Here is a 47150-nt window from a genome sequence, read left to right on the forward strand (position 1 = left end):
GCTACCGACCTGTTTGCCTGATAAAGGGTTCCTCTGGGACCCAAGCATCGAGAAACCCTGAATCGCAGGATTCAGGGTTTTTTATGCCAGCGGGAAAGCGAAGCCCCCCAGACATCCCCCCAAGTACCCAAATGCGAGATTCAGGGATTGATGCCCCGCCTAGATTCCAAGGCTCTCGCTAACTCGCATCATCCCAGTGGAAAACCAGGTTACGGGCTGCACCACTGCCAACATCGGCAACGTCATGCCGTGTTTCTCCGTGATGCGTCGCAATGACCGTGTACTTACCGGCAGGCAGTTTCACGTAAACCAGCGGACCGGCGTCGTTGAGCGTCAGTACGGTCTGCCCCGGGGCTTTCTGAATAACCACATTCACGTCAGGAGCGTATTCATTTCCCGCTCCGACAGAGAACGTCATGTGCAGGTTATAGCCGGTGGTCTGCTGGATGGCCTTGGACTCATCCTCGCCAATACCGCCGGACAGGTAGGTAATGCCGTTTTGCTCCTGGCTTTGCACCTGCACCCCTGAACTGTCGATGGGCTCAAGGCTGGCGGCAGGTGATATCGCTGGAGACATCAACACGCCGACGGTGGTGAGAGGCAACAGGAGTGAATGAAGGTATTTCATGATGACGACTCCCGGGTTCTGCAGAACCCAATCGTTACACTCTTTGGATTTCCAGCCGGAGGGAGGGGTTTAGATTGATTTGGCCTGAGCACGAAACGTACTACGCCATTTGTTCCCCAGCCCTCGCCCAGCATCAGACATGACCTGCCGGCGAATCCGGTATTTCCTGCCTGTTTCTCAGCAACTCCCGGCATCTTCGAAGGGGGCTCGCAGGGCTTCTTGCTGGAGTCGGGAATGGGCGGCACTTGAACAACGATTGCTCGATCAACAACCGCGTTGAGTCGAACGGATTGTTCATCAGCGGCATCAAGACTATCGTTGGCAGCTACCCGCAAAGGTCTGACGCCGATGAATTTGCAGGACGCGCCTCCACTGGCCCCCACTCCCATCGAGTTGCCGCTGCCGGATATCCCCCCCGGCAAACCGTTCAAGGAAACCGCTCCGGACGGCTTCATCCTCGGTGGTTTCACCTGGCGACACCCTTCTCGGGACGCCGCTCGTCCGGTCGTGATCATCAATGCCGCCACCTCGGTCCGTTGTCGCCACTACTCGCGTTTTGCCGATTACCTGTTCGCCCACGGCTTCGACGTCATCACCTATGACTACCGCGGTATCGGCGAGTCGCGGCCGGCATCGCTGAAGGGGCTCCAGGCCTCGTGGACCGATTGGGGTTCGCTGGATTTCGAGGCGATGCTCAAGCGCGCGCAGCGTGAGTTCCCCGGGCAGCCTGTCGATGTGGTCGGCCACAGCTTTGGCGGCTGTGCAGCAGGCCTGGGGGCGTCCGGGCACCTGATCCGGCGCCTGGTGACGGTCGGAGCGCAATTCGCCTACTGGCGCGATTATGCGCCGGCCCATCGCTGGCGCATGTTCGGCAAGTGGCATGTACTGATGCCGCTGGTGACGATGATCTACGGCTACTTTCCGGGCAAACGCCTCGGCTGGCTGGAAGACACACCCGCCGGCGTAGTCCGTGACTGGAGCCTCTCCACTGCCCGCTACGAGAAGCGCTCCAGCGGCCGCACAATCAGCAAAACCGCCGGGCAACTGCCGTTTGCCGGCGTCACCGCGCAAACCCTGGCCATCAGCATCAGCGACGATCCCTACGGCACGATCCCGGCCATCGAACGCCTGCTCGACTACTTCACCGGCAGCACAAACTCTCACCTGCGTATCCATCCCGAAGACATCGGCGAAGAAGAAGTCGGACATTTCGCCTTTTTTCGCAGCGCATACCAAGCCACACTATGGCCCATTGCATTGGCCTGGCTGCAAAACGGCGAACTGGCCCCCGATACTCCCGGGCGGCGAGTGCCACGCAGCTAGGGGGCGTTCTCAATTAGTTTTCACGCCGCGCCGGGAAAACTAATTGAGAACGCCCCCTAGGCCTTTTGCCCTTTCAACGAATACGGAACGACGCCCATGGCCTCCGCCAACAAGCAGCAAAAACGCGCCTCCCGCGCCAAGGCCAAGGCCAAGCAGAACCGCACCCAGCGGGCTGCAGCGCCGGTGGAACTGGACCCGAACGACGATCGCATCGACTTCGAGTCGGTGGACCTGACCGACATGTTCAAAGAGATGATCGATGCACAAAAGATCAGCCAGCAGGCCATGTGCGCGGCCTTTCTGGAACATCCGCTTATCGCACTGGTACTGGAGCAGGAAGGTGAGGAAACAGCAACAGACTTCATCCTCGCTGCTCTGATCGAATATCGCCAATGGTCGGCCGAAACCGATGAGGCCGGCGCACTGGCGTGGATCGAATCACCGGCCTTCCAGGCCGACTACGTGGCGGCGTCCGACGCCATTGCCGCGCAAACCCAACAGAAACCGAACTGAGTTCCCATGGCCTCCCTGAACAAGCAACAAAAACGCGCCAAGCGCGCAAAAGCCAAAGCCAAGCAGATCCGCATGGTCGGCAGAAAATCCATCGTGGATCAGGACCTGCCCGAGTTCGGCGAGCCAATCCCGGAATACACCCTGGCGATGTTCAGCAAAATGCGCGACGCGGAAGCCGTCAGCCGCAGCGAAATGCTCTCGGTGTTGCTGACGAACCTCGCCTTTATCATCATCGACCATCCAGAACTGCTGGACATGGAAAACGCCGACGACGAAGGCATGGCTGCCACCCACCTGGCCGCGGACATGCTGATCGACTACCGCATGTGGGCCGACGGCATGGACCGCGACGCCGCCCAGGCATGGCTGAGCGAGCCTCAGTTCATCGCCGATTTCGGCGCTGCGCTGGATGTCTACCGCGAGTCGCTGGAAACGCCGGAAGAAAAAGCCGAGTAAGGGTTACGACTCAAACAAAAACGGCCGCTCGTCATCACTGACAGCGGCCGTTTTACATTACGCGGTATGGATCAGTTCAGCACTACCGCGCCACGCTTTTCCAGTTTGCGACGGCGAGCCACCAGCAAGCCGGCCGCTACTACCAGGGCACTGAGCAAGCCGGTCGCGAGGATTTCCACACGATGGGCATCCTGGAACAGCATGATGGTCAGGGCCGCAACGATGAAAACGATCACCGCGTAGGTCAGGCCCGGGAACAGCCACATGCTGAAGACGATTTTCTCACCACGAGCCATACGCTGCTTGCGCATGCGCAGTTGCGAAATCGCGATCACCAGGTACACCAGCAACGCGATGGCGCCGGAGCTGGCCAGCAGGAATTCGAACACGGCAGCCGGGGCCACGTAGTTGGCGAATGTTGCCAGGAACGCGGCGCCAGTGGACAACATCACCGCCCAGTAAGGCGTGCCACTTTTGTTGGTGCGGGTGGACATGGCCGGTGCATCGCCGCGCTTGCCCAGGGAGAACAACATACGCGACGAGGTGTAGAGCGCCGAGTTCAGGCAGCTGGTCACTGCAACCAGTACCACGATGTCGACGATGATCTTGGCATTCGGGATGCCCATGCGCTCAAGCACGGTCTGGTAGGAGCCCAGGCTTGCCAGTACCGGGTCGTTCCAAGGTACCAGGGCCACAACGATGAAGATCGACACGAGGTAGAACAAGCCGATCCGCCAGATCACCGAGTTGGTGGCCTTGGAGATTTGCTTGCCAGGGTTCTTCGATTCCGCGGCCGCGATGGTCACGATCTCGGTGCCCATGAAGGAGAACATGGTGGTCAGGATCGCGCCCAGTACAGCGCCCATGCCGTTTGGCAGGAAGCCCTGGGTGTCGAACAAGTGCGAAACGCCGCTGACCTGGCTGTTCGGCAGGAAGCCGAAGATCGCCGCTACGCCGAGAATGATGAACCCGATGATGGCCAACACTTTGATCAGGGCAAACCAGAACTCGAATTCACCGTAGTTCTTCACGCTGAACAGGTTGGTCACGGTCAACAGCATCGTGATGACCAGGGCGAAGGCCCAGATGTCCACACCAGGGAACCAGGCATGCAGGATGGTCGCGGCAGCGTTGGCTTCCAACGGGATCACCAGAACCCAGAACCACCAGTACAACCAGCCGATGGTGAAACCGGCCCAGTGACCGATCGCGCGGTCGGCGTAAGTCGAGAACGAACCGGTGTCCGGCGAGGCAACGGCCATTTCGCCGAGCATGCGCATCACCAGCACCACCAACATGCCGGCGGCGGCGTAAGCCAACAGAACAGCCGGACCTGCGGCGGCGATGGCGTGACCCGAGCCAACGAACAAGCCGGCGCCGATAACCCCGGCAATCGACAGCATGGTCACGTGGCGCGGTTTGAGCCCCTGTTCGAGGCCATTAGAGCTTTGGGTACTGCTCATTAAAACTACCTTTGTAAGGAGAAGCGAATGCGTGCATCCCGTTCGGCGGTCCTTCTCGTAAAAAGAAGCCAACAGGGCGTTCTGGATTCTGCACGCAATAATTGCGCCAAAATATTTCAAAACCCTCTAACCCGGCGATCTCGCCTCGACCGGACAGTCATCGCAACCCATTGAATTTAATGGCACTTCGCCAGAACGTTACCCAGCCACCCACTTTGTGGGGTGAATCAGCACACCGGAAACACACCTGAAAATGCCTCCGCGCACATTAAAAGTGCACAACCAGTGCATTTGGCCGGATAGCGCTTCCAACACCCTGTCAAAGCTGGCAACATCGCGCCTTTTTTTGCGGCAGCCACCGCGCTTTTTATCGGAAGGCAAGGTTCAAACGGCTGTTCGGTTGTTGATGGGGCGACAGTCTGCTGCGCCGATGCGACAACCTGCCACACGCCAGCCGTTTACCGTCCGTAGCGCTGTTGGCTGCCATTGAAACGCTATGCTAGGTTGGCCGCCTCGCCAGGAAGGCCGCCAACAGCAGGAGCGCAACATATATGAGGAACGCACATGGCTGAGGCCACGCCCGCGCTTGAAATCCGCAACTTGCACAAACGCTACGGTTCGCTGGAGGTGCTCAAAGGCATTTCGCTGACCGCCCGCGACGGCGATGTGATCTCGATCCTGGGTTCCTCCGGCTCCGGCAAGTCCACGTTCCTGCGGTGCATCAACCTGCTGGAAAACCCGCACCAGGGCCAGATCCTGGTCGCCGGCGAAGAACTCAAGCTCAAGGCCGCGAAGAACGGTGAACTGGTGGCCGCCGACGGCAAGCAGATCAATCGCTTGCGCAGCGAAATCGGTTTTGTATTTCAAAACTTTAATCTGTGGCCACACATGAGCGTGCTCGACAACATCATCGAAGCCCCGCGCCGTGTACTCGGCCAGAGCAAGGCCGAAGCCATCGAAGTGGCCGAAGCCCTGCTGGCCAAGGTCGGCATCGCCGACAAGCGCCATGCCTACCCGGCGCAGTTGTCCGGCGGCCAGCAACAACGCGCGGCCATCGCCCGCACCCTGGCCATGCAGCCCAAGGTCATCCTGTTCGACGAGCCCACCTCCGCGCTTGACCCGGAAATGGTCCAGGAAGTACTTAATGTCATCCGCGCGCTGGCCGAAGAAGGCCGCACCATGCTGCTCGTGACCCACGAAATGGGCTTCGCCCGTCAGGTCTCCAGCGAAGTGGTGTTCCTCCACCAGGGCCTGGTAGAAGAACAAGGATCGCCACAGCAGGTGTTCGAAAACCCGCTTTCGGCGCGCTGCAAACAATTCATGTCCAGCAACCGCTAACGGAGCTACCCACATGCAGAACTACAAAAAGGTCTTCCTGGCTGCCGCCGTCACCCTGGCGTTCAGCGCCGGTGCCATGGCCGAAACCCTGAAGATGGGCATCGAAGCGGCTTACCCGCCGTTCAACAATAAAGATGCCAGTGGCAATGTCGTCGGCTTCGACAAAGAGATCGGCGACGCCCTGTGCGCCAAGATGAAAGTCGAGTGCACCGTCGTGACCTCCGACTGGGACGGCATCATCCCGGCCCTGAACGCCAAGAAGTTCGACTTCCTGATTTCCTCGATGTCGATCACCGACGAGCGCAAGCAAGCGGTGGACTTCACCGACCCGTACTACTCCAACAAGCTGCAGTTCATCGCCAAGAAAGACATCGACTTCAAAACCGACAAGGCAGCGCTCAAAGGCAAGATCATCGGTGCCCAGCGCGCGACCCTGGCCGGCACCTTCCTGGAAGACAACTATGGTGACGACATCACCATCAAGCTCTACGACACCCAGGAAAACGCCTACCTCGACCTGACCTCCGGCCGCCTGGACGGCATCCTGGCCGACAAGTACGTCAACTACGAATGGCTGAAAAGCGACGCCGGCCGTAGCTACGAGTTCAAGGGCGATCCAGTGGAAGAAAGCGACAAGATCGGTATTGCCGTGCGTAAAAACGATCCGATCCGCGCGAAGCTGAACACCGCGCTGAAAGAAATCGTCGCTGACGGCACCTACAAGAAGATCAACGACAAGTACTTCCCGTTCAGCATCTATTGATACTGACCTGCCTGACCGGCGCCTGATGGCGCCGGTTCTCGGCCTTGCCTGCCGCGATTTGAAAAGAAATCCATGATTATCGACCTCTACGGATTCGGCCCGGCGCTCGCCGCTGGCGCGCTGATGACTGTGAAACTGGCACTCTCGGCCCTGTGCCTGGGGCTGGTACTCGGTCTGCTCGGCGCCTTGGCCAAGACTTCCCCGTACAAGCCGCTGCAATGGCTTGGCGGCACTTATTCGACCCTGGTTCGCGGCATCCCGGAATTGCTCTGGGTGCTGTTGATCTACTTCGGCACGGTCAACCTGATGCGTGCCCTGGGCGAGTTCTTCGGCAACCCCGACCTTGAACTCAACGCCTTCGCCGCCGGCGTGATTGCGCTGGGCCTGTGCTTCGGCGCCTACGCCACGGAAGTGTTTCGCGGCGCGATCCTCGCCATTCCCAAAGGCCATCGTGAAGCCGGCGTGGCCCTGGGCCTGTCGAAGTGGCGCATCTTCACCAAGCTGATCATGCCGCAAATGTGGCGCATCGCCCTGCCCGGCCTTGGCAACCTGTTCATGATCCTGATGAAAGACACCGCGCTGGTGTCGGTGATCGGCCTGGAAGAAATCATGCGTCATGCGCAAATCGGCGTGACCGTGTCCAAACAGCCATTCACCTTCTTTATGGTGGCTGCGTTCATGTACCTGGGCCTGACGGTGCTGGCGATGACCGGCATGCACTTCCTGGAAAAACGCGCCGCTCGCGGCTTCGCGAGGAGCACCCAATGAACTGGGAAGTCATCATCAAATGGCTGCCGAAACTGGCCCAGGGCGCAACCCTGACCCTGGAACTGGTGGCCATCGCCGTGATCGCCGGTTTGCTGCTGGCCATTCCACTGGGCATCGCCCGCTCGTCGCGCCTGTGGTGGGTGCGGGCATTTCCCTACGGCTACATCTTCTTTTTCCGGGGCACGCCGCTGCTGGTTCAACTGTTCCTGGTCTACTACGGCCTGGCGCAGTTCGACGCGATCCGTAACAGCTCGATGTGGCCGTACCTGCGCGATCCGTTCTGGTGCGCCACGGCGACCATGACCCTGCACACCGCGGCCTACATTGCGGAAATCCTGCGGGGCGCCATTCAGGCGATTCCACCGGGCGAGATCGAGGCGGCACGGGCGTTGGGCATGTCCAGACCCAAGGCGCTGTTCTACATCATCCTGCCGCGCGCCGCGCGCATCGGCCTGCCGGCCTACAGCAACGAAGTGATCCTGATGCTCAAGGCCAGCGCCCTGGCCAGCACCGTGACCCTGCTGGAACTGACCGGCATGGCCCGCACCATCATTGCCCGGACCTACCTGCCAGTGGAGATCTTCTTCGCCGCGGGCATGTTCTACCTGGTAATGGCTTACGTGCTGGTGCGCGGTTTCAAGCTGCTGGAGCGCTGGTTGCGCGTCGATGCCTGCCAAGGGCGTTGATACCGGCGTGTTGACGGGCGAGGCCCTGCTCGCCCGTTTCACCGCGCTGGATGCTTTTCTGACAGAGCATCAGGCACTGTGGAAACCCCGGCCGTTCACTCATCTACGGCTACCCTGGGAAGCATCCTGCCCGGAGCTGGCCGCATGGCTACGTGAGCGAACGCTGGAAGACGCGGAAAACACTCACAACCAACCCGCCCTCCTGAATGCACCGGAACCCTTTGCTTCCCTGGCAAGGATGTCCGTCGCCTTGAGTGCTGTGGATAAATTGCCCGCACGCACGCTCGAAGCGGCGGGCCATCGATTGAACGTCGATGTGCCGGGGCGCAAATGGCAGCAGATCGAGGCCTTCGCCAGTCGGTTGCAGTTTTGCGAAGCACCGCAGCATTGGCTGGACTGGTGCTCGGGTAAGGGGCACTTGGGGCGCCGGCTGCTGCAACCCGGGCAACAACTGACGTGCCTGGAATACGACCCGGCACTGGTCACCAGCGGCCAGGCGCTCAGCCAACGCCATCACCTGCATGCGCTGCATATCGAACAGGATGTGCTCGCGGCAGACGCAGCTTCTTTACTGAGTGCGAATCACACACCCGTCGCGCTTCACGCCTGCGGTGATTTGCATGTGCGGCTGATTCAACTCGCCAGCGCCACAGGCTGCAAACAACTCGCCATTGCGCCGTGCTGCTACAACCGGATCAGTCTTGCCCAATACTCGCCGATTTCCTCGGCCGCCAAAGGCTCCGGCCTACAACTCTCCCTCGACGACCTTGCGTTGCCCATGAGCGAAACCGTTACCGCCGGTGCACGCGTGCGACGTCAACGCGACACCTCCATGGCCCGACGGCTGGGCTTCGACTTGCTGCAACGGCAACTGCGCGGCCTGGACGAGTACCTGCCAACTCCTTCCCTGCCCAGCGCCTGGCTGGACAAACCCTTCGCCGATTACTGCCGTCACCTGGCCGCACTCAAAGAGTTATCCACAATCGGCCCGCAAGATTGGCCAAGTCTCGAAGCCGCCGCTTGGCAGCGATTGGCCGAAGTGCGCAACCTTGAACTACTACGCGGACTTTTCCGACGCCCGCTAGAACTTTGGCTGGTCCTTGACCGGGCAATTTTCCTCGCCGAGCAGGGCTACAGCGTCCGCGTCGGCACCTTCTGCGAAACCCCGCTCACCCCGCGTAATTTCCTGCTCCTGGCCGAACGCGCTTAAACACACCCGACCTGTGGATAACTCTGTTGATGGAATTATCGTGGATCCAATATCCACGCCGGTTTCAGGGCAAAATCCATACTGTTCATTTTTTGTACACACGCATAAAAAATTGAAAAAACAGGTATTTGCGGACAAATGAGAACAGCTCCACAAATTTGGCCTAAACCTAGTGCGCCGCCAATGGCATTGTGCATAAGCATTTAATCAAAACGACATAAATGCCTAATCCCGGACGGCAGACAGGGGAAATTGCACCCTTTCATCACTCTTGATATACACACACGCAAGGGCGCCGGCAGCGCGGCCACAAACAAGAACATTTCTCCGACAGGATGCGCCAGTGACGTTCATTTCCTACGCACAGAATTTCGAAGACATACGCCTGTGGCGCGCCCTCAAAACCGTCGAGAATGGCTTCTATATCGACGTCGGGGCAAACCATCCCACCCATGACTCAGTCACCAAGGCGTTCTACGACCATGGCTGGACCGGCATCAACGTCGAACCGATGCCCAACTACTACGAAGCCCTGTGCCAGCAACGCCCCAAGGACACCAACCTGCAATGCGTGGCCGGCGAAAGCGCCGACAGCCTGACCTTCTACGGCATCGCCGGCACCGGCCTCTCGACCGTCGACCCGGCCATGGCGCAGATGCACAAAGACGCCGGTATGGACGTGCGCAGCCAAACCGTCCAATCGCGCACCCTGACGTCCATTTGCGAAGAACACGCCCAGGGCCGCGACATCCATTTTCTGAAAATCGATGTCGAAGGCCACGAAGAGACCGTCCTGCGCGGCATGGACTTCACCCAGTGGCGGCCGTGGGTCATCCTCATCGAAACCCCGTGGGAGCGCGACCAGACCTGGGAAACCCTCGTCACCGGTGCCGGCTACCAGTCCATCCTGTTTGACGGCATCAACACCTACTACCTCGCCGAAGAACACCTGAACCTCAAACCCGCCTTCGACATCCCGCCGTGCAACCTGGACGAATTCCAATTCTGCAAAGGCCACAACTTCAGCCACCCCGTCAGCGACGCCGAAAACCAACTCGCCGCCGCCCTGCAACGCGCCGAACAGGCCGAGGCACAGCTGCGCGCGATGCAAAACAGTCGAACCTGGAAAGCCATTCAGAAACTCAAGAAAACCCTGCTGCGTGCCTGACCTGAAGCCCGAACAAAAATAGTCAGAATTCAGGGGTTTACAGAAGCCAGCCAATCGCTATAATCGTCGCCCTGACACGCCGGTATAGCTCAGATGGTAGAGCAACTGACTTGTAATCAGTAGGTCCCGGGTTCGATTCCTGGTGCCGGCACCATACAAGGTTCCAGAGAAGTCTTTCAAAATCTCTGGAACCCCCGAAAAACCCGCCTTCTGGCGGGTTTTTACGTTTTGGCGTTCCGTCGGATTCCGCCAAAATCTTATGGATACCAGCTGTTTTAAGGATAAAGATAGGGGTAAGGTCATTCGATAAAGGGAGGAGTACCCTTATGTCGCGCACCACTTCCCCACTCTCCGATTCGGCTTGCCGTTCAGCCAAGCCCACCGACCGCGCCTACAAGCTTTTCGACGGCGACGGCCTCTACCTTTTAGTCCAACCCAATGGCCGCAAAGGCTGGCGTTTCAGGTATGTAAAACCTGATGGTCGTGAAGGACTGACCTCCTTCGGCAACTACCCCGTGGTCGGCCTCGCCGATGCGCGCAAGAAGCGCCTGGAGGTCAAGCGGATGCTGGCGGAAGGCATCGACCCCATCGAGTCCAAACACCAAGCCAAGACGCAAGCCACAATCCGAGGCCGAACCTTTAAGAGCGCAGCCTTGGACTGGCACAAAGCGATGTCTGCCAAATGGGCTCCGGGCCATGCCAAGACGGTCATGAGCCGTCTCAAAACCCATGTTTTTCCACTAATCGGTGATCGCGCTATTGTCGACCTAGACACGCACGACTTGATGCAACCTCTGGAAGCAATCCAGAAGCGCGGCACGATTGACGTCGCCTTAAGGGTACAAAACTACCTGCAAAGCATCATGCGCGAGGCGAAACGTGCTCGACAGATCGCGGCAAACCCTGCCTCCGACCTTGAAGGTTTGATCAAAGCCCCGAGGGTAGTTCACCGCCCAGCATTACCCTTATCGCGTCTGCCTGAATTGCAGGAGCGCATCGACACCTACAAAGGACGAACGCTGACTCGGCTGACAGTCTTGCTCTCGCTACATGTGTTTGTCCGTTCCAGCGAACTGCGCTTCGCCCGCTGGAGCGAGTTCGACCTCAAGCGCGGCACCTGGGAGATACCGGACACGCGACCAGCGTTGGAAGGCGTACCCTTTTCAACAAGAGGTACGAAGATGGCCGGGGACATCCACCTTGTACCCTTATCGCCACAAGCCGCGGCCCTGCTTGAACAGATCCGCACACTCACCGGCGAATTCAACCTGGTATTTGCAGGTGATGCCAACCCGTCGAAACCGATGTCTGAAAACACGGTGAACAGCGCGCTTCGAAATATGGGTTACGACACCAAAACCGAAATCTGTGGGCATGGCTTCCGCTCGATGGCATGTAGCGCACTGATTGAGTCAGGACTGTGGTCCGAGACCGCCATTGAAAGGCAGATGAGCCACAAAGAACGCAACAACGTCCGCGCCGCTTACATCCACAAGGCCGAATTCATTGAGGAGCGCAGATTGATCATGAACTGGTGGAGCCGGTACCTGCAGGCCAACCGACAGGAGCATGTCACCCCCCACGAATTCGCGAACCAGACCGGACCGAACGTCACTCGCTTAAAAGCAAAACGTGGCGCAATTGAGTAAGCGCTCGGTCCTCATATCTCAGTGATCCGTTTGTCCACGCGGGTCCATCCAAACAGGGCTGCAAAGCCGCCCTGTTTGGATGGACCTCACTTAAAAAATCTAAAGCTCACGCAACTGTCTGTGGAAAACCACTGATTTCCACCGGTGGATAATTTCATCCACAGGCGCAGAACTCCCGAAAAATGGAACCTTGACCCAAATTATCCACAGGCGTAGAAAAGATCGGGCAAAGCGCTGTCGTTGACAGCAACCCAGGTAGCCAGAACCTTTAATGCTACGCCACACCGTGGTGGTTCTCCCTAAGTGCGATTAGCGTCCGGTGGCTCGCACGGTCACTCACCGAGTGATGGATGCCTACTTCAGATCATTGCCATTGCGGCAAATACATCCCCTACCCATCTGCCCTGCAGCAACCTATCCCCTTGGCCATTTCACTGCGCCAATCTGCGCCCGTCTCTTTCTTCTGGAAAGAGACGGGCGCTCCTACCGCTGCTGCAGCCCAACTCGTACAAGGCTTTGCGGCATTCCCCTTCGTGACAATCGGCGTGACAAACACCGAAGTCACCAGCAACAGCGATGCCGATGATGGTGCCGCAGCCCAAGGAATGGACTGCACCTGACTGACAGTCAGGTATGCCCCGGTCATCGCACCACTGCCTTCACCCGACTCAGGATCTCGCGCCGCCGGTCTCGTCAGCCAGTGCAGCCTCTACCCGCCCACTTCTTCGGAGGTGCTCAGGAGGCCAGATCATGAGATGCCCAAGCTCTCGGTCGTAAAGAGCCGCCAGTCCCGCGCTAGTGGACAACCCTCACAGGTCGCAGGGGCCTTGATCCCTGATAACACTCAACATTCTTGGCGGGATGACGTGGGGACGGTTTTGAAGGTTTGGCTTAAAGACGAGTTTGATGATGGCATTGGTAGGTAAACGAGATGGGCGCAATTTTGGATGGGGTCGGCAACTGAGTTATGCCGGACAGCAGGCATTAAAAGACATGTTCAGCGGCGGGCACTACGGCACGGTCAAAGCGCACGGTGATCGCTGGCAGGCATTCGTGCGCTGGTGCAGGTCAGAGGACGGGCCAGGGTTCAACGACGCTCGGCAGATTGATCGGCAGACATTGTCGGATTATGCGATGCACCTCCGCGGCGGAGTCGAGCGAGGCGACTTAGCTATCAGCACTGCACAAAACCGATTATCCAGCGTCAACCGGACCATGGCTGCGCTTCGCGGTGATCAGTATGTGAAAGTGCCAAGTCCGAGCAAGGCACTGGGGATGCGGCGGAGCAGCGTTCGCATATTTTCGCCACAAGGCCAAGATCGCGACCAAATAACCCACATTGTAGAGTTGCTTCATGAGCAGCATCCTCGTGCAGCTGCCATCGTCCTTTTAGCAAGGGCGACCGGTATGCGATTGCGCGAAGCTATACTTGCTGACCTTCCGCGTCTAGCGCTTGAAGCCAAAACCCTCGGCAAAATCAATATTCAGGACGGCACCAAAGGTGGCCGCAGCGGGGCCAACGCGCCGCGTTGGATCAATGTGGATGAGCATATTCGTGAGGCGCTCCGGTACGCCGAAAATGTGTCTCCTGCGGGTAGCCGGAATCTACTTGGGCAAAATGAAACCTACGTTGACTTTCACCAGAGCGTGGTGCGGCCAACCAGAGATTTGCTCCACCTTCACAACCTAAAAGGCTTTCACGAATTTCGTGCGGCGTACGCGTGCGAGCGGTACACACAGATCACCGATCACCCTGCGCCAGTTAACGGAGGTCGGTGCCGCGAACTTGTCTCCCATCTTGATCGAGAGGCCCGCAAGCTGATCAGCTATGAACTGGGGCATGGTCGAGCAGACGTCGTGTCGGCCTACATAGGAGCCGAGCATGACTAAACCATTTGATATAGAGCTGTTCTTGGCAGGGGTACTGACTGGAGCGCATGCTACGCGTCAACGTCACATACGCCAGGCCAAGACCATTCAGGCAACTATCCTTGAGCACTGGAACTTAGATAGCCCATGGCGATGGCAACGAAAGCACCTCGTATGGTTTCTGACATATGCAATAAGAGACAAGGCTACTGGAACCCAATACTACTATCACCTTACCATCAAGCTAATTGCTCTTCGAATGGGGAAGACATGGTTTGAAAAGTAGGATAGGCGATAAAAATAACAACGCACTAGATTGTCCAAACAGGGCGATCAAAATGGGACTAGCTTCCACCAAGATATTAGCCCTAGGCTAAGCGCGAAGATTCCTGCTAGTCACACACGATGACGCTAGTCGATAAAATCACCGCGCGGAGAGTTTAATAAATTCATAAAACCAAGTTACCGCTAGGAATTACCCCGCCACGACACACGCCCCCAACAAAAAAACAACTTAAAACAACTTAAAACAACTTAAAACAATAATATACCATCAACGCATACTACCACATGCGAATAACGAATGTTTTATATAGAATGTTAGAAACCCACAGCTCCTGATATCGAATTTAGATACTTTAGAAAATTGTCATAATAAATTTAGAGGAATAGACAAATAAGAGTCACAGAAAAGCATGACTTCATGGCCACTTGCATGCGCGGACGACAAGTCCGCCTCCGTATAACCTGCCGCATCAAGCTCCTGATGCACTCTGCCCGCAAGAGCTCCGCCGATAAATAACTCCATCATGTCTCTAAGTTGTTTTGACCAGCAAAAACTATACTTATCAATTGGTATTACTCTAGCAACATGCGCTGGAGACTCTGCATAAGCAATAGCTACATTTAAATCTGAAGTTACGAATACTGACTGGCTTCGGTAGAACACACCGAAATTCTTCATGAACCACTCGTCCGCAGAAGCATGAATTTCCGGTGATAAATCCCTAGCGCGTCGATTTTTACGCGTTACATGTACTTGGCGTTGAGTCATATCATGACTCGCGCTGAAGCCTCTGTAAAAAATTAAATCATCAAATGTAGACACTCAGTACCCCCGTCTTTTACTTGTGGTTCGCGAGGTATAACTATCACTTGGGGCGCTGCGCGCTTTTCTCTCATCTAACAGGTCAAGTGCTTCAAACAGCAACGACCTCATTTTTTTTGAATCAAGCTGGTTTTGGTGCTGATCAGGTATCTTTTCCTGCGCATCTGCCTCACCAAATGTAATATCTACTTCGACTCCTGGCAAAAGAGAAACTCTCATTATCCGCCGCTGCCGCGGCTTTATAGTAGATGCTTTCAACGAAAGTCTGGATAAAACTTCAAGCTCCTCGATCGAAATATCGCATGATGGACGTGTCTCGAAATCCATAGGAGAAACCAAATCCCTTATGATCTTAATACATACGCCAGAAGCAATGGACCTTACATCAAACTCATCGGAAAGACAGGCGAAAACTGCATACCAGAATACTACATCCGGGTAATTCTGGACCTTCTCCCTCAAAATTTCAGCATGACTTAAAGAGCCAGGCAAAATCCTGTTACAGTAATAAGCCATGCATATAGACTTCTGTCTCGCCGGCAAAGGGCTGGACTCAACAACAGCTACTAACGAGTTAAACCCAGAAACCCTATTATTGAAGGCCCCGCCAATCATCTTCGCTTCATTAGTAATTGCAAAGCTGGTGGCCAAAATATTATCGAGTTCAAGCTCGCCAATCGAGCCAGAAACGTATTTAGCTAGGTCACTGTCAAACTCTATAGCATCGAATTTCGGTTTTTTTTCCGCCCTGGCTCCATCATCCATCATCCTGAAGAAGCCTATCGCAGTTTCAAGCAGCGAGGAGGCTACTTCCTTCTGTACGATTTTATGGGCAAGAATCCATCGTTCCGCCACATCTTCAGGGTTCATCCATGGATAAAGTATATTCGAGCGCGCCATTGAAAAAGATACTGCCTGAGAGCAAGATGCATAACTTATAGTTCCAGTAGTCAATGTTTTACTTTCATGCAGAGCACCAGTAATAACATCACCCAATATGCATGCCAAATACGCCTTTAACTTCCGTTCACTTGGCTTAGCTATTTTATAGGCTTTCCTTGCCCCCAAAAAAATATTTTTGGCGATATCATCATTACAGACATGCACATATGATGAAATTGGTGAAAACGATGAGTAGTACGTCGCAACATCCGCGAAAAAACTCTCCAAATCATCTTTTTCAGGAATCACAAAAACTGGAAGCTGCAGAAAATCAACTTCTTTATTCCAAAAACATTTATGTTGAATCCCTGTAGCAGTTAAGGTGCTATCAAACAAATCGCCTCTAAATTCCTTTTTGGATTTTGTAATTCGCAAAAAATCTTCCAAATTCTGCCGACTCTCAACAAGCATCTTCAGACTCCAAATAGGTTGTCGAATGTTGGATCCGCAGCAGGCGGGGACAAAACCCGAAGCGCACTCTCCAAATAGCCGGGAATACTACCAGAGTAGTATAAGCTTACTGAAGTTTTACCACGCAAAATTCCAGTATAGGTTAGCCTCTTCTGCGTGGCCCGCATTTGAGGTAATGCTTCACACCCGCCGATATGGACAGATCTGAACTCCCACCCCTTACTCGAATGGAGAGTCCAAGTTATCACGCGATCCTTATCGGGTAACGCAGAAACACTTAGCGAGTTTTTGAATTCAGCGACTTGATTAGCTTTCGGAAAAAAAACACCGATTTTTTCGCCCGGATACAAAAGCAGTTCTTCGTGCAGTTTAGAAATAATTTCCGACACCTGAGATTGGAAAGTATCACACTGCACTTTTGAAACAGACGAAGGCCGGGCAGTTTCATCATACTTACACTCACCCGTAATATGCGGATAAGTAATATAATCTTTATTAATCCCATCTGCGACCAAACAAATATTATGACCGCTTCTATAATGGTATTTCAATCTGACCACATTTCCGTCAACTAGCTTTTCCATCAAACCAGGAGTCTGCGCGACCCTGTAAATTGACTGCCTGGAGTCAGCAGCAATAACCAATCTCTCCGCCAAACTTCTGAATATAAAAAGCTCAGTATCAGTATAATCCTGGGCTTCGTCTATCAGAAGCGCCTCAAATATATCTTCGATCCCATTGTCTGTTATAAAAGACTTTAAGACCCCCGCCAATAGAGATCTATCCTCCTCAAAGTTCCCGGTGCTCTCAGCTTCAATACCATACTCAGCCAGCAACTCTCTAAACAATTGCATTGCCGTCACGGCATAATCCGCTGGCAGGTCGTATTGTGTACAACCATGCTGAAAGAATTCCCTCAAACTAGCGGTAAATACAACAATTTTAAAATTGCTAATGTTTTTTAATTTTAGCCATTTGGCCCTAAGCAACAGAATGTTGGTTTTCCCAGACCCTGCCGGTCCGGTCAAAAGAAAACTTTCAGTAGCCCCCATCCCTCCGACCGCTTTCTTCTGGAACTCATCCAGGTCGCCTTCGCCAATCCAAAACGCGCTAACCATTCCTTGCTCCTTAAGCGACAGGGACTATCTTGTCCGCTACTGTATATAAAGCCAACTTACAACGTTCAAAAACTTTCTCGACTGAAAATATCTCCAGCCACAGCCCTTTGAAGATTGACTCGCCATTAACTAGTGCGGAAATTGAGACCTCAAGGCTTTGCTGACTTGCATCGGGCAAGCTCAATAGAACATTGAATTCTAAAATGCCCTTAAAGTTCAGGCTTTCATCAGCCTCGAATACATATTGCAGCAAATACTCAACTTCTGAAATGCTTTTGTGATTACCGCTGAATCTCGGGAAGATTTGCTCAGCAATCAAGAATCGCCTGACCTCCATAAAAACTCTTCCCTGGATTTCCCAAATAGCTTTTCTCAGAGTAATCCCGGGATCAATTGGATTCATTTCTTTCTCAAGTACCTTTTTTTCATCTGCGTGTATTTGCCTAAGCCTTATAGAGCGTCTAATTTGTGAGAAATCTGCTGCTTCTGAGGGCCCAGAAAAGCTTGACCAGTCAATGAGCGATACTCTTTCACGCCAATCCTTCACCAAACAAGATTGAGCCAGGTGCACGATCCAATCTTCGGTAGATGTCGACGTAAAGCAAGGCGTCCTCCATCTAACCGAGTCATACAGGCAAGCCCTCGGCTTATCATAGCCATCAAATATGCACCGTCCCTCTAACATCTCGTAGATCGTTGCGCCTATTTGATAGAAGGTAATCGCCCTCCATGCACTATTATCAGAACTCGCCTCCTGCCTCCACACAAACTCTGGGGGACTGTACCGTAAAGATGCTACAAACTCTCCACCGGAAAGTCGATTATCATCCCCCTCGGTCGCAACTGACTCATAGACAATTCCTAAATCTAGCAAACACAAACTTGTAAAGTCATCGTTCACGATGATATTTGCAGGCTTTATGTCTCGATGAACTAAACCTTGGGATTCAAGAAAACAAGCTGCGTCTGCCAGCTGCGCGATAAGCGGCGCGACCGAAGCTTGGGGAAGCTTACCAAGTAGAACTTCTAAAGTGGAACCTGGAACGAACTCCATAAAAAGATATATGGTTCCAGTATCGCTACAAAATCCGCCATCAAAAACTTCAACCAAATTTGGGTGGTGTTTTTTGCCGGCCAACGAAAGTTGTAACTCAATCCTTTCCAACTGTTCTTCCAGCCCATTTTTCTTTAGGGACTCAGGAAAAAACAGTTTGACGGCTCTGTCTTCATCTTCTTTCTGTGCTAAATAAACAATTCCATCAGCACCACGACCTAGCTCTTTGGCCAGACTCCATCCCTTAAAAGACTCCCCAACCAATCCTCGCACATCTACCATAAAAATCCCTTTCGCTAACTGTCTGCTTCCCAACCTTGAGAAAAAGGGTTGATGTAGTTGCCCTGACAGGTCAGGTCCCCAATCGCCAAAGCACCTGATACGGCAAGATCGCAAATTACCACGGAAAAGTATGGTGTGGCAGTCACGTTTGGACCGCCTCAACGCTTGAGCCAAAGCGGCGCAAATCATTCAACCAACTGATTTTTAACGTATTTTATCTAAAACTCTCTGTGAGGTCCGTAATGAATATTGTCCATGTCTTAGGTTGGTGCCTTTTGAAACGGGTCTACCAACATGAAAATTTCTAAACTGCCACCTCCGAATGATCTGCGCCCTCTACATCGAAATTGCAACACGCCTAATCAAATCAATTTATCTAAAAAGGGTAAAATTAGAGGTAAACGCATCAACATCTATTTAAAAATATGTTGATTTTCAAATGCTTATGATTAAATTCGATTCCTGGTGCCGCACCATACAAAACAAAGCCCCTGCAGAAATGCAGGGGCTTTGTTGTTTCCGGGCTTTGATAAAGAGCTGTCAGTGACCTGCGCTCTGACCACCATCCACGTGCAGGATTTCGCCAGTAACAAACTTGGCGCCGTCCAGATACACGACCGCTTGCGCAATATCATCGACCTCGCCCATGTGCCCGACCGGGTGCAGATTGCCCAGTGCTGCATGGGTTTCTTCGCCGTGCATCGGGGTCTTGATGATGCCTGGGCTGACCGCGTTCACCCGGATCCCGCGCTTGGCGTATTCGATGGCCAGGGATTTGGTTGCCGCGTTGAGGCCGCCCTTGGTCAGCGAAGCCAATACCGATGGAACACCGTCGATGGCGTGGTCCACCAGGCTGGTGGTGATGTTGACGACGTGGCCGCTGCCTTGCTTTTCCATCTCGGCGATGGCGAGTTGGGTGATGTAGAAGAAGCCATTGAGGTTCACCGACAACACATTGGCGTAGTCTTCTGCGGTGTACGCGGTGAACGGCTTGGCGATGAAGATCCCGGCGTTGTTGACCAGGGTGTCGATGCGACCGAAACGGGAAATCGCTTCACGGATGACCCGTTGGGCGGTTTCCGGCTCGCCGATGTCACCGGCCACGGTGTGGATGTCCGGATCGGTGGACGGCTTGATCGAGCGTGAAGTGGCGACGATCCGGTAACCGAGTTCACGGAAGGCTTTGACCATACCGTCGCCAAGACCCTGGGATGCGCCGGTGATGACAATTACTTTTTTCGAAATGCTCATGATGAAGACCTCTGACAATAAAGAATGGGGTAGAAAATCTGTGATCAGGCGTCGGCCGGTGCCTTGGCCATTTCTCTCAACATCTGTTCGTAGTACTCGACCGATTGCGAACCGGACACCAGATGGCGACCGTTCAGCACCATGGCCGGGACCGAGTTAATGCCGCGCTGCTGGTAGTACGCTTCAAGCTCCCGCACCTCAGCGGCGAACGCACCGGACGCCAGCACCTCTTGTGCACTTGCCCCGTCCAGCCCCGCTTCAGTCGCCAGACTCACGAGCGCCTGGTGATCACTCGGGTTCTGGCCTTCGCTGAAATACCCCCGAAGCAGGACCTTCTTCAGCTCGACTTGCCGGCCTTCCTGCAACGCCCACAACAACAAACGGTGCGCATCAAAGGTGTTGTAGAAGTGCGTGCGCTTCTCCAGATCGAATTTGAAGCCGATGGCCTCGCCGCGAGCGATCTGCATGGCCTTGCCGGCGGCGACGTCGTCGGCCGTTCTCCCGTACTTGCGCATCAAGTGCTCGACCGCTGGCTCACCTTCGGCCGGCATGTTCGGGTTCAATTCGAACGGCTTGTAGGTCAGCTCGACCGAGACTTCCCCGGCCACGTTCTCGATCGCCTGCTCCAGCGCCGCCGCCCCCAGCGCGCACCAGGGGCACACCACATCGGAGATGAAATCGATGGTGACGGACGACGTCATGACTGCCCCTCCGCCTCGGCCAGTTGCTTGCGGTACTGAGTGGTGGTGATTCCGGCGTAACCCCAGTTATCGGTGTCGACTTCCTCGATCACGATGTGGGTCAGGTCAGGGCGCTTGTTGAGGACGCGTTCCAGGGTTTCAGTGATTTCGGCGATCACCTGAGCTTTCTGCTCAGTGGTAACGCCATCGCGAGTGATGCGTACGGTTACGAAAGGCATGAGGGCAACTCCAGTGACCTTCCCGTCGGGATGATGGGAGAGGCGTTGGAGGTGAATGTATGAGGTTGGCGGGAGGGGATAAAGGTGGGGGCGGGAACTTCATTCGTTACGTGGTGTAATGATTACTATAGGACTCTATGCCGTTTTTTCTGTCGTCCATTTGCTTACGTGTCGCAATTTTCCACTTTTTGCGACACGTCTTCGGGACATGTCGCTGCGGGCGACACGTTCGCGTTGAAGCGCGAATGCATTTGTTAAGGCTTACCCTCCGCGATAGGGCTGACGCGGCTCTCATTCATTTCGCGAACAGACGCCGGCAAGTCCTTCTGAAACTGATTTGTTCGATATCCTCTAGCGCGAAACCGACTGCCTTCAGGTGGCAATAGTCGGCGTTAGGAACCCCGTTGATGACCTGAATATCAGCGCCCGGGTGAGACCTCTTTTAAAAGCAGCCTAATCGGTTGCTTTTTTATGCCCACAAAAAAGCCCCGAACCAGTCGGGGCTTTTTCTTTCTCAGCCTCTGATCAGGCCTCGATACCGCACCCCATCATCAGAAGATATTGATCGGGTAATCCACAAACACACGCACTTCGTTGCCGCTCACGTTGTACTCGCTCGACTTCTGCGACACGCGCAGCACCGAGCTGCGCAGTTTCACGCTGAGGTCTTTGGCCGGGCCGCTTTGCACGACGTATTTGATCTGGTTGAAGATCTCGCGCTCGGTGCCGCCTTCGCTGGTGGAGGTGGTGATGTTGTCACCGCGTACGTAGGCGAAGTTGTAGCTCAGGCCCGGTACACCGAAGGTGCTGAAATCCAGGCCGTAGCCCAGTTGCCAGCTGCGTTCGTCTTCGGCGTTGAAGTCAGACCAGTAGGAGTTCGCCAGGTAGATGGTGTTGCCACCGTCGCCGATGCGACCTTGATCTTTCTGGTAGCCGCCGTAGGCGTAGCCCAGGTTGCTGTCGCCGGTGCTGCGTTGGTGCGCGAGGGTGAACGAGTGCGGGCCGGTGATGAAGGTGGCCGCCAGGCTCCAGATTTTGTTGTCGTCGCCGGTGATAGCGTTTTCGCGGACGTAGGAATCTTCCAGCTTGGTGCGGTAGCCGTTGAAGTCCAGGGTCAGGGACTGATCCTTGTCGATCGGAAACACGTAGTTGGCGTTCACGTATTGCTTCTTCAGCACGTCTTCGACGTCGGAAGCGTACAGCGCAGCCTTGAATTGCTCGGTGAACTGGTAGCTACCGCCCAATACGTTGATCGACTTCAAGCCACCGCTGTCACGGCCTTCGGCGCTTTTACGCGATTCGGCAGTGAAACGACCGGCGTCCAGTTGCAGGCCTTTGATCTCCCTGGAAGTGATCAAGGTGCCGGTGTAGCTTTCCGGCAGCAGGCGCGAGTTGTCGTAGTTCAGCACCGGCAGGGCCGGCATCTGGTCGCCGTAGGTCAGGGTGGTGCTGGACAGGCGGAACTTGATCGCCGCGCCGCCCTTGGACAGGTCGTCCGCCGGCTGGCCGCTGTCGCCCTTCTTGAAGAAATCGATGCCTTGCGCGCCGCTACGGTCTTCGCTGCGCTCCAGGTTCAGTGCGTACAGCCCGAAAGCATCCACACCCACGCCCACGGTACCTTGGGTGAAGCCGGACGAGAACGTACCGATGGCCGCCTGGCCCCACTCGGATTTATCCGGGTTGCCGTCTTTGAAATCACGGTTGATGTAGGCGTTGCGCAGCAGCACTTTGAGGCTGCTGTCTTCAACAAAACCCTTGGATTCGGCCTGGTCGTTCGCCATGGCCTGTGTAGCGCTCAAAATCCCCAGTGCGATCAGGCTGATTCGCTTGTTCAACATTTTATTTTTTCCTTGATACGGTTGATACGCGCTGTGTCGAACGGCCGAAACGGCGCTATTGCGCTCTTATTTCAATGCGAAAACAAAAAGGCCCGCCCACGATTTCTCGCGGCGGGCCTTTTTATAATTTTTGATCGTGGCGGTCGGCCACAGGCGTTGTGGCCGAATCGTAGCTGCGCCCTCAACGATGTGTCAATTTCATGAATCTTCTAAAAACAGGCGAAAATCGTCTAAGAAATTGCTTTACGCGGCAGGAATAATCAATCAACGCAACCATCGAGACTGCAGGCTGCTCCGGAATCGGATGAGCCCTGCTCCGGCAGTGACTGACCCAGCCACTGCGCAAATGCCTGGGGTTTGCCCAGCCATGGCCCGATATCGATCAGGGTGAACTGGTCATTGTGCTCAGGCGCCAGGGTCGGAAAGCCCTGCCCACCGACCTTGGCCAAAAGAGCCCGACTGTTCCTGATATGGCCTTCGGTATCGGCCGCCCTGAAGGCTCTTTCGAAGGTTTCGCGTGCCAGTCCCATGCCCTGAGCAAGTTCAAACAGTACCGATTCGTCGGCAATGCGACGCCCCTCCACGTAGTGAGCACTTTGCAAACGCCCCAGCAACTCCAGTCCGCGACCGGTCATTTGCTCGGCAGCCAGCACTGCAGCGATGGGTGGAGCCGAGTCGAACACGGCGCTGTGATCACGCAGCAAACCTTCGAAATAGGCTTCGCCGAACGGCTGCCCGCTGTATTCGGCAATGCGCCGATCATGGGGCATGACGTAACTGCGCAGTTGTGGCGAAACCATTTGCCGATTGGCCCCCGTCATCATGCCGCCGCCGTGGGCAATCACGGGCAGCACAGCTTGGGCGGCCTGCACCAGCGGTTTGGCGCCGTAGCACCAACCGCACAAGGGGTCGTAGACGTAATGCAGGATCATGGGAAAGCTCCGACAGAAATTCAGGAAAATTCGATGTCGGCAGGTTAGTGCCGCGGCGGCTCCGGAAAAACGCCGGATTGGCTTTCAGTCTGTTGCTTGAATCGGTCGAATGGTTGCGTCACACCCCCCCTTGAAGGCGAGCCTGCTCGCGATAGCGGAGGATCAGTCGACATTTACATTGACTGGCACGACGCCTTCGCGAGCAAGCCCGCTCCCACAGTCGTTCTCCCGTGTTTGGGAGATTTGTATCAGGCAAAAAAAAGCGCTGCCATCCCGGCAGCGCTTTTTCTTGTTCAATCCGTTGTTTTTCTTCTTATCCTTCCATTACATCCCACAACGCATCCAGTTCCGCCTCGCTGAATAAACCAGCAGGGTAACGCTCGATCATCGTCCGGCGCGGATCAGTTTCACTGATCTGACGCATTCCATTGGACTTGAACCAGTGCGCCAGGATCTGGAGCGATTCGCTGTTTACTGCCAGGGGATGCAACGCCTTTTCGCCCACAACATTCACTTCGGCGTTCATTTCAGCGCTCTCTCCCGGTTTGTGAGCGGCTAACTTATCCAAGGTTTATGACAGAACATCGAAGTCCTCCCCTCCCCAAGTTACGAAAACAGAGATACAAGAGCTGTGCCAAGGTGTCTGAAGTGTGGCCCGGCGGATACAAAAAAGCCCGCAGGCCTGTAGGGCCGCGGGCTCCGTGCAATCCGGGAGGCTGATCGACAACCTGAGGGATTTCGCAATCAACTCAAGCTGTTACGACCTCACTCACTCCTTGTGTGGCGCGGGTTGTTGCTGGGTAAGGCAGTGAATATTGCCGCCCCCCAGTAACAGTTCGCGACCAGGCACCATCACCACTTCGTGCTGTGGGAACAGGTTCTGCAGGATTTCCTTTGCAGGGTCATCCTGCGGGTCGTCGAAGCTCGGCGCGATGATGCCGCCGTTGACGATCAGGAAGTTCACGTAGGAACCGGCCAGACGAACAGTCGGATTACGTTCCTGCGTACCATCGACCGGATCGACACCGGCGCATTCTTCCTCGGTCGCAAACAGCGGACCCGGGATCGGCATCTTGTGCACCGTGAATGGGCGGCCCTTGGCGTCAGTGCTGCTTTGCAGCACTTTCATCGCCGCCTGGCAGCGCGGGTAGTTCGGGTCCTGTGGATCATCGGTCCAGGCCAGCAGCACTTCGCCCGGGCGCACGTAGCAACAGAAGTTATCCACATGGCCATCGGTTTCGTCGTTGAACAAGCCATCCGGCAGCCAGATGATTTTATCCACAGCCAGGTTCGCACTCAGGACCGCTTCGATTTCTGCGCGGTCCATGTGCGGGTTGCGATTGCGATTGAGCAGGCACTCTTCGGTGGTGATCAGGGTGCCTTCGCCGTCGACGTGAATCGAACCGCCTTCCAGCACGAAGCCTTCGGTGCGGTAGCGCGGGCTGCGCTCGATCTCGAGGATCTTGCCGCCAACCTGCGAGTCACGGTTCCATGGCGAATACAGGCCGCCGTCAAAACCGCCCCAGGCGTTGAAGTCCCAGTTCACGCCACGGACTTCGCCACTGTTGTTGATGACGAAGGTCGGACCGGAGTCGCGGACCCAGGCGTCGTCGCTGGACATTTCAACCACACGAATATTCGGCACGTCCAGACGGGCACGGGCGTTTTCGTATTGGCCAGCGGAAACCGCCACGGTCACCGGTTCGAAACGAGCGATCGCCTTGGCCACTGCCACGTGGGCGGCTTGTGCCGGTTTGCCCCCCAGGCGCCAGTTGTCCGGGCGCTCGGGCCAGATCATCCAGGTCTGGGTTTGGGGTGCCCATTCGGCTGGCATGTAGAAGCCGTCGGCGCGAGGGGTGCTGTTCAACGTGGTCATGACTCAGGACTCCAGAGTGGCGTTGATGCCTGACAGAAAAGAAAGCGCATGGGTACACGCCGTGGACTGGTCACTTTATATCCGATAAATATCGGCTTTTAAAGCACCTTACATCCAGACTTACAAAAACATTCAATAAAAAGCCGATATCAATCGAACTAACACCCCTGCCCCATGTGGGAGCGGGCTTGCCCGCGAAGACGATACTCCAGGCGCAAGAAATGCTCCGGATGTACCGCCCTCTTCGCGAGCAAGCCCGCTCCCACATTGGCTCGCATTCACAGGTGGGTCGGTTTACAACCCTTCCGCCAGCACCTTCGACAGCATGTCCACGAAGAAGTCCACGCTCTGGCGCGAAGTGACCATCGGCGGCTTGATCTTGAGGATGTTCAGGTAATCGCCGGTCGGCTGCATGAAGATCCCCAGTTCACGCAAGCGATCGCACAGTGCCGTGGTTTCTTCGGTGGCCGGCTCCAGGGTTTCGCGGTTGCGGATCAGTTCGACGCCCAGGTAGAAACCGGAACCGTGCACCGCCCCCACTAACGGATGAATATCGATCAACGCTTCGAGGCGCTGCTTGAAGTGGCCGCCAACAACCTGGGCGTTCTCCCAGAGTTTTTCCTCTTGCATCACATCCAGCACGGCCATGCCGACCTGGCAACTGACCGGGCTGCCGCCGGCGGACGAGAAGAAGTAACCCTCGGCCTCCAGCGCCTCGGCGATTTCCCGGCGGGTGATAACCGCGCCCAGTGGCTGACCGTTGCCCATCCCCTTGGCCATGGTGATGATGTCGGGCACCACACCCTGCTCTTCAAAGCCCCAGAAGAAATTGCCCATGCGCCCGTAGCCCACCTGCACTTCGTCGGCGATGCACACGCCGCCCCGAGCCCGGACCATCGCATAGACTTGTTTCAAATAGCCTGGCGGCAGCGAGATACCGCCGGCATTGCCGTACACCGGTTCACAGATGAAACCGGCCAGTTGGCGTTTTTGCTCGGCGATTTTCGCCAGGTTGTGTTCGACGCTGCGCACATAATCCGGCGCACTGTCTGGGCCACGGAATTCACCGCGATAGGTGTTTGGCGCGGTCACCGGGTGCACCCAGTCCGGGCGGCTGCTCAAGGCCTTGGGATTATCGGCGATCGAGGTCGACACCGAATCCGCGCCCACCGTCCAGCCATGATAGGCCTCCAGCACGCTAAGCATGTCTCGGCCGCCGCTGTAGGCCCACGCCAGACGAATCGCCAGGTCGTTGGCCTCGCTCCCGCTGTTGACCAGGAACACCCGATCCATGCCTTCCGGGGACAGCTTCAGCAAACGTTCGGAGAACTCGGCCACGGCTGCGTAGTTGAAACGCGAGTTGGTGTTGAGCAATGACCACTGGCGGCTGGCGACGGCGGCCATGCGTGGATGACCGTGACCCAATACCGCAACATTGTTGAGCATGTCGAGGTAGGAACGGCCCTGCATGTCGATCAGATGGTTGCGCCAGCCGCGTTCGATGCGCGGCGGATCAACGTAATAGTGCTTTTGCGTACGGGCAAAGCTGGCATCGCGCCGGGCCAACAGGGTCGGTCCGTCGAGCTCCGCTTCGGCATCACAGGCCAGCCCCAGCAATGTTGCCGGTGATGGGCACAACGCTTGCCAGGCCGCCGCGCGCGAAGGAGTACAGAACAACGGCGCATTGATCGACACGCCACGGCACAACTGCACGATCAAAGGCCCGCTTACCGAGCCCAGCACCTGGCCTTTGACCAGGGCCGCGCCGCTGTGCAGCGACGGAGTGACGCCCCAAAGCCGCACACTCAATTGCGGGCCGTCCAGTTGCAGCACGCCCGCCGATGGGTGATGCACCACCCCGGCAAACGGTGCTTCGACTGCCGTGCCCTGAGGCACACGCAACTCGACGTGCAACGGGCAAGTGTCCGGTTCAGTGGCGCTGTCCGGGCGTGTGTGGGACAGGCGGTATTGTCCGTAACGACTGGCCGCCAAGCCATGTGCCGCGGCCGCTTCATCCAGCAGGCGCTGATCGACGCCCTCCTGCTCCCAGTTCCCGGCCTCGAAATGCGGACTGAGCACCCCCAGGTCGATCAATGCGAACTCACGCCCCACCAGGCTCGGCAGCAGCGGCGCGAAGCCTTCGCTGCCGATGATTGGAAGGTTCTGGCCGACGGCGGTGAGGATCGCCGCTTCCATCAACGCCAACGGCACCGACGTGGCCACACGGAAAATTTCCCATTCATGGACCAGGTTATCGCGGCTGTAGGCATTGCCCGGATCGATACTGACCTGCTGTTCGCCGCTGAGCACTAACACCGCCGCGCGGGCGACGATCAGCGGCCACAGCGCCAGCAGTTCTTCGTATTGCAACGGATTGACCGCGTGATACGCCTGGATGGCCGGCAAAATGCAGAACGGATCGCCCTCGCCATGGTGCAGCAGCGCAGCGCAGGTGACCGACAGATCGGTGATGCGCCAGGTGCGCACCAGGTCGCCGAAATCGATCACGCCTTGCAACTGCCAATGGCGCTGCGCGTCGCGCTGCCACACCACGTTGTCATCGGTGATGTCCATGTGAATGGCCTGCACCGGCAGCTTGGCTTCCAGCGGCTGCAAATGCCGCTCGGCTTGTGCGGACGCGTCGACGATCAGTTTGCGCCGGGCCTCATCCTTGATCACCGGCAGCAAGTGCGCGATCAGGGCGTGAGCGTGGCGGGCGTCCCATTGCAGGGTTCGCACCAGGCCCGGATGGTCGAAATCCGCCAGGGCCAGGTCCATTTCACCGCACAGGCGACCGAAGCCGGACACCACCGTCGGGTTGAAACGACCGAGGCTCGTCAGCGGCTGGCCTTCGATGTAGTCGAGCAGGCGAACGTGCACCGCCTGGCCACCGACGTCCAGAGATAGCAGGTCTGCACCGTTTGTCGCAGGAATAACACGCGGCACATGGACATCGGGGTGCGCGCCCAAGTGCTTGAGCCCGGCATGCTGTGCCTGAAGCTCAACGACCGAGTAGTCGCCACGGCATATTTTCAGGACGAAACGTCCCCGCTCGCTGTCGACGCGGTAGTTCAGGTCTTGCTGGCTGCCGAGGGCCTGCAGTCTGCCGCTGAACCCGTAATGCTCTTGCAGCAGCTCTAGCGCTTGCTCCGCAGACACCTGCGGGCTGGGCAAACTGGCGCGATGAATCAGCGTGGCGAGCGGCATACAACAACCCCTGAAAATTTATTAGGCACCTATATCGCCACTGGTTCGGGCGATACGCAACCCCCCGGAACCGGTAATGGTCATTTGCAGGGGCTGGAACAGGTCGGTAGTTTTTTACTTGAGCACTCGCCCCGATCAGCGCTTTGCGCAAGAATGGCGACCATTAAACGCCCACTGCTGGAGAGCCACCATGAATGTAGTGACCACCGACCTGCCCGGTATTCTGATCCTCGAACCCAAGGTCTTTGGCGACGAACGTGGTTTCTTCTATGAGAGCTTCAACGCCAGGGCTTTCGCAGAAGCCACCGGTCTGGACACTCAGTTCGTTCAGGACAACCACTCCCGTTCGCAAAAGGGCGTGTTGCGTGGCTTGCATTACCAACTGACGAACACACAAGGCAAACTGGTTCGTGTCACAGCCGGTGAAGTGCTCGACGTTGCCGTGGACATCCGCCGCAGTTCGCCTCATTTCGGCAAATCGGTTGCAGTGGTCCTGTCCGCCGACAACCATCGCCAGATCTGGATTCCGGAAGGCTTTGCCCACGGTTTCGTGGTGCTGAGCGATTTCGCCGAGTTCCTCTACAAAACCACCGATTACTACACCCCGTCCGCCGAGCGCAGCATTCGCTGGGACGACCCGGACCTGGCTATCGATTGGCAACTGGAAGGCACGCCGCAGCTGTCGGCAAAGGACCAGGCCGCTGCATTCCTCAAGGACGCCGAAGTCTTCGCCTGATAACCCGGTGCAAGCTTCAGCGCAAAAACGCGCCTGACCCACAGCGCGCAGACTGCGCCCGCAAGCCTAGGCATAATGCGCCTGTACCCACAGGCGCATGCTGCTCATGAAACCGACTCTCCCCCCCAGACCCCGTTGGCGCAGCCTGGCCCTGCTGGCACTGTGCCTGGCGCCGTTGCTGTGGCCCCTGGAGCATCTGGCCGAGCGCTATTACCGCAGCGAACTGGCCAGCCAGAATCGTCAGACCCTCGACCTCTATGTCGCCAACCTGTTGGGCACCCTGCACCGCTATGAAGTGTTGCCGCAAATCCTCGGCGACCTGCCGGCCCTGCGCGCTGTTGTCGGTGCACCGGACGATGGCGTCACCCAAGGCAACGCCAACCGCCTGCTGAAAAACATCGCCACCCAGACCGGTGCCGAAGTCATGTACCTGATGGACACCACCGGCAAGACCCTGGCGGCCTCCAACTGGGACAAGCACGACAGTTTCGTCGGGCGCAATTTTTCCTTCCGGCCGTATTTCAGTGAAGCCATGGCCGGGCGGCTCGGGCGTTTTTTCGGCCTGGGCACGACCTCCGCCAAGCGCGGATACTTCTTCGCCGCCGGCGTGCGTGACGGCGAAAAAATCATAGGCGTGCTGGTGGTCAAGGTCGACCTCGACCACACCGAAAGCCTCTGGGGCAAAACCCCGGAACAACTGCTGCTGACCGACCACAACGGCGTGGTCATTCTCACCTCGCGACCGGAGTGGCGATTCCGCTCGACCCGTCCGTTGAGCGAGGAGGAAAGCAAGGCCATCACGGCGATCCAGCCCTATCCAACCCGCGAGCCCAAACCGCTGGAGCTCAACCCCAATGCCTGGCTGACCCAGACCCAACAGATCGCCGAAACCGGCTGGAATGTCAGCATCCTCGCCCCGCGCACCTTGATCGACCGCCCGGTGCGCACGGTGGTGGCCATCGGCGGTGCAACGCTGCTGGTGTTGATGCTGTTGCTTGGCCTGATGATGCAGCGCCGTCGCCATTACCTCGAGCGCATTGCTTTCGAAGCCAAGGCCCGCCGCGAGCTGGAGGGCCGGGTCGCCGAGCGCACCAGCGATCTCGAGGGCCTGAACCGGCGTCTGAAACAGGAAGTGCTGGAACGCGAACAGGCTCAGCAGGAGCTGGTACGCGCCCAGGATGATCTGGTGCAGGCCGGTAAATTGTCGGCACTGGGCACCATGTCGGCGAGCATCAGCCATGAACTCAATCAGCCGCTGGCAGCGATTCGCAGCTACGCGGAAAACGCCGAAGTGTTGCTCGATCACCAGCGCACCGACGATGCCCGCGGCAACCTCAAGCTGATCAGCGAATTGACCGGGCGCATGGCCTCGATCATCGCCCACCTGCGCGCCTTTGCCCGTCGCGACCGACATGCCCCGGAAAGCGTCGCCCTGCAACCGGCGCTGGACGATGCCCTGGCCTTGCTGGCCAAGCGTCGACGCAGCATGGAAGTCGAGCTGATCCGCGACTTGCCCGCCGCCACCCTGTGGGTCGAGGCCGGGGAAACCCGACTGCGCCAGGTACTCGGCAATCTGCTGGCCAACGCCCTGGATGCCCTGACGGAAAAAGGCCCGCCTCGTAAACTCTGGTTGAGTGCCCAATCCACGGCCGAGGGCGTCAACCTGTACATTCGCGACAACGGCCCCGGCTTTTGCATGGAAGCCCTTGGGCGCGCCAGCGAGCCGTTCTACACCACCAAGACCCGCACCCAGGGCCTCGGTCTGGGGCTGGCGATTTGCGAAACCCTGATGCGCGCCTTCGGCGGTGAACTGTCGTTCGCCAACCACAAGGAGGGCGGCGCCCTGATTACCCTGAAGCTGCGCGCAGGCGCACCGGGCGTGAGCCTGCAACCGTCCGAGGACCGAAGTGCATGACCATCGACAACCGCATTCAGGTCGTGTTGATCGACGACGATCCCCACTTGCGCCAGGCCTTGAGCCAGACGCTGGATCTGGCGGGCCTGAAAATCCTGCCGCTGGCTGAAGCCAAAGGCCTGGCCGCGCAACTTGAACGCGACTGGCCGGGGGTGGTGGTCAGCGACATCCGCATGCCCGGCATGGACGGTCTCGAATTGTTGACCGAACTGCATGCCCAGGACCCTGAGCTACCCGTGCTGCTGATCACCGGTCACGGCGATGTGCCGCTGGCGGTGCAGGCCATGCGCGCCGGAGCCTATGACTTTCTGGAAAAGCCCTTCGCCAGCGACGCCCTGCTCGACAGCGTGCGCCGCGCATTGGCCCTGCGCCGGCTGGTGCTGGACAACCGCAGCCTGCGGCTGGCCTTGAGCGACCGCAACGAGCTGAGCACGCGGCTGGTTGGCCACTCACCTTCGATGCTGCGCCTGCGCGAGCAGATCGGTGCACTGGCCGCGACCAGGGCCGACGTGCTGATCCTCGGCGAAACCGGCGCCGGCAAAGAAGTCGTGGCCCGGGCGCTGCACGATTTATCGAGTCGCCGTAACGGACCGTTCGTAGCCATCAACGCCGGTGCCCTGGCCGAATCAGTGGTTGAAAGCGAGCTGTTCGGTCACGAGCCCGGCGCCTTCACCGGCGCGCAGAAACGCCGCATCGGCAAGTTCGAATTCGCCAATGGCGGCACGCTGTTCCTCGATGAAATCGAAAGCATGAGCCTGGATGTGCAGGTCAAGTTGCTGCGCTTGCTGCAAGAGCGGGTGGTCGAACGCCTGGGCGGCAATCAACTGATCCCGCTGGACATCCGCATCATCGCCGCGACCAAGGAAGACCTGCGCCAGGCGGCGGATCAAGGGCGTTTCCGTGCCGACCTGTATTACCGCCTGAACGTCGCGCCGCTACGGATTCCACCGCTGCGCGAACGGGGCGAAGATGCGCTGATGCTGTTCCAGCATTTTGCCGATGAAGCCAGTGCCCGCCACGGTTTGCCGCCCCATGAACTGCAACCGGGGCAACGTGCTCTGCTGCTGCGCCACACCTGGCCCGGCAACGTGCGTGAGCTGCAAAATGCCGCCGAGCGTTTCGCCCTCGGTCTGGAACTGGCCCTCGACAACAGCACGCCGCAAGGCGGCGCTGGCAACAGGCTCGACGTCGTCAGCGGCGGTTTGAGCGAGCAGGTGGAGAACTTCGAAAAAACCCTCATCGCCGCCGAACTGGCACGCTCCCACAGCTCGGTGCGCAGCGTCGCCGAAGCCCTCGGGATTCCACGCAAGACCCTGCACGACAAACTGCGCAAGCACGGTCTGAGTTTCGCCGACAGTGGTGCCTCGGCCCACCCTGACGATCTCGACTGAGTTACCGTCCAATCATCCACTTCAAGCAAGAGGCCCCTGAATGAGCCGCGACAGTCGACAACTGGAATCCGTTCTCCATCACGACATTCCCCTCACCCGGGACATGGGCCTCAAAGTGCTCGACTGGCATGACCAGCAACTGCGCCTGTACTTGCCGCTGGAAGCCAACGTCAACCACAAGAGCACCATGTTCGGCGGCAGCCTGTATTGCGGCGCGGTCCTGGCCGGTTGGGGCTGGCTGCATCTGCGCCTCAAGGAAGAAGGCATTACCGACGGGCACATCGTGATTCAGGAAGGGCAGATCAGCTATCCGCTGCCGGTGACGGGGGATGCCAACGCCATTTGCCAGGCGCCGGACCCGGTGATCTGGAAGAAATTCCTGACCACCTTCCAGCGATACAGCCGAGCGCGGTTGACGCTGCATACACGGGTCGTCAATGAAGGCCGTGATGAGGATGCGGTGAGGTTTGTCGGGCAGTACGTGTTGCACCGCTGAACTTCAGATCGGCAAGAAACCCTGTGGCGAGGGAGCTTGCTCCCGCCAGGCTACGCAGTAGCCGCTAGAAAGCATTGGGGCCGCTTCGCGACCCGACGGGAGCAAGCTCCCTCGCCACAAACAGGTGTGAATCTCAGGAGCGTGCCAATTCCAGCAGCTTCTCCCGCCAGGCCGCCTTCGCCGGCAACGCCAGGAAGAACGTATTCAACAACGACTCCCGTGCCGGATAGCTGAACGGCTCACCGCTCAACTCCAGCACCTCACCGCCCGCGCCTTCCAGCACGCCTTGCGCTGCCGCCGTGTCCCATTGGGAAGTCAGTGCCAGGCGCGGATAGCAATCCGCTGCCCCTTCGGCCACCAGGCAAAACTTCAACGAACTGCCGATACTGGTCAGTTGCAGCTCGCCAAGGCTGGCGCTCAACCCGGCCAGCAAACGCTCTTGCTCCGGGCTCGAATGGCGACGGCTGGCCACCACGGTGAACGACTCGCCGGGCGCTAATGCATCACGCACCTTGATCGCCACGGGCGTGCCACCTTTATCGCCGCGCCAGGCGCCGAGTCCCGCTCCACCGACGTAAAAACGCCCGTTGGTCGGCATCGACACCACACCGAACACCACCCGACCGTTTTCGATCAAGGCGATGTTGACGGTGAACTCTTCGCTGCCGCTGATGAATTCCTTGGTGCCATCCAGTGGATCGACCAGCCACCAGCGCTGCCATCCGGCACGCACGCCCTGGGGAATGTTGGCGTCTTCCTCGGAGAGCACCGGGATGCTCGGGTCGAGCGCCGTCAGCCCGGCCAGAATCACGTGGTGAGCGGCCAGGTCGGCAGCGGTCACCGGCGAATCATCAGCCTTTGCCGTGACGGCGGTGCCCGTGCGCCAGAACGGCAGGATCGCATCACCGGCCCGCAAGGCCAGTTCAATCACCGATGCCATCATCGGATGTGGGAAATTCATTACTGGAACACTCCGCGCTGAGTCAAAAGGTCTCGGGCCAGGTACAGCGCCGCCAAGGCACGGCCTTCGGTAAATTGTGGGTTTTGTGCAAGCGCCGAGAGCTCACGCAGATTGACCTTGTCCACCCGCATCGGCTCTGGCTCGTCGCCTTCCAGACGCTCTTCGTAGAGGTCGGTAGCCAGCACTACTTGAATCTTCTGGCTCATGTAGCCAGGGGACAGCGACAACTCGGTCAGGTGCTCCAGTTGCCGCGCGCCAAAACCGGCCTCTTCCTTGAGCTCGCGCTCGGCCGCCGCCAGCACGTCTTCGCCCGGCTCGATCAAACCCTTGGGCAACGACATTTCATATGCATCCGTGCCGCCGCAATACTCCTCGACCAGCACCGCGTGCTCGGCATCGAGCATCGCCACGATCATCACCGCGCCGTACCCGGCACCCTTGCCGACCAGGCGTTCATACGTGCGCTCCACGCCGTTGGAAAAGCGCAGCTTCAACTCCTCCACGCAGAACAATCGACTGGTGGCGACAATTTCGCGGGCGAGTATGGTGGGTTTCTGGCGCATGCAAAGCTCCTTGGCGTGAACGCGCTACTATAACGCGGCTTTCCCGATTGTTTACGCCAGAAATCTTTCTACTGCCCGAGACGTTGCCATGCCTTCATTACCCTGGTCCGACATCGATACCGTTCTGCTGGACATGGACGGCACGCTGCTGGACCTGCATTTCGACAACCACTTCTGGCTGGAACACCTGCCCCAGCGTTACGCCGAACTGCACGGGGTCAGCCGGGCCATGGCCGAGATGGAGCTGCAGCCTTTGTTCGAACGCAATGCCGGCCAGTTGCAGTGGTACTGCCTGGATTTCTGGAGCGCCGAACTGAAACTGTCGGTGCGCGACCTGAAACTGGAAACCGCGCACCTGATCGCCCTGCGCCCGGATGCCGACACCTTTCTGGCGGCGATCAAACGGGCCGGCAAGCGCGTGGTGCTGATCACCAATGCCCATCGGGATGCGCTGTCGTTGAAGCTGGAAAAAATCGAACTGGCGCCCTACTTCGAACGCTTGATCAGTTCCCATGACTACGGCTTCCCCAAGGAAAACCCGCAATTCTGGGATGCGCTGCAAGCCGATATCGATTTCGATCCTGCGCGAAGCCTTTTCATCGACGACACCTTGCCGATCCTGCGCAGTGCACGGGACTTTGGCGTGGCGCATTTGCTGGCCGTGCGCGAGCCGGACAGCCGCAAGGGGCCGAAGGACACGGCGGAGTTTGCGGCGGTCGGGGATTATCGGGATTTGATTGCGGGGCTTTGATACCGAGGCGCCTGCTTCGCGGGCAAGCCACGCTCCCACAGGATCTGAGCCGTTCACAAAGGATGCGAACGACGCAGCTCCTGTGGGAGCGTGGCTTGCCCGCGATGACCATCACGCGGTTTGACGACTTACTCAGGAATCCGCAACGACTGCCCCGGATAGATCTTGTTCACATCTTTGAGCATCGGCTTGTTGGCCTCAAAGATCTTGTTGTACAGGTTGGCATTGCCATACACACGCAGGGAAATCGCGCTGAGGGTATCGCCCTTCTCGACCACCACAAACTTTGCGGCCACGGCCACCGGCCCGGTCACAGTAATCTGATCATCCACACTGCCAACCCCGGCGATGTTGCCCACCGCCAGCAGGATCTTTTCCTTCTCTTCCTGGCTCGCCACTTCACCGGTCACCGTGACCTTGTCGCCATCGACCGTCGCCTGCACATTCGGGTTGCCCAGGCCGACCTTGCTGATGTGCGCCTTCAACTGCTCACTGGCGTTGGCGTTGCCTGGCGTCAGCAAATCCAGCAGTTTTTCGCCTGCTTCCTTCACAAAGCTCAAAAGACTCATGGTGCACTCTCCTTGGGTTTCGGGTTCCAGACGTCAAAGCCTAGACCACGGTCGTCACCTGCGAATCCAACCCGACCAATGACCCCGCTTGCGATAGAATCCGCACCTTCCCAACCCCAGGAGCGCAGATGGACATCAAGCAGCTGAAATTCCTCATCGCGCTCGACGAAACCCGCCATTTCGGCCAGGCCGCCGCCCGCTGCCACATCACCCAGCCGACCCTGTCCATGCGCCTGCGCAGCCTCGAAGAAGAACTCGACCTGCCGCTGGTCAATCGCGGCCAGCGCTTCGAAGGCTTCACCGCGCCGGGCGAGCGGGTGCTGGCCTGGGCGCGCACGGTATTGGCGGCCTACGACGGCTTGTACGCCGAGGCGGCCGCCTGTCGCGGCAATCTGGTCGGCACCTTGCGCCTGGGTGTAGTGCCGTTGTCGAGCTTCGATCCGCTGCCACTGCTGCAACGCTTGCACGCCGAACACCCGAACCTGCGCTTCGAACTCTCGGCACTGAGTTCGGAGCAAATCCTCGAGCAACTGGCGAACAATCGCCTGGATCTCGGCGTGTCATACCTGGAACGCCTCGACACCGAACATTTCGACTCCCTGGCCTTCAGCGAAACCCGCATGGGTCTGCTCTACGATCAACGCTTCTTCACCTTTGGCGAGGCGCCGCTGAGTTGGGAATCCTTGATCGAACTGCCGCTGGGCATGCTCACCAGCGGCATGCACTTTCGCCAGTCCATCGACCACAACTTCCACAGCCGTGGCCTGACCCCGCAGCCGTTGTTGCAGACCGATGCCGTGCATCAACTGTTACAAGCGGTGCACGGCGGCTTGTGTTGCGCCGTGATGCCATTGGAAGGTGGCCTCGAAGGCCTGACCGAGCATTTGCGCCTGCAACCGATCGAAAACGCCCAGACCCTTGGCCGCCTGGGGCTGATCATGCGTCGCAGCGCGCCACGCTCGGCGCTGGCAGAAGCCTGTTTTGCCCTCTATCAACAATCGCTGATCGGTGCTTGATCGACGGTGTCTATCGGCAGATCAGTATTAGCGATTAGACGCGACAAGTTGTCACGCCTAGTCTTAAAGCTGATCAATCCGTCGGTGATGCCATGAACACCAAGCGCCCAGCCTGCGCGGCGCCTGCCCTCGAAACGCCCGCACCCGCCGCCAGCCAGACCTACAGCTACTGCAACCTGCGCCGTACCGAAACCGATAGCGCCGAATCGGCCAGCACCGCGCTGGCCGAGGAAGTCGCGCTGGCGATTGCCTTCAACGGCATCAGTCAGGCGGTCATGCTGGTGACGCCCACGGATCTGGAGGACTTCATTGTCGGCTTCAGCCTGGGCAGCGGCATCATCCAGGACGCCACGGACATCTACGACCTGCAGCTCAGCGGCTCGGGTTCGGCGCAATACGCGCAAGTGACCATCGCCAACCGCGCGTTCTGGAACCTCAAGCAGCAGCGTCGGCAACTGGCCGGCACCAGCGGTTGCGGGCTCTGTGGCGTGGAAGCGGTCGAGCAGGCGTTGCCAGACCTTCAGGTATTGCCCGGTGCCCCGTTGCCGCCGGTCGAATGGCTCGATGGCCTGCGCGAGCGCATCGGCGCCTTCCAGCCCTTGGGCCAACATTGTGGCGCCGTACATGCGGCGGTGTTCATGAACGACAAAGGCGAGTTGCTGCTCGGCCGCGAAGACATTGGCCGACACAACGCCCTCGACAAGCTGATCGGCGGATTGATCCGGCAAAAAATCCCGACCGCTGGCGGCCTGGCGATTGTCACCAGCCGCTGCAGCCTCGAATTGATCCAGAAAGTATTGCGCGCCGGCATCCAGACCCTGGTCAGCCTGTCGTCGCCCACGGGCCTTGCCGTGCAATGGGCCCGTCGCCACAACCTCAATCTCATCCATCTGCCACAGAAGAATGCACCGCGGGTCTACAGCCCAACGTTGGAGAATCAAGCGTGAGTCAACACCGTCAAGCCGACCAGAAACCCGTCCCTCGCTTCAAGCCCTACAAAGGCCCGGCCGGTGGCTGGGGGGCATTGATCAGCGTGGCCCAGGCCTGGTTGACCAGCGACAACGCGCTGAAGAACCTGCGCATCATGCTCAAGACCAACCAGAACGGTGGCTTCGACTGCCCAGGCTGCGCCTGGGGCGATTCTCCGGAAAAGGGCATGGTGATGTTCTGCGAGAACGGCGCCAAGGCGGTGAACTGGGAAGCGACCAAACGCCGTGTCGATGCCGGATTCTTCGCCAAACACAGCGTCACGTCCTTGCTGGAGCAAAGCGACTATTGGCTCGAATACCAGGGCCGCCTGACCGAACCGATGAGCTACGACGCCGAGACCGATCGCTACCAGCCGATCAGTTGGGACGACGCGTTCGCGCTGATCGCCAAACACCTGAACGGCCTGTCGAGCCCCGATCAGGCCGAGTTCTACACCTCGGGCCGGGCGAGCAACGAAGCGGCATACCTCTATCAGCTGTTCGTACGCGCTTATGGCACCAACAATTTCCCTGACTGCTCGAACATGTGCCACGAGGCCAGCGGTGTCGCGTTGTCGCAAAGCGTCGGGGTCGGCAAAGGCACCGTGACCTTCGACGACTTCGAACACGCCGATGCGATTTTCGTCTGGGGTCAGAACCCTGGCACCAACCACCCACGGATGCTCGAACCGCTGCGCGAAGCGGTGAAGCGAGGCGCGCAAGTGGTGTGCATCAACCCGCTGAAAGAACGGGGCCTGGAGCGTTTCCAGCACCCGCAGCACGCGCTCGAAATGCTCACCAACGGCGACAAGCCGACCAACACCGCGTTCTTCCGCCCGGCCCTGGGTGGCGACATGGCGATCATGCGCGGCATGGCGAAATTCCTCCTGCTGTGGGAGCGCGACGCGCAGAAAACCGGTACCCCGGCGGTGTTCGACCACGATTTCCTCAACGAACACAGCGTCAACGTGCTGGATTACCTGGCCGTCATCGACGACACCCCGTGGGAGCAGATCGTCGAGCAGTCCGGCCTGAGCCTGGTGGAAATCGAGCAAGCGGCACGCATGTACGTCAAGGGCAAGAACGTCATCATGTGCTGGGCCATGGGCATCACCCAGCACCGCCACTCGGTGGCGACCATCCAGGAAATCGCCAACCTGATGCTGCTACGCGGCAACATCGGCCGGTCGGGCGCCGGTCTGTGCCCGGTGCGTGGCCACAGCAACGTGCAGGGCGACCGGACCATGGGCATCAACGAACGCCCTCCTGCCGCGTTCCTCGATGCCCTGGAGCGTCGCTTCCAGTTCAAGGTGCCACGCGGCAACGGCCACAACGTGGTCGAGGCGATTCACGCCATGGCTGAAGGACGGGCAAAAGTCTTCATCGGTCTGGGCGGCAACTTCGCCCAAGCCACGCCGGACAGCCCGCGCACGTTCCAGGCCCTGCGAAACTGCGACCTGACCGTGCAGATCAGCACCAAGCTCAACCGCAGCCATTTGACCCACGGCAAGGACGCGCTGATCCTGCCGTGCCTGGGCCGCACCGACATCGATATCCAGACCGAAGGCCCGCAAGCAATCACCGTCGAAGACTCGTTCAGCATGGTCCACGCCTCCAATGGCCAGCTACAGCCGCTGTCGGACCGGATGCGCTCGGAACCGGCGATCCTGGCCGGCATCGCTGCCGCGACCCTGGGCAGCCACCCGGTGGACTGGAACTGGCTGGTGGCCGACTACAGCCGCATCCGCGACCTCATCGCCGAGACCATTCCCGGCTTCAAGGACTTCAACGAGAAGGTCAAGAACCCTGGCGGCTTCTACCTGGGCAACAGTGCCGGCACACGCAAGTGGAGCACCGCCTCGGGCCGGGCCAATTTCCGCTCGAACGCGCTGCCCAAAGACCTGGTGCACGAACGCACCCGGGCCACCGGTGTGCTGCCGGACCTGATCATGCAGTCGATGCGGTCCCACGATCAGTACAACACCACCATCTATGGCCTCAACGACCGTTATCGCGGCGTGAAGGGACAGCGGGACGTGTTGTTCGTCAACGAAGCCGACATCATTCGCCTGGGCTTCAAGCCGGGGCAAAAGGCCGACATCGTTTCGCTCTGGGACGATGGTGTTGAACGTCGGGTGAAAGGCTTCACGCTGTTGGCGTTTGATATCCCGGCCGGGCAAGCGGCGGCCTACTATCCGGAAGTGAACCCCTTGGTGCCGCTGGAAAGCACCGGCGATGGCAGCCATACACCGACATCGAAGTTCGTGGCGATCCGGTTGGAAGCGGCGAGCGAGACCGGTCTGATCATGGCCAGGTCTGCATAACACGTCGTCTGAACTGGCCCCATCGCGAGCAAGCTCGCTCCCACAGTGATTTCAGTCGAACGCAGACTTTGTGAACAACAGAAAAAACCTGTGGGAGCGAGCTTGCTCGCGATGGGGCCAGACCAATCACCAAAAACTCCGGACCCTGCACTTTCCTTTCGCCCACAAAAAAGGCCGTTCTCTCATGAAAACGGCCTTTGCGAAGTAGTAAAAGACCTGCAGAAAAACGTTAAGTTCCGCCCAAAAAACAGTAACTTGCAATATTGTATACAGGTCGTGTTATTCGTCGGATTTCGATTGTCACGCCCATTCCAGAGCCTCAGGATCGCGCCGTCATCCCCTTGAGGTTCCTCCATGAAGTTCTCCTCGATTCTCTTGTTGTCCCTTGGCCTGGTCAGCGGTATCGCGTCTGCTGGCGGCACCACCGAAGCCGGTGTAGGCGGCGCATTGGGCGGGGTTCTAGGCTCGGTCGTCGGTCAGTCGTTAGGCGGCAGTACAGGTTCCACCATCGGCGCAGCCCTGGGTGGCGCGGGTGGTAGCGCCGTCGGCGCAAACAAACACAGCCGTGGCGAAGCAGCCCTTGGCGGTGCGTTGGGTGCAGCGGGCGGTAACGTGGTCGGCCGCAGCATGGGCGGCACCACTGGCAGCCTGATCGGCGCTGCAGCAGGCGGCGGCGCCGGTGGCGCGCTGGGTAACTACATGGGCAAAGAGTACGATGATGACGACGGCGATCGTCGTTCGTATCGCGGCCATGACGATCGTCGCTACTACCGTGACGGCCATCCGGGTCGCGGTCATGCCTATGGCCATCGCAAACACCACCACAAGCACTACCGTGACTAAGGCCTCGAGCGCCTCGCTGGTGAGTACAACAAAAATCGCAGCCCAAGGGCTGCGATTTTTTTTGCCTTACTGAACCACCAGACGCTCCAGCGCCCCGCGCAATCCGGCAGGAATCGCCACGGGTTGATTCGACGCACGATCGACAAACACATGCACAAAGCGCCCCGCCGCGCAGGCCTCGTCTTCCCCTTGCTTGAACACGGCCAGTTCGTATTGCACCGAGCTGTTGCCCAACTTGCCCACCCGCAGACCGATCTCGATACGGTCCGGGAAGGCAATGGAAGCAAAGTAATCACAGGAAGAACTCACCACGAACCCCACCACCTCACCGTCATGGATATCCAGGCCGCCGACTTCGATCAGGTAAGTGTTCACCGCCGTATCGAAGAAGCTGTAGTAGGTCACGTTGTTGACGTGACCGTAGGCGTCGTTGTCGTGCCAACGGGTGGTGATGGGCTGGAAGTGGGGGTAGTCGGTGCGTTGGGGCATCAGCGTTGATTCCTGGAGTTGGTTCGCCAAGTCTAAGGCGAAAACCGCGTTATCGTTTTTCGCGAACAAGCCCGCTCCCACATTGGATATCGGTCGTACACAATCTGTGCTCGCTGAAGATCAAATGTGGGAGCGGGCTTGCTCGCGAAGGCGCCCTGACGGGCGCCACATCCGTCACTTGTCAGCAAACCCCTTGCCAGCCGCCGCCAACTCTCCAATCAACCGCGCCGGGTTCCAGTGATCGCCCTGACGCGTCTCAAGGTCCATCAGGCGCCGATGGATATCCGCCAGCCCTTGTTGATCCGCCCAGGCCATCGGCCCGCCCTTGTCCGCCGGGAAACCGTAACCATTGAGGTAGACCAGATCGATATCCCGAGCCGACCCGGCAATGCCTTCCTGCAGGATCTTCGCGCCTTCGTTGACCAGTGCCAGCAAGCAGCGCTCGAGAATCTCCTCCGGGCCGATCTCACGGCGCTGGAACCCCAGTTCCTCACTGACTTGAAGCACCAGTGCATCGACCTGCGGATCGTGTTCGGCCTGACGACTGCCCGGTTCATAGTGGTAAAAGCCGTTGCCACTTTTCTGGCCGAAACGTCCCTGCTCACACAAACGGTTATCCACCTGGACCTCCGGCGCATCCTGCCCGATGCCGGATAGCTGGCGCGAGCGCCATTGCAGGTCAACGCCCACCACGTCGAACATGCGGAACGGCCCCATGGCGAAACCGAAGCCTTGCAGCGCTGCGTCCACCTGATACGGATAAGCGCCTTCCAGCAGCATTTTTCGCGCTTCGAGCACATAGGTGTTGAGCATGCGGTTGCCGATGAAACCGTCGCAATTGCCCGACACCACACTGACCTTGCCCATGCGCTGGCCGAGCGCCAGTGCCGCATCGAGGACTGCCGGTGCCGTCTGTGCGCCACGGACGATTTCCAGCAGCTTCATGATGTGCGCCGGGCTGAAGAAGTGCAGGCCCAGGACCTGCTGCGGACGCCCCGTAACCGCAGCAATGGCGTCGATGTCCAGCGCCGACGTATTGCTCGCCAGAATCGCTTCAGGCTTGAGCAGGCCATCGAGCTCGCGGAAGATTTTCTGCTTGAGCTCAAGGTTTTCGTACACCGCTTCGATGACCAGGTCGACATCGCGAATGGCCACATAACCTTCTGCCGCCGTAACGCGCGCCACACGGGCATCGGCTTCGCTCTGATCAATACGACCCTGGCGCACGTTGTGGGCGTAGGTGTCCGCCACGGTGGCCAGCGCTTGCTCCAGCATTTGCGGATTGTTGTCGACCCACTGCACGGCCACTCCGGCGTTGGCCAGGCACATGACAATGCCACGGCCCATGGTGCCCGCGCCGATGACGGCAGCGCGCTGAATATTCGACGGTGTCTGGCTCATGTTTTGTTCTCTTGTTGGCGATCCGAAGACAGCCACCACCATAGTCAGCCACCGGTTTTTTTTGAAATTTATTCCTGTGATGAGCAACATTCAGCGGATGGATGTAGCACTGCCAGCCCCTGAGATCCCTGTGGGAGCGGGCTTGCTCGCGAAAGCGGTGGGTCAGTCACCATCACTGCCAATTGATGGATCGCCTTCGCGAGCAAGCCCGCTCCCACAATGGATACGGTTCAGCCTGCCAGATGTTGCTCGGCCCAGCTGCGCACCTCGGCATACGGATAATCTTCCAGCGCCGCAAACCCCGAAATCGACCGCGCCTTGAGCTTGGTAAACAACGGCACGCTGATCCCGCACAGAAACCGTGTCACCCGTTCAGCCGAGGGCAGGTTGCCCGTGTGCTGCTCGTGCCTGTGGATAAAACCGCCACACAGCGCCTCGAAATTTTTATCCACAAGGGCCGGAAGCTCCGGTGGTGCCGGTAGCCGCGCCACTTGCCCATGACACACCGAACAATGCCCGCATCGCTGCGGTGCATCGTGGTCACCGAAATACTCGGCCAGGCGATAACCCAGGCAACGGTCGGTGGCGAACAGGTCCAGCATCGCGTGAATCCGCGCGACCTCGGTGCGCTCATGCCGAGTGAAACAGCCGTGCAGTTCCTCGCTCAACGCGACGTTGTCGAACCCGTTTTGCAGCACGCTGTAGACCTCGGTCATCTGCTTGCTTTCCAGCTCCACCCAGCCCTTCTCCTGGAAATAATCCAGCGCCTTGACCACTCGACTGCGTTCGGCCTGATGCTGCTCGTGCAACGCCTCGAAATTCACCGTGGCCCAGGTCCGGGCTCGGCTTGAGGTCTGGATGATCGCAGCGACAAAATCCCTGCGCTCGCCTTCAAAATGCGCCAATAGCACCTCGGGCTCTTGCACATACTTGAAACGGTACTCGGCGTAGTACGCGTAGCGCGGGGCGATCAGCCCGCGCAATTCGAGTTGCACCAGCAAGGTCTTGAGCGGTAACTGACGAATGTTGCTCTGATCGGCCAACGGCCCCAGCAGAAACTCCCACTGCCCTTCGGGTGCTGCGGCAAGCATCTCGTCCAGCACGCAACGGATGCCATCGAGCTCGGGGGTGTCGCCGTAGACGAAGTTCTCCAGCACGTTGAGGCTGTCGCGATTGGCCAACACCAGGCAGTCCGACGGCTGCCCGTCACGCCCGGCGCGGCCGATTTCCTGGCTGTAGTTTTCGATGGATTTTGGCAGGTCGAAATGCACCACGTTGCGGATGTCGCTCTTGTCGATGCCCATGCCGAAAGCGATGGTGGCGACGATGCAATTGGACTGCCCGCCCATGAATCGACGCTGGATCGCTTCCCGTTGCTCATGGGGCAACCCGGCGTGATAAGCCTCGGCCTGAATGCCGTTGCGGTTCAGGTGTTCGGCGATGTGCTCGGCAGTTTTTTGCAAGGTCACATAGACGATGCTCGGCTGGTCCGGACGCTGGCTCATCCACTCGACCAGACGCCTGCGCTTGTCCGCTCCGCGAACCGGCTCCACCAGTAAATTGAGGTTCGGGCGATAGAAACCGGTGGTCACCACATCGTCGGCGGCGATGGCGAATTTCGCCTGCATGTCGGCGATGACCTTGGGCGTCGCCGTTGCGGTCAACAGCAATACCTGCGGAATGTTGAACTGGCGTTGATAGTCGGGAAGTTTGAGGTAGTCCGGGCGAAAGTTATGCCCCCATTCGGAAATGCAGTGCGCCTCGTCCACCACCAGCAGCGAGATCGGCACTTGCTGCAAAAAATGCCGGAAGCGCTCGTTCTTCAGGCGCTCCACGGAGATCATCAAAATCTTCAACTCGCCGGATTTTGCCCGGGCCATGACGTCGCTGGCGTCATCGCGGCTCTGGGCCGAATCGATACTGCCCGCCGAGATGCCATGGCGTTGCAGAAACGCCAGTTGATCCTGCATCAACGCCAGCAGCGGCGAGACCACCAGCGTCAGGTGCGGCAGCAACAGCGCCGGCAATTGGTAGCAAAGGGACTTGCCGGAACCGGTGGGGAAAATCGCCGCCGCCGAGCGCCCCGCCAGCACAGCACTGACGGCCGCCTCCTGACCGGGTCGAAACTGTGGATAACCGAAAACCTGTTCCAGGGTGTTGTGCATAAGCTGTCACTCCGTTGACTGCTGCGGAGTCAAAAGCCTGGCCGGCGATTGCAGCGAGTCAAGAAAAGGTCGGGGGCGAAAATGATAGGGGATGATACAGCGTCCCAACCCACCGATCCCTGGCCATAGGTTGAAACACAGGAGGCACTTTGCCCACTGATCTTGGCCTTACATCAGCCGGTATGGTTTACCTCCATCGACTTCCGCCAAGTATCCATCATGCAGGTAGCGTGAGATACGCGGATCTTTATCAAGGAACGACCATGCCCCCAAACAGCAGCCTGCCGGCGTTTCGAGGAAGGCTCCGTGATCCGGGTTTTGACCATGTCGAGAATCAGGTCGGCACTTTTGATCGGGTCGGCCACGGCACCCAGATGGCCGGCATCCTCGCAGCCAACAAGGATGATCAGGGCATGCACGGCGTCGCGTTCAACGCCCAGCTGATCCCCTATCGCTTCGGCGACGATAACGAACCCTTTTTCTTCGACGGTGAAATCGCTCAGTCCTGGCAAGCAGGTTTCGACAAGGGCGCGCGCATCCTCAACAACTCGTGGGCCAACGCCATTCCTGCGACCGAAATCAACGAGGCGCGTTACAAGCAAGTCATGCCGCAATCACTGGTGACCGCGCGGAAACTGGTTGAGGACGGCGCCGTATTTGTTTTCCCTACCGGCAATGAACTGAAACGAGAACCCTTGGCTGAACCCGGCTTACCTGTCGCCATACCCGAACTGGAAAAAGGCTGGATCGCAGTGGTTGCGTTGAAAAACGACGGCAGCGCCATCAATGCCAAATCCAACTATTGTGGCGTGGCGGCAGCCTGGTGCATTGCTGTACCGGGTGGCGACTCCGGTGCAGGGCAAGGCCTGCTGACCACCAACAGGGATGGCACCTACACCCAGATGGCTGGCACCTCGCCTGCTGCGGCGTTGGTCAGCGGAGCATTGGCGGCATTGCAAAGTCGTTACCCCGAGCTCACTGCGCAGCAAGTGCGCGAGCGTCTGCTGGCAACGGCGAACCGGACTGGCCTCTATGCCAACAGTGAAGCGTACGGTAGAGGATTGATGGATCTGGAAGCAGCCTCGCGCCAAGCGCCAAAGGTCATGACCGAGTAAGTCTGTATGGGTCGTTCGGCAGCGTCGAGATAACCTCACCAGTCTGAACCACCCACACGACTCAAGCCCCTTGTGGGAGCAGGCTTGCTCCGGGCGGCGCTCCGACGAAGGGGCCAGCACAGCCACTGTAAAACTCGAAACACCCGACATTGTCCGAGGCACCCTTTACCGAGATTTACTGCGAAACGGCTGAGAACGCTGTAAGCATTTTTACCTCTCGCCATTTCACGTTGAAAACCCACCAACAACCCGTAGTCCCCTTCCTCCAAATATGACAAAACCCTTACAAAGCCTGTCGATCTCAGCCGTCTTGCCCCCCAACGCCATACCCTCCTATAGTTTCCTGCGCGGCTGAAAACAGTGTCTCGGCCTGCCGGGAACACTTGCCGATTTCGCACAGGACCCACTTAATGAAAAACTCCGACTCACTGACAGCCCGCTACCACCCGCTAAAGACCCGCTACAGCGAAACCCCCGTGCTGGTCATCGATACCGAGGCCGACCCCTTCGAGATCCTCGACGCCGCCCGACAACGCATCCGCGCCGCCAGCGACTTGCTCGAAACCCTTTACTGCACCTGTTTCAAACAGGCCGAAGCGAGCGACATCCCCAATATCGTCGGCGCCCTATACCTGCTGACCCAGGACGGCAACTGTAGTGGTCTAATGAAACCGG

43 protein-coding genes and 1 tRNA gene are annotated in these 47150 nt (G+C 58.1%); 24 read left to right on the forward strand and 20 right to left on the reverse strand.

Annotation, left to right across the window (positions count from 1 at the left end; translation table 11 throughout):
• Positions 1-178 precede the first annotated feature (178 nt).
• A complete protein-coding gene (locus tag PMI34_RS23970; RefSeq protein ID WP_008046518.1) occupies positions 179-628 on the reverse strand; it encodes a hypothetical protein in 450 nt (149 codons plus the stop codon).
• 348 nt (positions 629-976) lie between these two features.
• On the opposite strand from PMI34_RS23970, the gene PMI34_RS23965 reads away from it, so the two are divergent.
• The 3 genes from PMI34_RS23965 to PMI34_RS23955 all read left to right on the forward strand — a co-directional run bounded on the left by PMI34_RS23965 (position 977) and on the right by PMI34_RS23955 (position 2920).
• Positions 977-1951 (forward strand): alpha/beta hydrolase family protein, encoded by a 975-nt coding sequence (locus PMI34_RS23965; protein ID WP_008046519.1) that lies wholly within the window; start codon positions 977-979, stop codon positions 1949-1951.
• Between the two features lie 96 nt (positions 1952-2047).
• On the forward strand, positions 2048-2464 hold the full coding sequence (locus PMI34_RS23960) for a hypothetical protein (protein ID WP_008046520.1): 417 nt from the start codon (positions 2048-2050) through the stop codon (positions 2462-2464).
• 6 nt (positions 2465-2470) lie between these two features.
• Positions 2471-2920: a hypothetical protein gene (locus tag PMI34_RS23955; RefSeq protein ID WP_008046521.1), complete on the forward strand. Its 450-nt coding sequence runs from the start codon at positions 2471-2473 to the stop codon at positions 2918-2920.
• A gap of 71 nt (positions 2921-2991) precedes the next feature.
• Here PMI34_RS23955 and gabP read toward each other — a convergent pair whose 3' ends face one another.
• A complete protein-coding gene (gene gabP, locus PMI34_RS23950; protein WP_008046522.1) occupies positions 2992-4383 on the reverse strand; it encodes a GABA permease in 1392 nt (463 codons plus the stop codon).
• 564 nt (positions 4384-4947) lie between these two features.
• On the opposite strand from gabP, the gene PMI34_RS23945 reads away from it, so the two are divergent.
• The 10 genes from PMI34_RS23945 (at position 4948) to PMI34_RS23905 (ending at position 13855) form a co-directional block, all read left to right on the forward strand.
• Entirely contained in the window at positions 4948-5721 is a 774-nt protein-coding gene (locus PMI34_RS23945; RefSeq protein WP_007972784.1) for an ABC transporter ATP-binding protein, read from the forward strand.
• Between the two features lie 13 nt (positions 5722-5734).
• The gene (locus PMI34_RS23940; RefSeq protein ID WP_008046523.1) at positions 5735-6484 is read left to right on the forward strand and encodes an ABC transporter substrate-binding protein; all 750 of its coding nucleotides are present in this window, start codon (positions 5735-5737) and stop codon (positions 6482-6484) included.
• A 72-nt stretch (positions 6485-6556) separates the two neighbouring features.
• A complete protein-coding gene (locus PMI34_RS23935; RefSeq protein WP_008046524.1) occupies positions 6557-7252 on the forward strand; it encodes an ABC transporter permease in 696 nt (231 codons plus the stop codon).
• Positions 7249-7938, forward strand: coding sequence for an ABC transporter permease (locus tag PMI34_RS23930; RefSeq protein ID WP_008046525.1), 690 nt, complete (start codon positions 7249-7251; stop codon positions 7936-7938). Before PMI34_RS23935 ends, PMI34_RS23930 begins: the two co-directional genes overlap by 4 nt.
• On the forward strand, positions 7919-9148 hold the full coding sequence (locus PMI34_RS23925) for a methyltransferase (protein WP_008046528.1): 1230 nt from the start codon (positions 7919-7921) through the stop codon (positions 9146-9148). Before PMI34_RS23930 ends, PMI34_RS23925 begins: the two co-directional genes overlap by 20 nt.
• A 343-nt stretch (positions 9149-9491) precedes the next feature.
• Positions 9492-10316: an FkbM family methyltransferase gene (locus PMI34_RS23920; protein ID WP_008046529.1), complete on the forward strand. Its 825-nt coding sequence runs from the start codon at positions 9492-9494 to the stop codon at positions 10314-10316.
• Between the two features lie 78 nt (positions 10317-10394).
• Positions 10395-10470 (forward strand) — tRNA-Thr (locus PMI34_RS23915).
• A gap of 172 nt (positions 10471-10642) precedes the next feature.
• Complete coding sequence (locus PMI34_RS23910) at positions 10643-11965, forward strand: tyrosine-type recombinase/integrase (protein ID WP_008046530.1); 1323 nt, start codon at positions 10643-10645, stop codon at positions 11963-11965.
• 350 nt (positions 11966-12315) lie between these two features.
• Positions 12316-12585 carry a hypothetical protein gene (locus tag PMI34_RS27830; RefSeq protein ID WP_238538754.1) on the forward strand — a complete coding sequence of 90 codons (270 nt, stop codon included), beginning with the start codon at positions 12316-12318 and terminating at the stop codon, positions 12583-12585.
• A 289-nt stretch (positions 12586-12874) separates the two neighbouring features.
• Entirely contained in the window at positions 12875-13855 is a 981-nt protein-coding gene (locus PMI34_RS23905; RefSeq protein WP_008046531.1) for an integrase domain-containing protein, read from the forward strand.
• A 628-nt stretch (positions 13856-14483) separates the two neighbouring features.
• Here the strand turns inward: PMI34_RS23905 and PMI34_RS28695 are convergent.
• From PMI34_RS28695 to PMI34_RS23850, 12 genes are all read right to left on the reverse strand, one after another.
• Positions 14484-14888: a hypothetical protein gene (locus tag PMI34_RS28695; protein ID WP_162130352.1), complete on the reverse strand. Its 405-nt coding sequence runs from the start codon at positions 14886-14888 to the stop codon at positions 14484-14486.
• Between the two features lie 54 nt (positions 14889-14942).
• Positions 14943-16295, reverse strand: coding sequence for a hypothetical protein (locus PMI34_RS23900; protein WP_008046532.1), 1353 nt, complete (start codon positions 16293-16295; stop codon positions 14943-14945).
• Between the two features lie 2 nt (positions 16296-16297).
• Positions 16298-17413: an AAA family ATPase gene (locus tag PMI34_RS23895; RefSeq protein ID WP_008046534.1), complete on the reverse strand. Its 1116-nt coding sequence runs from the start codon at positions 17411-17413 to the stop codon at positions 16298-16300.
• A gap of 10 nt (positions 17414-17423) precedes the next feature.
• On the reverse strand, positions 17424-18749 hold the full coding sequence (locus PMI34_RS23890) for a serine/threonine protein kinase (protein ID WP_008046536.1): 1326 nt from the start codon (positions 18747-18749) through the stop codon (positions 17424-17426).
• Positions 18750-19289: 540 nt separating this feature from the next.
• A complete protein-coding gene (locus PMI34_RS23885) occupies positions 19290-20000 on the reverse strand; it encodes an SDR family NAD(P)-dependent oxidoreductase (RefSeq protein ID WP_008046538.1) in 711 nt (236 codons plus the stop codon).
• Between the two features lie 44 nt (positions 20001-20044).
• Positions 20045-20701 carry a DsbA family oxidoreductase gene (locus PMI34_RS23880; protein ID WP_008046540.1) on the reverse strand — a complete coding sequence of 219 codons (657 nt, stop codon included), beginning with the start codon at positions 20699-20701 and terminating at the stop codon, positions 20045-20047.
• On the reverse strand, positions 20698-20919 hold the full coding sequence (locus tag PMI34_RS23875) for a tautomerase family protein (RefSeq protein ID WP_008046542.1): 222 nt from the start codon (positions 20917-20919) through the stop codon (positions 20698-20700). Before PMI34_RS23875 ends, PMI34_RS23880 begins: the two co-directional genes overlap by 4 nt.
• Positions 20920-21470: 551 nt before the next feature.
• The gene (locus PMI34_RS23870) at positions 21471-22757 is read right to left on the reverse strand and encodes an OprD family porin (protein ID WP_008046543.1); all 1287 of its coding nucleotides are present in this window, start codon (positions 22755-22757) and stop codon (positions 21471-21473) included.
• Between the two features lie 260 nt (positions 22758-23017).
• The gene (locus PMI34_RS23865) at positions 23018-23689 is read right to left on the reverse strand and encodes a DsbA family protein (RefSeq protein WP_008046545.1); all 672 of its coding nucleotides are present in this window, start codon (positions 23687-23689) and stop codon (positions 23018-23020) included.
• 313 nt (positions 23690-24002) lie between these two features.
• Positions 24003-24215 (reverse strand): hypothetical protein, encoded by a 213-nt coding sequence (locus tag PMI34_RS23860; protein WP_008003171.1) that lies wholly within the window; start codon positions 24213-24215, stop codon positions 24003-24005.
• A gap of 243 nt (positions 24216-24458) precedes the next feature.
• On the reverse strand, positions 24459-25565 hold the full coding sequence (aguA, locus tag PMI34_RS23855) for an agmatine deiminase (RefSeq protein WP_008046548.1): 1107 nt from the start codon (positions 25563-25565) through the stop codon (positions 24459-24461).
• Positions 25566-25859: 294 nt separating this feature from the next.
• The gene (locus PMI34_RS23850) at positions 25860-28772 is read right to left on the reverse strand and encodes an aminotransferase (RefSeq protein ID WP_008046550.1); all 2913 of its coding nucleotides are present in this window, start codon (positions 28770-28772) and stop codon (positions 25860-25862) included.
• A gap of 190 nt (positions 28773-28962) precedes the next feature.
• Here PMI34_RS23850 and rfbC point away from each other — a divergent pair, with 190 nt between their 5' ends.
• The 4 genes from rfbC to PMI34_RS23830 all read left to right on the forward strand — a co-directional run bounded on the left by rfbC (position 28963) and on the right by PMI34_RS23830 (position 33310).
• Positions 28963-29508 carry a dTDP-4-dehydrorhamnose 3,5-epimerase gene (rfbC, locus tag PMI34_RS23845; protein ID WP_008046577.1) on the forward strand — a complete coding sequence of 182 codons (546 nt, stop codon included), beginning with the start codon at positions 28963-28965 and terminating at the stop codon, positions 29506-29508.
• A gap of 106 nt (positions 29509-29614) precedes the next feature.
• A complete protein-coding gene (locus PMI34_RS23840) occupies positions 29615-31423 on the forward strand; it encodes a sensor histidine kinase (protein ID WP_008046580.1) in 1809 nt (602 codons plus the stop codon).
• The gene (locus tag PMI34_RS23835; RefSeq protein WP_008046582.1) at positions 31420-32814 is read left to right on the forward strand and encodes a sigma-54-dependent transcriptional regulator; all 1395 of its coding nucleotides are present in this window, start codon (positions 31420-31422) and stop codon (positions 32812-32814) included. Before PMI34_RS23840 ends, PMI34_RS23835 begins: the two co-directional genes overlap by 4 nt.
• Before the next feature lie 40 nt (positions 32815-32854).
• Positions 32855-33310, forward strand: a complete 456-nt coding sequence (locus PMI34_RS23830) for a YiiD C-terminal domain-containing protein (protein WP_008046584.1) — start codon at positions 32855-32857, stop codon at positions 33308-33310.
• Positions 33311-33443: 133 nt separating this feature from the next.
• Here the strand turns inward: PMI34_RS23830 and cysQ are convergent, their stop codons facing one another.
• Positions 33444-34271 carry a 3'(2'),5'-bisphosphate nucleotidase CysQ gene (gene cysQ / locus PMI34_RS23825; RefSeq protein WP_008046586.1) on the reverse strand — a complete coding sequence of 276 codons (828 nt, stop codon included), beginning with the start codon at positions 34269-34271 and terminating at the stop codon, positions 33444-33446.
• On the reverse strand, positions 34271-34834 hold the full coding sequence (gene nudE / locus PMI34_RS23820; protein WP_008046606.1) for an ADP compounds hydrolase NudE: 564 nt from the start codon (positions 34832-34834) through the stop codon (positions 34271-34273). The genes cysQ and nudE overlap by 1 nt, the downstream gene beginning before the upstream one ends.
• An 88-nt stretch (positions 34835-34922) precedes the next feature.
• Here nudE and yrfG point away from each other — a divergent pair, with 88 nt between their 5' ends.
• A complete protein-coding gene (yrfG, locus tag PMI34_RS23815; protein ID WP_008046608.1) occupies positions 34923-35585 on the forward strand; it encodes a GMP/IMP nucleotidase in 663 nt (220 codons plus the stop codon).
• A 128-nt stretch (positions 35586-35713) separates the two neighbouring features.
• On the opposite strand, the gene lysM is transcribed toward yrfG, so the two are convergent.
• Positions 35714-36154, reverse strand: coding sequence for a peptidoglycan-binding protein LysM (lysM, locus tag PMI34_RS23810; protein ID WP_008046609.1), 441 nt, complete (start codon positions 36152-36154; stop codon positions 35714-35716).
• Between the two features lie 128 nt (positions 36155-36282).
• Here lysM and PMI34_RS23805 point away from each other — a divergent pair, with 128 nt between their 5' ends.
• From PMI34_RS23805 to PMI34_RS23790, 4 genes are all read left to right on the forward strand, one after another.
• Positions 36283-37170 carry a LysR family transcriptional regulator gene (locus PMI34_RS23805; RefSeq protein ID WP_008046611.1) on the forward strand — a complete coding sequence of 296 codons (888 nt, stop codon included), beginning with the start codon at positions 36283-36285 and terminating at the stop codon, positions 37168-37170.
• Positions 37171-37262: 92 nt separating this feature from the next.
• Entirely contained in the window at positions 37263-38117 is an 855-nt protein-coding gene (gene fdhD, locus PMI34_RS23800) for a formate dehydrogenase accessory sulfurtransferase FdhD (protein WP_008046613.1), read from the forward strand.
• Positions 38114-40462 carry an FdhF/YdeP family oxidoreductase gene (locus PMI34_RS23795; RefSeq protein WP_008046616.1) on the forward strand — a complete coding sequence of 783 codons (2349 nt, stop codon included), beginning with the start codon at positions 38114-38116 and terminating at the stop codon, positions 40460-40462. Before fdhD ends, PMI34_RS23795 begins: the two co-directional genes overlap by 4 nt.
• A 354-nt stretch (positions 40463-40816) precedes the next feature.
• Positions 40817-41305, forward strand: coding sequence for a glycine zipper domain-containing protein (locus tag PMI34_RS23790; protein WP_008046617.1), 489 nt, complete (start codon positions 40817-40819; stop codon positions 41303-41305).
• 66 nt (positions 41306-41371) lie between these two features.
• On the opposite strand, the gene PMI34_RS23785 is transcribed toward PMI34_RS23790, so the two are convergent.
• The 3 genes from PMI34_RS23785 to PMI34_RS23775 form a co-directional block, all read right to left on the reverse strand.
• Entirely contained in the window at positions 41372-41794 is a 423-nt protein-coding gene (locus tag PMI34_RS23785) for an acyl-CoA thioesterase (protein WP_007972849.1), read from the reverse strand.
• 174 nt (positions 41795-41968) lie between these two features.
• The gene (locus PMI34_RS23780) at positions 41969-43195 is read right to left on the reverse strand and encodes a 3-hydroxyacyl-CoA dehydrogenase (RefSeq protein ID WP_008046620.1); all 1227 of its coding nucleotides are present in this window, start codon (positions 43193-43195) and stop codon (positions 41969-41971) included.
• 230 nt (positions 43196-43425) lie between these two features.
• Positions 43426-45360: a RecQ family ATP-dependent DNA helicase gene (locus PMI34_RS23775; RefSeq protein ID WP_008046622.1), complete on the reverse strand. Its 1935-nt coding sequence runs from the start codon at positions 45358-45360 to the stop codon at positions 43426-43428.
• A 263-nt stretch (positions 45361-45623) separates the two neighbouring features.
• Here PMI34_RS23775 and PMI34_RS23770 point away from each other — a divergent pair, with 263 nt between their 5' ends.
• Both PMI34_RS23770 and PMI34_RS23765 read left to right on the forward strand, forming a co-directional pair.
• The gene (locus tag PMI34_RS23770) at positions 45624-46475 is read left to right on the forward strand and encodes a S8 family peptidase (RefSeq protein ID WP_008046624.1); all 852 of its coding nucleotides are present in this window, start codon (positions 45624-45626) and stop codon (positions 46473-46475) included.
• A 410-nt stretch (positions 46476-46885) separates the two neighbouring features.
• Positions 46886-47150, forward strand: a 265-nt coding sequence (locus PMI34_RS23765; protein ID WP_008046632.1) for a hypothetical protein, incomplete at its 3' end; no start/stop codon positions are given.

It is taken from the genome of Pseudomonas sp. GM74, from assembly GCF_000282455.1.
Classification (GTDB): Bacteria; Pseudomonadota; Gammaproteobacteria; order Pseudomonadales; family Pseudomonadaceae; genus Aquipseudomonas.

Excerpts from the sequence above, each read along its gene's own strand:
- PMI34_RS23970 (WP_008046518.1), bottom strand. The coding sequence starts at position 628 with ATGAAATACCTTCATTCACTCCTGTTGCCTCTCACCACCGTCGGCGTG.
- PMI34_RS23965 (WP_008046519.1), top strand. The coding sequence starts at position 977 with ATGAATTTGCAGGACGCGCCTCCACTGGCCCCCACTCCCATCGAGTTG.
- PMI34_RS23960 (WP_008046520.1), top strand. The coding sequence starts at position 2,048 with ATGGCCTCCGCCAACAAGCAGCAAAAACGCGCCTCCCGCGCCAAGGCC.
- PMI34_RS23955 (WP_008046521.1), top strand. The coding sequence starts at position 2,471 with ATGGCCTCCCTGAACAAGCAACAAAAACGCGCCAAGCGCGCAAAAGCC.
- gabP (WP_008046522.1), bottom strand. The coding sequence starts at position 4,383 with ATGAGCAGTACCCAAAGCTCTAATGGCCTCGAACAGGGGCTCAAACCG.
- PMI34_RS23945 (WP_007972784.1), top strand. The coding sequence starts at position 4,948 with ATGGCTGAGGCCACGCCCGCGCTTGAAATCCGCAACTTGCACAAACGC.
- PMI34_RS23940 (WP_008046523.1), top strand. The coding sequence starts at position 5,735 with ATGCAGAACTACAAAAAGGTCTTCCTGGCTGCCGCCGTCACCCTGGCG.
- PMI34_RS23935 (WP_008046524.1), top strand. The coding sequence starts at position 6,557 with ATGATTATCGACCTCTACGGATTCGGCCCGGCGCTCGCCGCTGGCGCG.
- PMI34_RS23930 (WP_008046525.1), top strand. The coding sequence starts at position 7,249 with ATGAACTGGGAAGTCATCATCAAATGGCTGCCGAAACTGGCCCAGGGC.
- PMI34_RS23925 (WP_008046528.1), top strand. The coding sequence starts at position 7,919 with ATGCCTGCCAAGGGCGTTGATACCGGCGTGTTGACGGGCGAGGCCCTG.
- PMI34_RS23910 (WP_008046530.1), top strand. The coding sequence starts at position 10,643 with ATGTCGCGCACCACTTCCCCACTCTCCGATTCGGCTTGCCGTTCAGCC.
- PMI34_RS27830 (WP_238538754.1), top strand. The coding sequence starts at position 12,316 with ATGCCTACTTCAGATCATTGCCATTGCGGCAAATACATCCCCTACCCA.
- PMI34_RS23905 (WP_008046531.1), top strand. The coding sequence starts at position 12,875 with ATGGCATTGGTAGGTAAACGAGATGGGCGCAATTTTGGATGGGGTCGG.
- PMI34_RS28695 (WP_162130352.1), bottom strand. The coding sequence starts at position 14,888 with ATGACTCAACGCCAAGTACATGTAACGCGTAAAAATCGACGCGCTAGG.
- PMI34_RS23900 (WP_008046532.1), bottom strand. The coding sequence starts at position 16,295 with ATGCTTGTTGAGAGTCGGCAGAATTTGGAAGATTTTTTGCGAATTACA.
- PMI34_RS23895 (WP_008046534.1), bottom strand. The coding sequence starts at position 17,413 with ATGGTTAGCGCGTTTTGGATTGGCGAAGGCGACCTGGATGAGTTCCAG.
- PMI34_RS23890 (WP_008046536.1), bottom strand. The coding sequence starts at position 18,749 with ATGGTAGATGTGCGAGGATTGGTTGGGGAGTCTTTTAAGGGATGGAGT.
- PMI34_RS23885 (WP_008046538.1), bottom strand. The coding sequence starts at position 20,000 with ATGAGCATTTCGAAAAAAGTAATTGTCATCACCGGCGCATCCCAGGGT.
- PMI34_RS23880 (WP_008046540.1), bottom strand. The coding sequence starts at position 20,701 with ATGACGTCGTCCGTCACCATCGATTTCATCTCCGATGTGGTGTGCCCC.
- PMI34_RS23875 (WP_008046542.1), bottom strand. The coding sequence starts at position 20,919 with ATGCCTTTCGTAACCGTACGCATCACTCGCGATGGCGTTACCACTGAG.
- PMI34_RS23870 (WP_008046543.1), bottom strand. The coding sequence starts at position 22,757 with ATGTTGAACAAGCGAATCAGCCTGATCGCACTGGGGATTTTGAGCGCT.
- PMI34_RS23865 (WP_008046545.1), bottom strand. The coding sequence starts at position 23,689 with ATGATCCTGCATTACGTCTACGACCCCTTGTGCGGTTGGTGCTACGGC.
- PMI34_RS23860 (WP_008003171.1), bottom strand. The coding sequence starts at position 24,215 with ATGAACGCCGAAGTGAATGTTGTGGGCGAAAAGGCGTTGCATCCCCTG.
- aguA (WP_008046548.1), bottom strand. The coding sequence starts at position 25,565 with ATGACCACGTTGAACAGCACCCCTCGCGCCGACGGCTTCTACATGCCA.
- PMI34_RS23850 (WP_008046550.1), bottom strand. The coding sequence starts at position 28,772 with ATGCCGCTCGCCACGCTGATTCATCGCGCCAGTTTGCCCAGCCCGCAG.
- rfbC (WP_008046577.1), top strand. The coding sequence starts at position 28,963 with ATGAATGTAGTGACCACCGACCTGCCCGGTATTCTGATCCTCGAACCC.
- PMI34_RS23840 (WP_008046580.1), top strand. The coding sequence starts at position 29,615 with ATGAAACCGACTCTCCCCCCCAGACCCCGTTGGCGCAGCCTGGCCCTG.
- PMI34_RS23835 (WP_008046582.1), top strand. The coding sequence starts at position 31,420 with ATGACCATCGACAACCGCATTCAGGTCGTGTTGATCGACGACGATCCC.
- PMI34_RS23830 (WP_008046584.1), top strand. The coding sequence starts at position 32,855 with ATGAGCCGCGACAGTCGACAACTGGAATCCGTTCTCCATCACGACATT.
- cysQ (WP_008046586.1), bottom strand. The coding sequence starts at position 34,271 with ATGAATTTCCCACATCCGATGATGGCATCGGTGATTGAACTGGCCTTG.
- nudE (WP_008046606.1), bottom strand. The coding sequence starts at position 34,834 with ATGCGCCAGAAACCCACCATACTCGCCCGCGAAATTGTCGCCACCAGT.
- yrfG (WP_008046608.1), top strand. The coding sequence starts at position 34,923 with ATGCCTTCATTACCCTGGTCCGACATCGATACCGTTCTGCTGGACATG.
- lysM (WP_008046609.1), bottom strand. The coding sequence starts at position 36,154 with ATGAGTCTTTTGAGCTTTGTGAAGGAAGCAGGCGAAAAACTGCTGGAT.
- PMI34_RS23805 (WP_008046611.1), top strand. The coding sequence starts at position 36,283 with ATGGACATCAAGCAGCTGAAATTCCTCATCGCGCTCGACGAAACCCGC.
- fdhD (WP_008046613.1), top strand. The coding sequence starts at position 37,263 with ATGAACACCAAGCGCCCAGCCTGCGCGGCGCCTGCCCTCGAAACGCCC.
- PMI34_RS23790 (WP_008046617.1), top strand. The coding sequence starts at position 40,817 with ATGAAGTTCTCCTCGATTCTCTTGTTGTCCCTTGGCCTGGTCAGCGGT.
- PMI34_RS23785 (WP_007972849.1), bottom strand. The coding sequence starts at position 41,794 with ATGCCCCAACGCACCGACTACCCCCACTTCCAGCCCATCACCACCCGT.
- PMI34_RS23780 (WP_008046620.1), bottom strand. The coding sequence starts at position 43,195 with ATGAGCCAGACACCGTCGAATATTCAGCGCGCTGCCGTCATCGGCGCG.
- PMI34_RS23775 (WP_008046622.1), bottom strand. The coding sequence starts at position 45,360 with ATGCACAACACCCTGGAACAGGTTTTCGGTTATCCACAGTTTCGACCC.
- PMI34_RS23770 (WP_008046624.1), top strand. The coding sequence starts at position 45,624 with ATGCCCCCAAACAGCAGCCTGCCGGCGTTTCGAGGAAGGCTCCGTGAT.